Here is a 53901-nt window from a genome sequence, read left to right as displayed (position 1 = left end):
CATGGACGGGCTGGCGTGGCTGTTCACGCTGTTGATCACCGGCATCGGTGCGCTGGTGGTGCTGTACGCCGCCTACTACCTCGCCGCGGAAGATCCCCCGGCCCGATTCTTTCTGTTCCTGATGTTGTTCATGGGCTCCATGCTGGGCGTGGTGCTGGCCGACAACCTGATCCTGCTGGTGGTGTTCTGGGAACTGACGAGCCTGTCGTCGTTCCTGCTGATCGGCTACTGGCAGCATCGCACCGACGCCCGCGAAGGTGCACGCATGGCGCTGACCGTGACCGGTGCGGGCGGGCTGTGCCTGCTGGCCGGCGTGCTGCTGATCGGGCACATCGTCGGCTCGACCGATCTCGACGTGGTACTGAAGTCCGGCGACCTGCTGCGCGCGCACCCGATGTACCTGCCGGCGCTGGTGCTGGTGCTGCTTGGCTGCTTCACGAAGAGCGCGCAGTTCCCGTTCCATTTCTGGCTGCCGCACGCCATGGCCGCGCCGACGCCGGTGTCGGCCTACCTGCATTCGGCCACGATGGTGAAGGCCGGCGTGTTCCTGCTGGCGCGCCTGTACCCGGCACTGGGTGGCAGCGAGCCGTGGTTCTGGATCGTCTCGCTGACGGGCCTGGCCACGCTGCTGCTGGGCGCCTACTTGGCACTGTTCCAGCACGACCTGAAGGGGCTGCTGGCCTATTCCACGATAAGCCACCTCGGCCTGATCACGTTGCTGTTCGGACTGGACGAGCCGCTGGCCGTTGTGGCGGGTGTGTTCCACATCCTCAACCACGCCACCTTCAAGGCCTCGCTGTTCATGGCCGCTGGCATCATCGACCACGAGACCGGCACCCGCGACATGCGCCGGCTCAACGGCCTGTGGAAGAGCATGCCGTGGACCGGCGCGCTGGCCATGGTCGCTGCGGGGGCGATGGCGGGCGTGCCGCTGCTCAACGGCTTCCTGAGCAAGGAGATGTTCTTCGCCGAAGCGGCGGCCAAACAGAGCACAGCCCTCATGCAATGGCTGCTGCCGGCCGGCGCGACGCTGGCGGCGATGTTCAGCGTGGCCTACAGCCTGCGTTTCATCCATGACGTGTTCTTCAACGGCGAACCGGTCGGATTGAGCAAGACACCCCACGAGCCGCCGCGTTTCATGCGCGTGCCGGTCGAGGTCCTGGTCGTGCTGTGCCTGGTGGTCGGCCTGATGCCCGCGCTGTCCATCGGCCCGCTGCTGGCCGTCGGCGCCAATGCCGCCCTGTTCGGTGGGTTCGAGGGCACGCTGCCGGCCTACACGCTGGCGATTTGGCACGGCCTGAATCTCGCGCTGGGCATGAGCGCGCTGGCGCTGGTGGGCGGTGTGGCGCTGTACTTCGTGCTGCAGCGGCGCGTCAACCTGCACACGCTGGAGCGAGCGCCCGCGACGCCGAAGGCCGGCGGGCGCGATCTGTTCGCGCTGGCGCTGGATCGCGGCCGGGCGCTGGCACGGCGCGTCACCGGCGAGCTGCAGAACGACTCGTTGCAGCGCTACCTGCTGGTGCTGGTGGTGGTTTCGCTCATCGCGGGGGCGCTTCCCTTCGCGCTGGGCGGCACGCAGACGGCCGTGGACATGCCCGACGGCCCACCGGTGAGCTTCGGCTTCATCGTCGCCTGGGTCATCGGCCTGGCGACAACGTTGGCCACGGTGCGGTTCCACCGCCAACGGCTGCTGGCGCTGTTGCTGCTGGGCGCGGTAGGGCTGGTGGTGAGCCTGGCCTTCGTGTATTTCTCGGCGCCCGATCTGGCGCTGACGCAGTTGCTGGTGGAGGTGGCGACCATCATTCTAATGATGCTGGCGCTGCACTGGCTGCCGGCCGAGTCGCCTGCGGCGCCGCGCGGCCAAGGGCTGCGGCGCGCTCGCGATGCGCTGGTCGCGCTGGCGGCAGGCGGCGGCGTCGCGGCGCTGGTGTGGGCGGTGCTGGCGCGGCCGTTCGAGCCGATCTCGCCGTACTTCCTGGCGACCACCCAGTCGCTGGGCGGCGGCGCCAACACGGTGAACGTGATCCTGGTCGACTACCGCGGCTACGACACGCTGGGCGAGATCACCGTGCTGGGCGTGGCGGGGCTGATCATCCAGGCGCTGCTGTCCGGTTGGCGCCCGACCCACCTCGCCGCCGTGCCGCCGCGGGCCCTGCGCGCGGAAGACCGCCACCCGCTGATGCTGGCGCTGATCGTGCGCCTGTTGCTGCCGCTGGCGGCCATGGTCTCCGCGTACCTGTTCCTGCGTGGGCACAACCTGCCGGGCGGCGGTTTCATCGCTGGTCTGGTGCTGGCGATCGCCCTGGTGATGCAGTTCGTCGCCAATGGCCAGGGTTTCGTGTCCGGGCGCATGAACACCGACTACCAGCCCTGGATCGGCGCCGGGCTGCTGGTGGCCGGGGCCACCGGCCTGGGCAGTTGGTTCTTCGGCGCGCCGTTCCTGACCAGCAGCTACGACTACCCGCTGTGGCCGCTGGTCGGTGCGGTGCCGCTGGCCAGCGCGGCCTTGTTCGACCTGGGGGTCTTTCTCACCGTGGTCGGCGCGACGATGACGGCGCTGGTGTCGCTGGGGCAGCTGAGCGCGGCCGGTGCTGCGGGGGTGAAGCCATGATGGCCGCGATGCTGGCCATCATGGTGGGCACGCTCACCGCCGGCGGCGTCTACCTGATGCTGCGCGCGCGCACCTTCGACCTGATCCTCGGCCTGACCTTGCTCGGCTATGCGGTCAACCTGTTCATCTTCCTGATGGGGCGCATCAGGATCAATGCCGCGCCCATCGTCGATGGCCAGCGCGCCGCCACGCTGGCCAACTATGCCGACCCCTTGCCGCAGGCCCTGGTGCTGACCGCCATCGTGATCGGCTTTGCGTTGACGGCCGTGATGCTGGTGATCGCGCTGCGCACCCGGGCCCAGACCGATTCCGACCACGTCGATGGTGCCGAGCCGCAAACGGACGAGCCGGCGGCACACGAAGGGCGGCCATGAACCACTGGATCATCGCGCCGGTCGTCTTGCCGCTGATGTGCGGCGCCACTTTGGTGCTGATCGGCGGCCGTGCCCCGGCGCTGGCTGCACGCATCAGCGGCGTCGCCACCGCCGCCCTGCTGGCCGTGGCGATCGCCCTGCTGGTGCAAGCCGATCGCGGCGGCGTCCAGGCCTACCTGGTGGGCAACTGGGCGGCGCCCTTCGGCATCTCGCTGGTGCTGGACCGGTTGTCGGCGCTGATGCTGACGCTGACCGCCGGCGTCGCACTGGCGGCCCTGCTCTACGCCCGCGGCGGTGATGACCGGCGCGGCCCGCACTTCCACGCCCTGTTCCAGTTTCAGCTGATGGGCCTGAACGGCGCTTTCCTGACCGCCGACCTGTTCAACCTGTTCGTGTTCTTCGAAGTCCTGCTGATCTCGTCCTATGGCCTGTTGCTGCACGGGGCGGGCTTGGCGCGGCTGAGGGCGTCGCTGCACTATGTCGGCTTCAACCTCGCCGGCGCGGCGCTGTTCCTGATCGCCGTGAGCCTGCTGTACGGACTGACCGGCACGCTGAACATGGCCGACATGGCACAGCGCATGGCCCATCTGCCGGCGGATCGGGGGCTGCTGCTGCAGAGCGCGGCCTTGCTGCTGCTGGTGGTGTTCTTCGTCAAGGCCGCGCTGCTGCCGCTGTATTTCTGGCTGCCGGCGACCTACGGCGCGGCGTGTGCCCCGGCAGCGGCGCTGTTCGCAGTGATGACCAAGGTGGGCGTGTACAGCGTGTTGCGCGTCAGCACGCTGATCTTCGGCGAGGACGGTGGCCCGACGGCCGGGGTGGCCGGGCCGTGGCTGCCTGCGCTGGCGCTGGCGACCATCGCGCTGGCAGCGATCGGCGCGCTGGCGGCGCAGCAACTGCGCACGCAGATCGGCTACCTGGTCATCGGCTCGGCCGGCACGCTGCTGCTGGCGGTCGGCCTGGCGCAGCCCGCCACCGTGGCGGCTGGCCTGTTCTACATGGTCAACAGCACGCTGGTGGCGGCGACCCTGTTTCTGCTGGTCGACCGCATCGCCTACGCGCGCGGACAGTCAGCCGACACCTTGCGCGCCGGGCCGTTCGACGGCTCCCGCCATCGCCTGGGCGTGACGTTCCTCGTCTGCGCCGTGGCTGCTGCCGGCATGCCGCCTCTGGCCGGTTTCATGGGCAAGGCGCTGCTGCTGCAGGCCGCTGGCCCGACCGTCTGGGGGGCCTGGACCATCGCCGCCGTGCTGGCCGGCAGCTTGTTGGTGATGGTGGCCCTGGCGCGCAGCGGCTCGGTGCTGTTCTGGAGCCCGGCGCCGGCCACGCCGGCGCAGGCATCATCCCCCATCGAAACCGGCGCGCTGCCGCCGCACGCCGGCCACGGCCTGGCCCTGGTGCTGCTGCTCGCGGCCATGCTCGCCTGCAGCCTGGCCGCAGGGCCCTTGTCGCGCTACACGCAAGCCACGGCGGCACAGTTGTTCGAACGCCAGGCCTATCTGCGCGCCGTGCTCGGGGCGCAGCCGGTGCCCGCTGCGAACGACGTGCGGCGCGAGATGCGCGAGCGCGGGGGCAAGCCATGAAGCGACTGCTCCCCGCCCCGCTGCTCAGCGTCATGCTGTTCCTCGTCTGGCCGCTGCTGAACCAGTCGTGGTCGCTCGGCCAGCTGGCGCTCGGCGCCCTGCTGGCCCTGGTGATTCCCTGGTTCACCGAGGCCTTGCGTCCCAACAAGGGCTCATTGCGGCACCCGTTGAAGATCGTCCGGCTGGGCGGGGTCGTGCTGTGGGACATCGTCACCTCCAACATCGAAGTCGCCCGACGCATCCTGGGCCGCGAGGCGGCGATCCAGCCGGCCTTCGTCTGGCTGCCCTTGTCGATCACCGACCCGCACGGCATCGTGGCGCTGGCCGGCATCATCACGATGACCCCGGGCACGTTGTCGTCGGAGCTGACAGAAGACCAGCGTCACCTGTTGATCCATGTGCTCAACGTCGACGACGAAGCGGCGCTGATCGCCGGTATCAAGGCGCGTTACGAAGCGCCGCTGCAAGACATCTTCGAAGGGAGTGCCCGATGAACCTGCTCGCCACCGTCCTGCCCTGGGCCATGGCGGCCTTCGTCTTCGCAATGGCATTGAACGCCTGGCGGCTGCTGAAAGGGCCGTCGCTGGTCGACCGCATCCTGGCGCTCGACACGCTGTACATCAACACGATCGCGCTGCTTGTGCTGCTCGGCATTCAACGCGACACGCCGCTGTACTTTGAAGCCGCGCTGCTCATAGCGATGCTGGGCTTCGCCAGCACCGTCGTGCTGTCCAAGTACTTGTTGCGTGGCGATATCGTGGAGTGAAGCCGTGACCAACCTGCCTCTGTGGCTCGATGGACTCCTGGCCGCCCTGGTGGTGATCGGCGCAGCATTTGCGCTGATCGGCTCCTGGGGGCTGGCCAAGTTGTCCGACTTTCTGAAGCGCCTGCACGGCCCCACCAAGGCGACGACGCTGGGCGTGGGCTGCGTGCTGATCGCCTCGTCGCTGTGGTTCAGCGTGGCGCAGGGCACGGCCAGCCTGCATGAGTTGCTGATCGCCCTTTTCCTCTTCATGACCGCCCCGGTGTCAGCCCACCTGTTGATCAAGGCGGCGCTGAAGCTGGACCCCTCACTGCGGCCACCGGCGCCGCCCTCGGGGCCAGTTGATCCAAGGGTATGAGGCCCGGAACATGATCCGCTGACTGCGCTTCATCGCCGCTCCCGGGGTTGTTCCATGAAGGATCAACAACCATTCTGACGCGGGGGGCCGGCCGCCCCACCGGGAAGCGGGCCCCTGCGCTGACGGACCCGGTTCGCTCCGGGGTGTCCACACGTCGTCACGACTGTTACTTTGCACGCGAGCCCGCGGCCGAACCGGGTGCTTGCGAGAAATGCGGGCTCGCTGGTTTCGCCGCCGCCCACCTGCCGATTACTGCAGAGGCCCACCACGGGGTTGCCACCCAAGCCACCGGCCTGTCCCAACCCGCTTGTGCGGTGCAAAACGGGCCCGTCCGGTGCTTCAACCATCCGACTTTTACGAATAAACATTCTAGATCTATCTGCTTTTTCTTTCTCCTAAAGGCCCCTACATTTTCCATGTCGCCCCATCGGGTGACCGGAAAAGGAAACGCATGAACGTCGATATCCACAGCCAGGGATTCCCACTGACCAGCGCACTGGCCGATCACGCCAAGCGTCGGTTGCGCTTCGTGCTGACCCGGCACAGCGACCGCATCCAGCGCGTCGTGGTACGTATCGGCGACGAGAACGGCCCACGAGGCGGCGTCGACAAGTTCTGTCGCATCCAGGTGCATCTGCTGGACGCACCGGTGGCGGTCATCGACGAACTCGGAGCCGACCTCTACACCGTCATTGATCGCGCGGCGGACCGCTTGGGTCGCGTGGTGGTCAAGCATCTCGACCGCTCACGCATCGATCGGCGGCCCGGTCGTGCCGACGCCCACCTCATCGCGCCAGAGGAACTTGCCCCGACACCCCACCCCGCACATCCGGAAGGAGAACGAGCATGACAACCGAGCGGACCTTGCCGGTGGTGGTTGCCCAGACCGGCGCACCAGGCACGCTGAGCACCAACCGCGTCCTGCGCAACACCTATGGCCTGTTGTCGGCGACGCTGTTCTTCAGTGCCGCCATCGCGGCCACCAGTGCCGCGCTGAAGTTGCCGCATCCCGGCATCGTGCTCACCCTGCTCGGCTTCTTCGGCCTGTTGTACGCGACCACGAAGCTGCGCAACAGCGCCTGGGGACTGGCGGCCGTCTTCGGGCTCACCGGCTTCATGGGATACACGCTGGGCCCCATCGTCAGCCATTACCTGGCCATGCCCAACGGACACCAGGTGGTGATGATGGCCATGGGCGGCACGGCTATCATCTTCGTCGGCCTTTCCGCCTACGCCCTGAACACGCGCAAGGACTTCAGCTTCATGAGCGGGTTCCTGCTGGCCGGCATCCTCGTCGCCTTCTTGGCCGGGCTGGGCGCCATCTACTTCCAGGTGCCTGCTCTGTCGCTCACCGTCTCGGCGGCGTTCGTTTTGCTCATGGGTGGCCTGATCCTGTTCGAAACCAGCCGTATCGTCAACGGCGGCGAGACGAACTACATCATGGCCACGGTCAGCCTGTACGTGTCGATCTACAACCTGTTCAGCAGCCTGCTGGCGTTGATCGGCTTCGGCAACAACAACGATTGAGGTGCACACCATGAAATGCCCGAACTGCCCCGACTCCACCCTCGTGATGACAGACCGCCAAGGCGTCGAGATCGACTACTGCCCGCAGTGCCGGGGCGTGTGGCTCGATCGCGGCGAGCTCGACAAGCTGATCGAACGCGCCGCGACGGCGGCGCCGGTGGCCGATCGGATCGGCGCCGGGCGATCGCGGCCCGACTTTGCCGATTCCGACCAACACCGTGGTCGAGACCCACGCAGCAACCGCAAGAAATCGTGGTTGAGCGAGATCTTCGACTGACCGCAGCAACGCCAATCCAAGGAACATTGGGCCATGCAACCCTACCCGACCAACAGCCCGCAGGCGGCTGCCAGCATCGTCGCGCTGGCCATGCTGGCCGACGGTGGCATTTGCATGGCCGAAGTCGGCGTGCTCGATCGACTCGACGCGCACGCGCAACTCGGGCTTGAAACCGAGCAGTTCCATGTCGTCGTGCATGACTGCTGGAAGGAATTGCTTTCAGCGGCGCAGCTGACCTGGGCGGACGCGTGTCAGGTCGACCCTCGTTCGCTGGCCGAGCGGATGGCCGAGATCGCCGATCCCGGGCTGCGCCGCACGGTGCTGTGCCTTTGCGTCGCAGTGATCGAGGCAGACGGCCGCGTTGCAGAGGGCGAGTCGGTGGTGCTCGGGGCGGCGCTCGCGCTGTGGGGCATGCAACCCGCGTCGCTGAGTTCAAGGCGCGGCGGCCCCGGGGGTCTCAGCTGCCCGAGGACGAGCATCTGGGATGATGAACATCAACCACCGGACTTGCTGATCGGCGCCTCACCGAGACAGATGGTCCGGCATTGTCCGAAGGGATGAACACCATGCCGGGAGTCCTTGTCCCATCCGACGGATCGCCCACTTCGCAATACAGCGTGCGTCACGTCGCCAGCGAGTTCAGCGACTCCGCCCCCCCGACTCCGGAGGCACAACGCGACACGAACTCAGGCGACTTGCCCGCGAGGTCGGGCCGGGGCCCACGCAGCCCCCCCAGGATTCCTCGCCACCGGATATCTATCCTCGACAGCATCTTCAGTTTCTTCTCTGCAACTCCAAGGAAATTTCAATGAAAACCCAAACCTCGGTCCGCTCGCTCCGAAAGCCCGTCCTGTACACCGCCGGCTGGCTGCTCCTGGCCATCACCATCTGGCTGTTCGGCTCGATCGCGAGCGCCCAGGCACAGACCCAAGCACGGGCCCAACAGGCGATGCCTGCGCTGTTCCTGGAAGACACCAGTCCCAAACCCCTGTTGCCCACGACCGAGACGTTCCGCGAGGCGGCCAAGGCCGCGGGCATCCAGGCCACGCTGAAAAAACTCGGCTCGTGACTGACTCCGTGCCAGGCACGCCCGGCCCGGCCCGGCCATAGGGCAAGGAGCCAACTCTGATCAACCAGAAGGGTCAACCATGAACAAGCATTCTTCCTCGACGCGCCGTTATCCCCGCAACAGCCCACAGGCCGCGGCCAATTTCGTTGCCTTGGCACTCATCTCGAACGGCGAGGTCAAGCCTTCCGAGGTGGCCGTGCTCGAAGCGATGCGGGTCCACGAACAACTGGGCCTGACGCGCCTGGAATGGCACGACGTCGTCCACGAGTTGTGCATCGACCTGCTGTGGTCGGCCGCCCATGGCACAGACTGCCGGATCGACGGCCGGATGATCGAACAGATGCTCGCCGCTATCGACGACGTGGCACTGCAACGCCTGGTGCTGCGCCTGTGTACAGCGGTCGTCAATGCGGACGGCAAGATCGACGACGGTGAGTCCATCGTCGTGCTGGCCGCCATCGACCATTGGGGTCTGCACCCCGATGAGCATGAACTGCTGGAACCCCTGCTGTACGGGCTCGACTTCCAGGTGACGGCCCGCAGCACCCGCCGGGTCTGACGGCCCATACAAGGGCAGTTCGCAAGGGCCGTTCGATTGAAACTTCGGGAGATGGATGATGAACCCCTGTCAACAAGCGCGCGAGGAGCACCTGACGAGCGACGTTTTCGCCTTACCTGGGTGCGCAGGCACGGGCGTGCGAAGCACCGTGGCAGACCTGCTGAGGCTGCTGGGTGATGAACCCAGCGACTCGAGGGCCGCGGAGTCAACTCCGGTCCTGATGCGTCAGCTGCACACCGGCCACACGCTGTTTCACGAGGGCGCACGCGCGGAGTCGATCTATGTCGTGGGCACCGGCCACTTCAAGAGCCATCGCATCGCCGAAGACGGCGCCGAGCATGTGCTCGGGTTCGCTGGCCGTGCCGAACTGCTCGGCTTCGATGCCCTTTGCGTGGGTGCACATCCGACCTCTGCGATCGCGCTCGAGGATGTGACCGTCTACGCGGTACCGGTCCGGGATCTGTCCGCGCTCGGCCAACGCATCAGAGGGTTCGATCGCGCCTTGCACTTCGCGCTCAGCCGCCAGTTGTCACGGCGCGACGAACAGATCGCGCTGATGGCTCCCATGGCTGCCGAGGTGCGCATGGCCCGCTTTCTCATGCAGCAGTCGCTGCACATGGCCGCCCGGGGGCAATCACCGCGCCTCTTCCACCTGCCCATGGGTCGGCGTGACATCGCCCGCTACCTGGGCATCGCGCATGAGACGGTCAGTCGTTCCTTCGGTTCAAGCTCGCTGCGGGAGTGCGTGCGTGTCGAAAACCGCGCCATCGCAATCCTCGACATGGACCGCCTCGCGGCCCTGGCGTGCAGCACCTGCCAGTTGGAAGGCGCACCCCATCGAACTCAGCGCCCGAGGCCCCAGGCGGTGGCACCCGACCTCACGGTCCGGGCCTCTGCTGCGGAAGGTCGACGGCTGCGATGCGTCGCGTGATAACGCCGGAATGCCGCGGCAGTTCGATCGGCGACGACCCAGAGGACCAGTCGATGGGCAGGCCGTTCGTCAGGGCCGCTTCGGGAATCCGATCGCGCGCGGCTGCAGTGCACTTGCGCTGCGCCTGCTGACAGAGCGCGGCTGCAGTCATCACGGACGCCGGGCTTAGGTCAGTACCAAGATGGAGCGGCTCCACCGCAGGAGTGCGCCAGCATCTCCCGCAAAGGCAGGCCTGCGGGCAACCGCAGCCCATTGGTCCACAACCACCTGCCCAGTTGGAACAGGCCGATGTGCGCGCCGAACGTGTGGGCGATCAGCATGAATTGCCGGCTATCAAGGTGCGCATGGGCGGGTACAGTCCAATGTAGCGATGACGCTGCCGATGAATTCCGGATTGCCCACATGACCCCGCCTGCCCCGAAACCCGACGCTGCTTGGCATGCCCTGGACGCCATGCAGGTGCTGGAGCGCCTGCAAACCGATGCGACGGCCGGGCTGGCGGCAGCCGCCGTGGCGCGCCGCCGGGCCGAGCACGGGCCCAACCGCCTGGCCGAGGTGAAACCGACCCACCCCATGTGGCGCCTGGCACTGCAGTTCCACAACCTGCTGATCTACCTGCTGCTGGGCGCAGCCAGCATTACCGCCTTGCTGGGGCATTGGGTCGACACCGGGGTCATAGTCGCAGTGGTGGTGCTCAACGCCGTGATCGGCTTCGTGCAGGAAGGCAAGGCCGAACGCGCGCTGCAAGCCATCCGCCGCATGCTCTCGCCGCGCGCACTGGTGCTGCGCGACGGCGCGCAGCACGACATCGACGCCACCGACCTGGTGCCCGGGGACATCGTTCTGCTCGCCTCGGGCGACCGCGTGCCGGCCGACCTGCGGCTGCTGCAGGCGCGCAACCTGCGCATCGACGAGGCCGCGCTGACGGGCGAGTCGGTGCCCGTGGACAAGGACACCGCTGAGGTGGACGAGGCGGCGCCCATCGGCGACCGCTTGGGCATGGCCTACGCCGCGACCATGGTCACCCAGGGCCAGGCCCGCGCCGTGGTGGTGGCCACCGGTGCGCGCACCGAGATCGGCCGTATCGGGCGCCTGCTGGAGGAGGTGCAGGCCGTCACCACCCCGCTGCTGCGCAAGATGAGCGATTTCGGCCGCGTGCTGAGCTTGGTGATCATGGCGACGGCGGCGCTGCTGTTCGGCTTTGGCACGCTGGTGCGCGACTACGCCGCCATCGACATGTTCATGGCTGCGGTGGGTCTGGCGGTGGCCGCCATACCCGAGGGACTGCCCGCAATCATGACCATCACGCTGGCCATCGGAGTGCAGCGCATGGCCAGGCGCCATGCGGTGATCCGCCGCCTGCCGGCCGTCGAGACGCTGGGCTCGGTGACCGTGATCTGCTCGGACAAGACCGGCACCCTCACCCGCAATGAGATGACCGTGCAGCAGGTGGTGCTGGCCGAACGCAACTACCGCGTGCAGGGCGCGGGCTATGCCCCGCACGGCGGACTGGAGACGGCCGACGGCCCGTGCGCCGACTGGCCGCCTGCGGTGCGCGACCTGGCGCAGGCCGGCGCGCTGTGCAACGACGCCAGCTTGCGCGAGCAGGCCGGCGCCGCTGGCGGTGCCGGGCAGTGGAGCGTGACCGGCGACCCCACCGAAGGCGCGCTGCTGACGCTGGCGCGCAAGGCCGGCTTCGACCTCGCCGCGCTGGCGGCGCAGCAGCCGCGGCTGGACGTGATCCCGTTCGAGTCGGAGCACCGCTACATGGCCACGCTGCATGCCCCAGGTACAACCCCGGGTGCAGGCAACGTGGTGTTCGTCAAGGGGGCCCCCGAACGGGTGTTCACCATGTGCGCGGCGCAGTTCGATGACCAGGGCCGCGAACAAGCCTTCGACGCCGCCGCCTGGCACACCCGGGTCGAAGAGCAAGCCGCTGCGGGCCGGCGCGTGCTGGCGCTGGCGCGGCGCGTTCTGCCGTCGGGCCACGCACGCTTGGTGCTTGGCGACGTGCAACAGGGGCTGACCCTGCTCGGCCTGGTGGGCATCATCGACCCGCCGCGCGACGAGGCGATCCGCGCCGTGGCGCAGTGCCGCGCCGCCGGCATCGAGGTGAAGATGATCACCGGCGACCACGCCGTGACGGCCAGCGCGATCGCGCGCCAGATCGGCCTGGGCGGCGGCGACGTGAAAGCCGCCACCGGCGCCGAGGTCGAGGCCTGCGACGACCTGGCGCTGCGCCGCATGGCGATCGAGACGACCGTCTTCGCCCGTGCCAGCCCCGAGCACAAGCTGCGCCTGGTGCGTGCCCTGCAGGCCGAGGGCCAGGTGGTGGCCATGACCGGCGACGGCGTCAACGACGCTCCGGCGCTGAAGCAAGCCGATGTCGGCGTGGCGATGGGCATGAAGGGCACCGAGGCCGCCAAGCAGGCAGGCTCCATCGTGCTGGCCGACGACAACTTCGCCTCCATCGCGCATGCGGTCGAAGAAGGCCGCACCGTCTACACCAACCTGCGCAAGACGGTGACCTTCCTGCTGCCCGTCAACGGCGGCGAGTCGCTGACACTGCTGCTGGCCGTGCTGCTGGGCATCGCCCTGCCAATCCTGCCAGCGCAGATCCTGTGGGTGAACATGGTCAGCTCGATCGGCCTGGCCATGGTGCTGGCCTTCGAACCGACCGAGGCCGACGTGATGACGCGGCCGCCGCGCCGGCCCGACGAGCCCATGCTGTCGGGCTTCGTGATCTGGCGCATCGTGTTCGTCTCGACGCTGTTCATGCTGGGCATCTTCGGCATGTTCGAGCTGTCACTGGCGCGCGGCGCGGCCATCGAGGAAGCCCGCACCGTGGCCGTCAACACCCTGGTGGCGATGGAGGTGTTTTACCTGTTCAGCGTGCGCTACCTGAAGTCGCCGTCGTTCACCTGGACCGGCGTGCAGGGCACGCCACGAGTGCTGGCCGCCGTATCCGGCGTCTTCCTGCTGCAACTCGTGTTCACCTACGCACCGTTCATGCAGACCCTGTTCAACACCAGCGCGCTGTCGCTCCAGGTGGGCGCGCAGATCATCGCCGTCGGTGCCCTGGTGCTCCTGGTGCTCGAGGTGGAGAAACTGATCGTGCGCCGCCTCGGCCTGGACCAGTGAAGTTGTGTCACCGACAAGCGCATGTGCCTGGCCATGGCCATGTACACCTACCGCGCACGCAAGTACCTCGGGGCCTACCTCGCAGTTGTCGGGCATCGGGCCCCTCGTCGACAGCCTGCTTCAGGCGGCGCCCGCGCTGGCCAACGGTTTGACGGCGGGACCTGGGTGGTCTGGGGCATCGGGCGCGTCTTGCTCGTGGCGCTGGGTGCCGGCGCCCACCTTCTCATCGCGGTGTGGCACCGTCGCGGCGGCGGCTCGGGCTCGCAGCCTGACCAGGTGCAATCGGCCGGCTCAGTGGCGCTTCCCACATTGCGCAGCGCCCATACCGATCGCGGGCCTCGTCCATGGACACAAGCACCCTCCTCTTCGCCATGACCGCGACTCTCGCCGGGGTGGCTTTGCACGCCCGGCGCCTGAGCATCGAGAAGCGCGAAGGCGTGCTTCTCAGAGTCTTCACCGGTCTGTGCGGCGCACGCGCTGCGGTCACGGCGATTCTCAAACGTAGCACGCTGATCCACTTGCTCGTTGCCGACTGACGTCCCCAGGACTCGTGCAGCCCGAAGCTGGCACAATATTCGCGCGACGCTGATCGTGAAGTCCGCTTGACTTGCGGCAGACTCGCCCAGTGCATGGTTCGGGGCTGAAGCACATGGATCGACAGGGCGCCGATTACGCCCCCTGGCCTGCCTCCTCGATAACTGCCGACGCTACACGATGTCCAGCCCGACCCTCGAAAAACTGTTCGCTGCCATTCCCGGTCAATGGGAAAAGGTCATTGCCACCGCCATCCTGATCGGCCTCGGGCTGGCGCTGTCTCACCTCTGGGCCCGCTATCTGGCCCGCGGCGAAATCTCCGCCGAGAAGCGGCGCATGCACCTGGTGTGGGCACGCAACGTCATCTGGTTCCTGGTGCTGCTGCTCATCATCTCGGTCTGGGCGTCGACGATCGCCGGCTTCGCTTTGTCGGTGGCGGCCGTCGCCGGTGCGCTGCTGATCGTCAGCAAGGACCTGGTGATGTGCGTGCTGGGCTACTTGTACGTCACCCTGGTTCAACCCTTCAAGGTGGGCGATCTCATCGAGTTCAACCAGCTGCACGGACGGGTCGTCGACATCGACATGTTTGCCACCACCCTGGTCGAGCTGGACCACGCCGGGCAGGTTACGGGCAAGACGGCCGAGTTTCCAAACGGGCTGCTGCTGACCATTCCCCTGAAGAACAACTCACCCACCGGCGAGTACGCCCTGCACCTCATCCGCATGCCCATTCCCAGAGGCAGTGGGTCCGACCTGGACCGAATCGAAGAGGCTGCCCTGGCGGCGGCCGATCAGGCCACCAGCGCCTGGCGCGACGAAGCCTTGGCCCACTTCCGCAAGATCTCTGCCGAGAGCTTCATCGCCTACCCTTCGGGCCGGAACAGGGTATCCTGGGACTTCTCCGATCCTAGGCAGTTGGTTCTCGTCGTGCGCGTCACATGCCCGGGCGCGGAACGTGCCAAGGTCGAACAAGCGGTCTTCAAGGACATCTGGCGCGTGCTCAGGCCAGCGCCGGGCCGCTCCCAAGCGTCGGCCTGAGCCTCCCCACGGGGGAGTGCCCGCGCAGCGGGGAGGGGTGGTCGATTTCACGCCGGCCAGCCCAGGGTAACGAAGTGCACCGGCCATTCTGGCGTAGGGTCGATGCCGACCAGCGCGGCCGCCTCGTCGTCGTAGAAGGTGCCCACTGCACACACGCCCAGCCCGAGCGCGCCGGCCTTCAGGTACAGGCGCTCGCCGGTCATCCCGACCTCCAGGAACGTGTGGCGGTAGCCGCGCGCGGCACCGGCGGGGTCTCGGGTGAAGCCAGCGCGTGCGATGGTCAGCACGAACACCGCCGCTACATCGCCTGAGACGTCCCGATTGAGCGCGGCAGCGCGCGTACAAGCCCGTCGCACCGGCACCGCACCCGTGCTCGCCCGCAGCACGTGGCGCAGGCCGTTGTAGCGCTAGGTGTGCCGACCGCGCAGCGCGCTGCGGCGGACGCGGGCGTCACGCGGCAGGGGGTCATTCAACCACCTTGGCGATGCAGCGCCCGAGTGATCTCCATTGCGGCCGACAAGGGTTCCATGCTGGAGGCATTCTGCGGCTAGGCTCGCTTGGCCCCAGTCGGTCGCTCCCGACCCTGGCGGCGCAGAGTCGACATGGTGCCGTGCTATTCTTAGTTGGACTTCCGGAACCGAGGGTACGTCGCCGTTGATGTCAACGTGTCGGCCCGTGGTCCCTGTGGAGCGGGCGGACTGATCCCGCCCGGGCGCGAACCCGACCCCGGCCACGGGACGCAAGAACAACACATGCACGCATCCTCTAACCTCAGCGCCGATCCGGCGACGGCCGCATCGGCGCGGCCTAGTCAATGGATCGGGCGCCTCGCTGCTCTGGCGCTGCTCTGGTGGGTCGTGGCGGGCGGCACGGCGTCGTCCTGGATCGTCGGTGTTCCGACGATCGTGGCAGCGGCACTGCTCACGCCCCTGGCCCCGCGAGGGCCATGGGGCCTGAGCCTGTCGGGTGCGCTGCGCTTCGCGGCCTTCTTCCTGCGCGAGTCACTGCGCGGTGGTGTGGACGTGGCTCGGCGCGTCAGCGCGTCGCACCCGCGCGTCGCACCGGGCCTGGTGCAGTACCTCTGGCGGCTGCCCGAGGACGGACCGGCACGCTCGCTATTCGCGCTCTGCGTGAGCCTGCTGCCGGGCACGCTGGTGGCAAACGTCGGTGGGCGGGATCTGCTGATTCACGCCCTCGACACCGGCGCGCCGGTGGCCGCCGAACTGGCAGCGCTCGAAGATGCCGTCGCCGGCCTGTTCTCGCTCGCACTGCCCGCTGTGGCGCCCGGAGCGCCCGGTCAGGGCTGAGCGGATGGCCGCCGCACTGTGGATCATGGCCGCGCTGGTGCTGGCGACGATCGCGCTCGGCCTCCTGCGCGTGGAACGTGGCCCGTCCAACGGCGACCGCATGCTGGCCGCGCAGTTGCTGGGCACCGGCGTCGTGGCCGTGCTGCTGCTGCTGGCGCGCGCGACGGACGCCCCCGCCCTGCTCGACGTGGCCCTGGTGTTGGCGCTGCTGGCCAGCGTGGCCAGTGCGGTGTTCGTGCGGCGCATTGGCGTGACGCCACCCGAGGCGATACCGGCGTCGCCACCAGACACCGGCCCGACCCCGGTCAACGGGCCGGTACAGGGGCCGCAAGCATGACCGGCATCCCCTGGCGTGAAGGACTGTCGCTGACGCTGATCGGCGCCGGCGCACTGTTTTTCCTGGCCGGCAGCGTCGGCGTGCTGCGGCTGCCCGACCTGTTGTCGCGGCTGCATGCGCTGACCAAGGCCGACAACCTCGGCCTGGGCTTCCTCGTGGCCGGCCTGATGTTGCAGGCGGCCAATGCGCAGGAGGTACTTAAGCTGCTGCTGGTCTGGCTGCTGGTGCTGTTCGCCAGCTCGGTGGCCTGCTACCTGGTAGCACGCTCGGCCACGGCTTCGGCGGCGCGCGCGGACGGCGGCGCGCCGGCCGCCGGAGGCGACGATGGCCGCTGAGGTGCAGGTCTTCGACGCCGTGCTCGTGGTCCTGCTGCTCTGGCTGGGCTGGCGCGCACTGGCCAGCGCCGACCTGTTCAAGGCCGTCGTGCAGTTCATCGTCTTCGGGCTGCTGCTGTCGCTGGCCTGGGTGCGGCTGGGCGCGCCCGATGTCGCGCTGGCCGAAGCCGCGATCGGCGCTGGCCTGGCGGGCGCGCTGCTGCTCGATACGCTGGCGCGGCTGGGCCGCTCGGGCGCCGCCGACGAAGCGCGGCCGCTCGGCCTGACGCCGGCGCGCGCCGGCATCGCGCTGGCGGCACTCGGCCTGGCCGCGCTGCTGGTGGCCTCGGCGCTGGCCCTGCCGGAGCGCTGGCCGGGCCTGGCCGAGCCGGCGCTGCAGCAGCTGCCGGCCAGCGGCGTCAGCAACCCGGTGACGGCCACCCTGCTCAACTACCGCGGCTACGATACCCTGCTCGAGGTCGGCGTGCTGATGCTGGCCGTGCTGGGCGTGTGGATCCTCGAAGCCGAGCCGGCGCTGCCGCGCCCTGCCGCTGACCCTATGCTCGGGCTGCTGCTGCGCGTGCTGCTGCCGCTGACAGTGATCGTGGCCGGCTACCTGCTGTGGGTCGGCGCGCACGCACCTGGAGGCGCCTTCCAGGGCGCGGCGCTGCTGGCCGCCGGTGGCGTGCTGTGGCACCTGGCGCGGCCGCTCTCGCTCGGCCCGAGCCGGGCGGTGCGGGCGATCGTCGTGCTCGGCTTTGCGGTTTTTCTGGCGGCCGGCGTGGCGACGGCCCTGCTCGGCGGTGGCTTTTTGACCTTTCCACCCGAATACGCCGGCGCCATCATCCTGGTGATCGAGGCCGCCGCCATGCTGTCGATTGCGCTCATCATGGTGGCGCTGTTCGTCGGCCGCGAGCGAGCGCTGAACGACGCCAACGCCCCGAACACTGCCGCTGACCCGAGTGCTGTGCCCGGCGCCCCCGACCCGGGGGCGGCACCGTGAGCCTGGCGCTGCTGTACGGCCTGGCCGGCATCGCGCTGGTGGCGATGGGGCTGTATGCGGCGCTGGCGGCGCGCCATGTGCTGCGCCGCCTGCTCGGCCTGAACGTGCTGGGCTCGGGCGTGTTCATGATGCTGGTCGCCCTGGCCTCGCGTACCACCGATATCGCCACCCGCCCCGACCCGGTGCCGCACGCTATGGTGCTGACCGGCATCGTCGTCGCCGTCAGCGCCACCGCGCTGGCGCTGGCGCTGCTGCGGCGCATGCATGTGCACGAGGGCAGCCCGCGCCTGCCCGAAGACCGCGACGACGCTTCGCCATGACCGGCAGCGCATCGCTCGTGACAGTGCTCGTCGTGCCGTTGGCCGGTGCGGTGGCGGCGCTGCTGGCCGGCCAGCGTGGCGCCGCGGCCGCCAGCCTGCTGACGAGCGCGCTCGGTGTCGCGGCAGCGTTCGCACTGGCGGCGGAGGTGATGACGGGTGGCATGCAGCACGTCGCGGTCGGCGGCTGGGCAGTGCCGCTGGGGATCGAGTTGCGCGCCGACGGTCTGGCCGCAGCGATGCTGCTGATAACCGCGGTGATCGGCGCGGGCATCTCGGTCTTCGCGTGGCGCTACTTCGGTGCCGCTGGCCACCACGCCCACCACGACCCAAACGCCCTCACCGCCGGCCCGCCCGGGCCGGCCGGCGAAGTCGCGCCGCCGGCGTCGGCCTCGACCCAGTGGCTGTTCTGGCCGGTGTGGCTGCTGGCCTGGGGCGCGCTCAACGCGCTGTACCTGTCGGGCGACCTGTTCAACCTCTACGTCACGCTGGAACTGCTCGGGCTGGCCGCGGTGGCACTGGTGGCGCTGGCCGGCGCGGGTGCGGCCGCCGCCGCACTGCGCTACCTGCTGTTCGCGCTGCTGGGCTCCATGCTCTACATTCTGGGCGTCGAGCTGTTGTACGCGGCGCACCAGACGATGGACCTGCTGCAGTTGCGCCAGAGCCTGCAGCCCGGCCTGTCGGTGTGGCTGGCCGCGGCGCTGATGACCGCCGGGTTACTCGTCAAGACCGCGATCTTCCCGCTTCACTTCTGGCTGCCGCCGGCGCACGGCTCGGCGCCGGCGCCGGTGTCGGCAGCGTTGTCGGCCCTGGTCGTCAAGGCCGGCTTCTACCTGCTCGCGCGGCTGTGGCTGGACCTGTTCGGTCCCCTGCCGGGCGCTGGCGTGGTGCCCGCGTTGCTGGGTGCGCTGGGCGCGCTCGCCGTGCTTTGGGGCGGCGTGCAGGCGCTGCGCCAGGCGCGCCTCAAGGCCATGATCGCCTACTCCACCGTGGCTCAACTGGGCTACTTGATGATCGCGCTGCCGTTGGCGGTGGCGGGGGGCTCGGCAGGTGGGGCGATGCATGCCGCCGTGCTGCTCGCGGCCAGCCATGCGGCGGCCAAGGCCTCGATGTTCATGTGCGCCGGCTCGCTGCTGGCCGCCTACGGGCATGACCGCATCGACGCGATGGCAGGCTTCGGCTCGCGGCTGCCGATCACCGCCACCGCCTTCGCGCTGGCCGCGCTCAGCTTGGTCGGTCTGCCGCCCACGGGCGGCTTCGTCGGCAAGTTCGCGCTGGTCGAAGCCGCGGTGCGCGCCGGTGCCTGGTGGGCCGTGGCGGTGGTGCTGGCCGGCAGCCTGCTGTCGGCCGCGTTCCTGTTCCACGCCCTGTCTCGGGCCTTCGCCGATGCCCCCGCCGACAAGGCCTCGGCAGAGGTGCCGGCGGCCCCGCAACTGGCGGCCCTGGCCCTGGCTCTGGTGGCCGTGGCCCTGGTTGCCGCAGGCGAACCACTGCGCCGCCTGCTCGCGGTCGGGGCCCTGCCGTGAGCGCGCAGGCCTGGGTGCCGCTGGCGGTGGTGGCGAGTTCGCTGCTGCCAGGGCTGGTCATCTTCCTGCTGCCCGAAGACCGGCGCGGGCTGCGCGCCACGCTGAACCTGGCGGGCGCCTTCGCCAAGCTGGGCCTGGTCGGCATGATGCTCTGGAACATCGGCCGCTTCCACGAGTACGAAGCGCGCATGACGGTGTTGCCCGGGCTGGACCTGGTGCTGCGCGCCGACGAACTGAGCCTGCTTTTCATGACCCTATCGGCCCTGCTGTGGCTGCTGACCACGGTCTATGCGATCGGCTACCTCGAAGATTCGCCGCACCGCAGCCGCTTCTTCGGCTTCTTCAGCCTGTGCGTCTCGGCCACCGCGGGCATCGCGTTAGCAGGCAACCTGTTCACGCTGTTCGTGTTCTACGAGATCCTCACGCTGGTGACCTATCCGCTGGTCATCCACCGCGGCACCCCGGCTGCGCTGGCGGCCGGGCGCACCTACCTCTTCTACACCGTGCCGGCCGGCGCGCTGCTGCTGCTGGCGGTGGCCGCCAGCCAGGTGCTTACCGGGCCGCAGGACTTCGTCGGCGGCGGCTACCTGAAACCTTTCGGCGCCGACCATGCCACGGCCCTGGTGCTGCTCTTTGCCGCCCTGGTGACCGGCTTCGGCGTCAAGGCCGCGCTGGTGCCGCTGCACGGCTGGTTGCCGCAGGCAATGGTCGCGCCGGCGCCGGTGTCGGCCCTGCTGCACGCGGTGGCGGTGGTCAAGGCGGGGGCCTTCGCCATCGTGCGCGTGGTCTACGAGATGTTCGGCATCGAATTCGCCGCGACACTCGGCGTGCTGACGCCGCTGGCCATGGTGGCCGCAGTGACGATCATCTACGGATCGCTGCGCGCGCTGATGCAGGACGAGTTGAAGAAGCGCCTGGCCTACTCCACCGTGAGCCAAGTCTCCTACATCGTGCTCGGCACGGCGCTGCTCGGGCCGGTGGCGACGACAGGCGCGCTGGTGCACCTGGTGCACCAGGGGCTGATGAAGATCACCCTGTTCTTCAGCGCAGGCAACTATGCCGAGACGCTCGGCGTGCACCACGTCAGCGAGATGGACGGCATCGGCCGGCGCATGCCGCTGACCACCGCCGCCTTCACAGTCGGCGCGCTCGGCATGATCGGTGTGCCGCCGGTGGCCGGCTTCGTCAGCAAGCTCTACCTTGGCGCCGGCGCGGCGCAGGCGGGCCAATGGTGGGCCATCGGCGTGCTCGCCGTCTCGAGCCTGCTCAATGCGATGTACTTCCTGCCGGTGTTGCACCGCGCCTGGTTCCGCCCCCAGAACGGCCCCTGGCCGCACGAGGACGGTCGCGGCCGCGACGCCAAGCCGATGCTGCTGGTGCCGGTGCTGCTGACGGCGCTGTTCTCGGTGGGCGTGGGCGTGCTGGCGGCGACGCCGTGGAGCCCGCTCGACTGGGCGTATCTGATCATTCGCCGGGAGTACGGCGGTGGCTGACGCGATGGCGTCTGACGCCTTCATCGCTGCGACCGGCGGTGCGCTGACCTGGCTGGCCCCGGCGCTCGTGCCGCTGGCCGCCATGCTGCTCCTGCTGCCGGCGCTGCGCCGGCTGAACCGCCTGCGCCTGCTGCTGCCGCTGGCGGCGCTGCCCGCCCTGGGCGTGGCGCTGTTCGCAGCGCCGGGTGCCGTCGACCTGCCGTGGCTGTTCCTCGGTGCGCGCTTCGGGCTGGACGGCACCGGGCGCATCTTCCTGCTCTTCACCTCGGCGCTGTGGCTGGCCGGCGGCGTGCATGCGCTGGGCTATCTGCACGACGACCCGCGGCGCAACAGCTTCTGGCTGTTCTGGTGCGCGGCAATGGCGGGCAACTTCGGCCTCGTGCTGGCGCAGGACGCGGCGAGCTTCTATGTCTTCTTCGCCCTGATGAGCTTCGCTTCCTACGGGCTGGTGGTGCACTCGCGCACGCCCGAGGCCCTGCATGCGGGCCGCGTCTACCTGGCGCTGGTGGTGCTGGGCGAACTGGCGCTGTTCGCCGCCATCGCGCTGGCCTGGCAAGCTGCGGGCAGCCTGAACTTCGCAGACATCGGCCCGGCGCTAGCGGTGTCGCCGTGGCGCGATGCGGTGATCGGCCTCACGCTTGTGGGCTTCGGGATCAAGGTCGGTGCGCTGCCGCTGCACGTGTGGCTGCCGCTGGCGCACCCGGTGGCGCCGACGCCGGCCAGCGCCGTGCTGTCGGGCGCGATGATCAAGGCCGGCCTGTTGGGCTGGCTGCGCCTGCTGCCGCTGGGCGTGCCGGGCAGCGCCTCGCTGGCGGCGCCGGCCTGGGGCGAGGCGCTGGTCGTGCTCGGACTGGTGGCCGCGTTCGCCGCAGCGCTGGTGGGCGCGATGCAGCAACATGCCAAGGCGGCGCTGGCCTATTCGAGCATCAGCCAGATGGGCTTCGTCACGGTGGCCGTCGGTTTGTCGCTGGCCGTGCCTGCTGCGGCCCCGGCGGCAGTGGCCGCGGCCACGCTGTATGCGTTCCACCACGCTTTTGCGAAGGCGGCGCTGTTCCTGGGCGTCAGCCTGGTTGGCGCAGCGACGGCGCGCGCACGTGCGCTGTGGATGCTGGGCTTGGCGCTGCCGGCGCTGGCCCTGGCCGGCGCGCCGCTGACCAGCGGCTACGCGGCCAAGGCGGCGCTCAAGGCTGCGCTGCCCGAGACCTGGGCCTGGCTCGGCATGGCCTTGAGCCTGGCCGCTGCCGGCACGACCCTGGTGATGCTGCGCACGATCTGGCTGCTGAAGCGCGACGCGGGAAACCACGCCGCGCACCCGCCGAACCTTGCCATGTGGGCCGGTTGGGCGCTGCTGGTGGCCGCCAGCGCGGCCGGATGGTTGGTGATCGGAGAAACGCGCGAACTGCTGCCCTCCACGGCCGGCGGCTGGGCGGCCGCGAGCTGGCCAATCGTACTGGGCGTCAGCCTGGCGCTGCTGCTCTCGGCATGGCGCCGCAGAAGCCCAAGCGCCGATTCGCTCGCGGTGCCGCCGGGGGACCTGGTGGTGCCGCTGCTGGCGCTGGCCAGAGCCCTCGCCGGGTCGAAGCAGGACGGGCATGGGGCGGCGGCGGGGCACGCCGAGCACGGCGCCGAGCCCGTGGCGCACGCCACCGTGCCGTCATGGCCCTGGTTGGGCCGCGCCGAATCTGCGCTGGCTGGCGGCAGCGGCCTCGCGCTGGCCCTTCTCGGCGCCGCCATGGTCGTGCTGTTGATCGCGTCGGCGTAGGGCACCGGCGCGGCGCAGCGGCACGAAGCCGGCCTTCCGACGCGCTCGCCGCTTCGGTCAGCGCGTGCCCGCCAGCGCCGGCTGCACGCGCCGGCGCCAGATGCCGACGGCCACGCTGAGCGCAACGCCGGCCAACACCAACAGTACCGCGCCGACCCCCCAAAAGACGAGCACCAGCGTCGGCAGCCAGGCCATCAGCGCAGGTGCGCTGGCAACCGCCCACTCGATCATTGGCGCGGACGCCGCGAGCATCGCCTTGACCGCTTCCAGCGACTGCGCGGGCAGCCAGGGTGCCAGCCAGGCCGGCAGTTCGAGGGCGCCGATCCAAACCTGCCAGCCAGCGGTACCTGCGCCACCCCCCGTGGCCCAGGCCGACCACCCGGACCAGTCGGCCAGGGCATGGGCCGCCCAGGCCAGCAGCGACCACAGCAGGAGCAGCAGCAACATGGACAGCCAGACGAAGACGTGCGGCCAGGGGCTGCGACGGGGGGCTACGGCGCGATCGGGGGATTCGGTGGGCATGATGGCTTGCTTTCGAGTTGTGGAGTCGATGGGAACGCTCAGTTGAGTATGCGCGCACCGACGGCGTCGCCGGCGCGCTGCAGCGGACCCAGCGGATTGACCTGCCGCTCGGTGCGGTCGATGCGCGCCTCGCCACCGAAGTTGCGGAAGACGACCAGTTCGCCGCGCACCACGACCAGTCCGTCGAAACGCCAGCCGGCCACGGCCGTGGTGCGCTTGAAGTTGAAGAAGTCGAGCCAGAACGAGCCCTCGCGGCGTTGCGTCTGCCCGCCCAGATGGAAGACGTAGGCCCGGCATTGCGCCTGCGCGGCCACGCAGGCGCGCACACCCTCGTCCAGCGTCTCCAGCGGCACGCCGGGATGCGGCGCGAGCCGCGTCACGACCTCAGGGTACGGCACCCGCGTGACGTTGCGCCCACCCTCCGGGTCGAAGCCCAGCCCCGCGAGTTCGGCGACGGTGGTGCGGAACGGCAGCACCTGCTCGAGCGCACGCTGCGCCGACTCGAAACTGTCGAAGCCCGAGGGCTGTTCACTCGAGCCCCGAGGCAGCAGCGACGCGCAGCCGGCCAGCGACGCGCTCAGCAGCGCGGCCAGGGCCATCGACAAGAGGCGCGCAGGGGCACGCGGCGGCCGCACCGCCTCGCAGGGGCGTCTCCTCATGGCGTGATGGCCACCTTGAGCACGCCGTCGCGCTGGTGCCCGAACAGGTCGTAGGCGCGCTCGATGTCGTCGAGCTTGAAGCGGTGCGTCACCATCGGCCCGAGATCGACCCGGCCGGCCTGGATCACCGCCATCAGCCGGCGCATGCGTTCCTTGCCGCCGGGGCACAGCGTCGTCACGATCTGGTGGTCGCCCAGCCCGGCGGCGAACGCGCCGAGCGGAATCGTCAGGTCGCCCGAATAGACGCCCAGGCTGGACAGCGTGCCGCCCGGGCGCAACACGCGCAGGCAAGCCTCGAAGGTGGCCTGGATGCCCAGCGCCTCGATCGCGACATCGACGCCGCGCCCGCCGGTCAGGCGCAGGATCTCTTCGACCGGGTCGACGCGGCTGCTGTCGATGACGTGGTCGGCGCCCATGCGGCGCGCGATTTCCAGCCGCGAGGCCAGGCGGTCGACGCCGATCACCGTCGTCGCGCCGCTGAGCTTGGCGCCGGCGGTGGCGCACAGCCCGATCGGCCCCTGGGCGAAGACCGCCACCGTGTCGCCGATGCGGATGCCGCCGCGCTCGGCGCCGCCGAAACCGGTGGACATGATGTCGGGGCACATCAGCACCTGCTCGTCGCTGAGTTCGTCGGGAACGGGCGCGAGGTTGACCATCGCATCGGGCACCAGCACGTATTCGGCCTGGCAGCCGTCGATGGTGTTGCCCAGGCGCCAGCCGCCCAGCGGCTTCCAGCCATGCGCGGTGCCGGCGCCGTCCTGCGCGCCGCAGCCGCACAGGCAGGCGTTGCTCCAGCCGCTGGGGGTGATGGCACCGGCGATCACGCGCTGGCCCTCGCAGTAGCCTTTGACCGCCGAGCCGAGCTTCTCGATCACGCCCACCGGCTCATGACCCACGGTCAGGCCGCGCGCCACCGGGTACTCGCCCTTGAGGATGTGCACGTCGGTACCGCAGATCGTGGTCGTGGTCACGCGCAGCAGCGCGTCCAACGGACCCACGTCGGGGACCGGCTTATCGTCGAGCACGATGCGACCAGGTTCGACGAACATCGCCGCCTTCATTTTCTGGGTCATGGTCACCTCCTGCCCATGCAAGGGCTTTGGTGGTTGGGGAACCTCCATTGTCAACGTCTGCCACCAATAAGACATTGACTCGCGTCAACCCGGACAAGTTCTAAAACCGTGTCGTGGTCGGTCCGCCCCACAATGGGTGCCCTGTCACCCTCCTTGCTCCCGCCCACCGCCCCGCAACCTGCCATGCGCACGCGCCAATCCCTGGCGCGTGGCCACTGGGCATTGCCCTAGCTAGGGCCGGTTCAGCCCGGGCGGATGTTGTTGCGCTGGATCACCTCGGACATGGCCGCTGAAGCGGCGACCGATACCGTTGCGATCCGCATGGCGTCGCATGGCCGGCACAGCGACCTGATGATACCGGCCGCCGTGATTGACGCCGACGCCCGGCCTGCCCGGCGGAAGTTTCACGAGGAGGATCATTTCGAGGTCGCCTCGGGTGATCGCACCTACTACCAGGCGGTCGATCCATGTCAGTGGGTTGGCCTATACGCGTTGTTGTGGCCCAGTCCCGGCGTGCTGCACATTGTTGCCCTGCAGAGCGCGCCCAAGCGGCAGTTCGCCGGCGCGCGGAGGCCACCCTAGACATCTCGCGCGATGGCGCGCAGCACCTGGTGGCCGCGATCGCTGCCAGCGCGAGCGCGACGACCAGGGTCGGCCGATCACCTTCGCCCCGTCACCGTACGGTCAGGGACGCTTCTAAGCCTCAATCGACCGATTTCACCTGTCCAAGACCTACCATGTCTGCGTGGAGCCACGAGTACGCGGTCCAGGGGTAGCGGTGCGCGCGGCGCAGACCATCACAACCGGCATACTCGCCAAGAAACTACCTCTGGGCACAGTGCGACATCCCGGTCCGCCAGCTGCGCTGCGGCCTGCTCCGATGCCGCCGACCGCGAATTGACACACGCCAGGGGCAACGGGTTGAATCTGTGCTGCACGGCGCCCATGGTCCCTGAACCCTTGTCACCCAAAGACCCAATGCATGCCGTCAGCGTGGATACCCACTCTACGCAGGACGACACGGTGCAAAGCATGTTGCACGCGGTGGTTACGGTGCCCGCCGAACTGCGGCAGGCGTCGCCGCGTGCAGCCGCACTGGGCCTAGACAGCTCGCTCGAGCGCGACTGGAGGCTTGGGCAGCCTGGCGCAGAGGAGCTCATCACCCGCGTCGGCCAGGAGTTCGGTGTGCGGCTCGACGAGAACGCCCTCACCGTGGCCAAGACACCGCGCGACCTGCTACGGCTGGTCCGCCAGGTATCGCCCGCTTCGACGACGGACGCTGTGCTGGCGGCGCTGAACGCGCTGGTGTCCGCGCGAATTGACCAGATTCGCGTCAACCTCGAACGGCTGCGCAGGGTGGGGCGTGCCCTCGTCAGCGGCCAACTGCTGGTCGACATAGCCGGTTTCGAGACTGGGCTGTGGCTCGACGGCCGCAAGGCCTGGCGTTCGCGCGAGGTCGTCGGCCATCTATACCGGCGCTCGCCCGAATTCCGCTCGACGATGGAATACCTCGTACTCAATCCGGAGTGGGCCGTGCCGCTGGCCATCCTGCGCAAAGACGTTCTGCCGCGCGTGCTAAGAGACCGCGGCTACCTCGCGCGCCAGTGCATGCGGCTGATCGACCGCGTTGGCCGGCGTCGACTGGGACGCCGTGCGCAAGCGCCCCGGCGTCTCCCCTACCGCGTTGTGCAGGCCAGCGGCCCGGCCAACGCGCTCGGCCGCATCCGCTTCATGGCCCCAATGGACACCTGGTGTTCCTGCACGACACGTCGGCGCGCGAGCTGTTCAAGCGCCCAGCACGCGCCTACAGCGAGGGCTGCATCCGCGTCGAGCGCGCACATGAGCTGGCCGTACTGCCGCTTGACGATGCCGAACGCTGGAGGGCGCAGCGGCTCGCCGAGATCATCGATGACGGGGGCCCGCAGACGCTGCCGCTGCGCCGGCATGTACCGCTGCTGCTGTACAAAACTGGGGTCGTTCAGTGTGCAATGGCCGGGCTCGGTTCCTAGGTGGCAGGCGCAGCAGCACCCCTGTTCTGGGGCTCGATCGGCGTGTGGCTGCTGGCAGGCGGCGGCACGGCCGCAGGCGTTGGCCTGCGACTGTGATGCGCGCTGGCGGTGAGCTGGATCGACAACCTCGTGCGCCCTTGGGTCATCAGCGGGGTGTCGAAGATCCCATTCCTGCTGGTGCCGTTCGTTGTGCGGGTGATCCTCGCCATCCTGCTTGCGCAGTGGTGCAGTGGGGCGGCCGACGGCGAGGCCCTGCCGACGCGTCGGCAGGACTGACGCACGCGGTCAGCTACACTGCTTGGAGCGTACGACGACGCCGCAAATGGACATCCTTGGCATGGCATGGCATGAACCAAACACAGCGAACGTGCGGTGAACAACGATAGGAGTGGATATGCAGTTCTTGATGTTCGTGGGCGGCCTGCTCGCGTTGGTCGTAGGTGCCGGCCTGCTGGTGCGCGGCGCGTCGAAGCTGGCGTTGTCCTTTGGCATCTCGCCACTCGTCGTCGGACTGACCGTCGTCGCCTTCGGCACCAGCGCCCCGGAAGTGGCCGTGTCGGTGGGCGCCGTGCTGGATGGGCGGGTCGACATCGCGATCGGCAACGTCGTAGGCAGCAACGTCTTCAACGTCCTGTTCATTCTCGGTGTCAGCGCGCTGATCGTGCCGCTGGTCGTGAACATTCAGCTCATCCGCCAGGAGGTTCCGATCATGATCGGTGCCTCGCTGCTGCTGCTGCTGCTGTCGCTCGACGGGCGGATCGGCCTGCTGGATGCGGCGCTGCTGCTGGCGCTGCTCATCGGCTACACCGTCTTCCTGGTGGTGCAGTCGCGGCGCCAGACCCGCGCCGCGCAGGATGAATACACCGAAGCGCTCGCGCCCGCGGTGACAACCACCTGGGACCGTCCGCCGCTCGTGCAGATCGGCCTCGTGCTGGCAGGCCTCGCCGCTCTGGTGCTGGGCGCGCAATGGCTGGTCGAGGCCGCGGTGACCTTCGCCAAGGCAATGGGCGTCAGCGACCTGGTGATCGGCCTGACCATCGTCGCCGCCGGCACCTCGCTGCCCGAAGTGGCCACTTCAATTGCCGCCGCGATCAAGGGCGAGCGCGACATCGCGGTCGGCAACGTCATCGGCAGCAACACCTTCAACATCCTGGGCTGCGTGGGCCTCGCGGGGCTGGCCGCGGGCGACGCCGGACTGATCGTTCCGCCTTCGGTGCAGGCCTTCGACATCTGGGTCATGCTGGCCGTGGCGTTGGCCTGCGTGCCGGTGTTCCTGACCGGCCGCGAGATCGCGCGCTGGGAGGGCGCGGTCTTCGTGCTGTACTACGTCGGCTACGTGGCCTACCTGATCCTCGCCGCGCAGCAGCACGACGCACTGCGCACCTACACGCTGGCGATGACCGGCTTCGTGCTGCCGCTGACGGTGATCACGCTGGTGGCGGTTCTGCTGCGCCGCAGGACACCGGCGCACTGAAGCCGGAGCGGACCGCGGCGCCCCGGCCTGGAGAACCCCATGAGGAACAAGTTTCTCGGCACCGGCGAGCCCGGCTGGCACCCGCTGCGCAAGCTCGCGGTGGTCCTCGCCGGCCTGCGCTATGCGGTGTTGAACGACTTCAGCGTGCTCTACAAGGCCGTGTTGTCGCTGTTGGTGCTGGGCCTGGCGCTGTGGCTGCGCGCCTGGGTGGACGCCGCGGTCATCCTGCTGGCCACCGGCGTCGTGCTGGCGGCGGAGATCTTCAACACCGCGATCGAGGCGCTGTGCGACTTCGTCGAAACGCGCCACAACGACAAGATCGGCATCATCAAGGACGTCGCGGCCGCCGCCACCGGCATCGCGATCCTGGCCTGGGCCATCGTGCTCGTGGTGGAACTGATGGAACTGTGGCCTCGCCTGGCCGCCTTGCGGACTGGCTGAAGCGACGCCGCCGGGCAGCAACGCCGAAGTCGCGACATCAGCGCCGACGCCTGGCCCACGCCCGAGCCGCCAGCGCGATGGCGACGGCGGCGAGAAGTGGCCACAGGGTCTGGGTGCTGAACAGATCGGCCACTCGACCGGCCGCCAGTGCCGCGTGAATGGCCTGGCTGTACAGCCAGGCCTTGAGGGCAAAACCGATCACCGTCGAGACCAGGAATGGCACCAGCGGCAGCCGCAGCGTGCCCGCGCCGTAGTTGAGCACCGAGTGCGGAAACCCGGGCGCAAAGCGCAAAGCGCATTGAAGCAGGAAGCCTCCCTCGTGCTGCATCAGCCGGTAGCCTCGGCTGGCCTGCAGCCGTGCCATCGCCGCCCCGGTGAGGCGGCGCGCGAACGCATACGCACCGAGCACGCCGATACAGCCTCCAGCCGTCAGGATCAGCGCAGCCGCGGTGGGCGAATACAGCGGCGCGACCAGCCAGCGCACGGCCGAGCCCGGCAGCGCAAACGTGAAAAGCACGACCTGCAGCAGAACCAGCGCCACGGCAAACCACCAGTGCGCCGCCAGCCCGCGCGCCCAGTCCAGCAACGCACGGGCGTCGACGAGCTCGAACGCCTGCACGGCAATGCCGGTCAAGGCCAGCGCCACGAGCAGGGCCACCGGCCACAGCGGGGCGACGGGACGATCCGGCATCCCAGGCGGACTTATGACAGGGTCGGCCCGGATGACCGGCGCAAGGCTGCAGCAGAATCAGCCGGGGCCGGTGCCGCGCAGATCACCACGAGCGACGCGGGGCCTCAGCACATCAGCCGATCAGCGCGCTGCCGGCAAATACTGCCGCGAGCACCGCCGGCACGGCCCAACGCAGCATCCCGCGCCAGGCCCTCCCGACGGCCAGCGCCCGGCACAGACCGCTGGCCGGCAGCAGCAGGTTCGAAGCGAAGCGGTCGACCGCCTCCAGCACGCCGAAGCCGAACGGGCGCCAGGCCTGGAGCGCACCGCCCGACAATGCCGAGGGAACGCCGGCGACAAAGGCCATGGTGCTCACGACGAGCGCGGCGTGCCGGCGCGACCAGCCGCGTGCCTTCATCAGCGCGGAAACGGCCACCTCGATGAGCGCGATTGTCAGCGACAGCGCGGCGAAGGCCAGCAGGGCAAAGAAGGCCAGTCCGACCGAGGCGCCGCCCGGCATCACCGCGAACACCTGCGGCAGCTTGACGAAGGCCAGCGCCGGCCCCTGGGCCAGATCGAGCCCGAAGGCGAACACGGCCGGAAATATAGCCAGGCCCGCCGTCAACGCAAAGCCCGTGTCGAGCGCCGCCACCAGCAGCGCCGAACGCGCCAGCCGGGCCTCGCCCGGCACGTAGCTGCCGCAGGTCGTCAGCGTGCCGACGCCCACGCCGAGCGAGAAGAACGCCTGCCCTAACGCCGCCAACCATACTTTCGGACGCGCTAGCGCCGTCAAGTCCGGGGCGAAGAGGAAGGCCATGGCCTCTTGCGTGCCGCCGAGCGTCAGGTCGTAGGCCGCCAGCGCGCTCACGGTGGCCGCACCAGCGGCATCACGATCCGCGCCACGCGCTCGATGCCGTTGCGCACACCAGCGACGAAGACCGCGATGGCCAGCCCGAGCACCAGCAGTTGCCAGAGCATCGTCTGAGGCGAGGCCAGGAAGCGCACGAATTGATCGGCGACCGCCTGGCGCCCGCAGCCTACTGCGGCACCGCCGAGGTGGCTGCCGAGATAGGTACCGAAGTAGCGCCAGACCCAGCCGGCGATCACCGCGCAAAAGCTCAGGATCGCAAGGGTGGTCGTCACGGCCAGCCAGCCCAGGCCCAGCGCGGCGAGCGCATCCCGAGCCCATACGCCGACACGACGTCCGCGCGTGCGCGGCGGCCGAGTGCGAACTCGGCCAGCATCAGAGGCAGCCCGAGAATGGCCACCGCCGCCAGGTGGGCCAGCAGAAATGCGCCGGCGCCGTAGGCAAAGCGCCAGATGTTGCCGAGACCGACCGCGCTGGCGACCGTGGCCAGCGCGAACGCCGTGTGGCCCGACCACTGCTCGCGTGGCGTCGCTTCCATCGGCCTCAAGGTCACGGCTTGACCCAGCGGAAGACACGCATCGGCGGCAGGTTGCGCCACTCCCAGTCGACCCGTGGCGCGCCCAGGTGCAGCTCGGCACAGGCTGCCACGTGGGCGTGCAACTGGTAGGCGACGAAGCGACCGCCCGTTGCAAGGCAGGCATCGATCGACGCGGCCACACGTTGTGCCGCGTCGACCGGCAGCGTCAAGAACGGAATGCCGGAGACCACCACATCAGGAGCCGGCATCTGCCAGTGTTCGAGGTGTGCCAGCAAATCGACGGTACTGCCCTCCTGCACGACGAGCCGCGGGTCGGCGACGCGCTGCCGCAGCCGTGCGCAGAAGCGCGGGTTCGACTCGATTGCCAGCGGCGGCATGGCCCGCAGCAGGGCGCGAGTCGCACCGCCCGTGCCGGGGCCGAGTTCGACGACGACGCGCGCATCGGTCAGCGCGGCAGCCCGCACCACGCGCTGCTCGAGGTAAACCGAACTCGGCGCGACGGAAGCGACGGTACCTGGGCGCAACAGGAATTCACGCAGGAACGCCACGCCATCGGCGGGGTGCGAGATGCCGGGGGCAAAGATGCGGACGCCGCCGCGGGGCGTGGCAGCGGTGGAAGCGGTGGCAGATCGAGACACGGCAATGACCTGATTCTTCAGTTCGGTGGGCACTCGGTACTCCCAGGTATCGCGCGCGCCGGCCGCGCGGAGCGGCCAAGAATGGCGAAGGCGCGACCAGGGTATGCGCATCCGTCAACGAAGGCCGTTTGCGTTGCGTTCCGCCGCGCGGCGCTCGCCTGTTGATCTCTGGCCCCTCCTAGTTTCTTCGCGGCCGCAAGCCCGATCGTGCGGCGACCCATGCCGGCAAGCAATGGTGCGCAGACATTGTTTGGACGCGCTCGCGGCGGGTTCGTTCCCATCCTCGGCGACCCAGCCGAGCGCCGGTTGATGCTCGTCAACGTTCTCGCTGCGAGCCTGTGCGGCTCGCAGCGCAGCGGCTCGCACTGGCCGCGCCCGGTGCCCCAATGCGCGCACGATCACCCGAAAGCCGCACTCGCGACGGCGGCAATGACGGCGATGCACACCAGGTTCAGCACCAGCCCGCAGCGCATCATCGTTGCCTGCGATACCTGATCGGTGCCGAAGACGATGGCGTTCGGTGGCGTCGCCACCGGCAGCATGAAAGCGCAGGAAGCGGCCACCGCGATGGCCGACGCCAGCAGCGCGCCAGGCAGCCTGAGCGCCTCGCCGACCACGAGGAAGACCGGCACGAGCAGGGCCGCCACCGCAGTGTTGCTCACCAGCTCGGTCAAGAAGACGACGAAGGCCACCACGCCCAGCAACACCAGCAACGGCGGCGCGCCGTGCAACGCCTGTACCAGCGCATCGGCGAGAAATCGGCTGGCGCCACTGGAATCTATCACGCGGCCGAGCGCCAGCCCGCCGCCGAACAGCAGCAGCACGCCCCAGTGCACGCGGCGTTCGAGTTGCGGCCAGTCGATCGCACCGCCGGCCACCAGTGCCACCATGGCGGCCAGCGCGACGATGCTGTCGATGTCGGTGGTGATGCCCAACGCGCGCGCCAGTGGCCCGGCGAAGATCCATCCGGCGCCGGCGAACGCGAACACGCCGACGGTCAGGCGCCGACCGCGCGTCCAGACCAGCGGCTCGTCATGCAGCACCGTCCGGCCTGCCAGGCGCGGGCGCAGCACCAGGTACAGCACACCGACCGTCAGCGGCAGCAGCAGTGCCACCGCCGGCAGGCCGATGCGCAGCCACTGCGCGAACGAGATGCCGGCGTGCGCCGCAGCAATGGCATTGGGCGGGCTGCCGACGAGCGTGCCGATGCCGCCGATGCTGGCGCTGTAGGCCACGCCCAACAGCACGAAGGCGCGCTCGCGGGAGCCGACCTCTGAACCCTGCCCCTCACCGGGCTCTTCGCCCTGCCCCTCCCCCTGTGCATCACCTGCGCCGCGCAACAGACCCAGCGCCAGCGGCACCATCATCGCCGCTGCCGCCGTGTTGCTGATCCACAGCGACAGCGCGGCCGTCAGCGCGAACAACAACAGCACTGCCACCTCGCGCCGACCGCGCGCGTGCCGCAGCACGGCGCCCGCGAGCGCCCGGTCCAATCCCTGGTGCTGCAACGCCGCTGCCAGCGCAAACCCGCCCAGGAACAGGAAGATCACCGGATGCGCGAAAGACGCCAGCGCGGCCGGCACGGTCAGCAATCCGGCCAGCACCGCCAGCAGCGGCACGAGCAGCGCGGTGACGCTCAGGTGCAGCGCCTGCGTCATCCACAGCGAGCCGATCAGCGCGAACAGCGCCAGCCCGGCACTCAGGGCGTCGGGGTGCGGCGCGACGGCGTGCACCGCACCTGCCAAGACCACACAGCCCAGCGTGCGCGCGGCCGGGCCGGGCGCAGCGATCACGCGTCGCGCGCGGTGGACACCAGCACGTCGCCGGCGGACTCCGCGAGCACATGCTTGGTCACGCTGCCGAGCAGGAAGTCCACGACAACGCCCTGCCCCTGCTTACCGATGACGATCAGGTCGCAGTCGGTCTCCTGCTCCTGCTCGACGATCGCCAGCGATGCATCCTGCATGACCAGGCAGGGCTGCCACTGGCCGGGCCGCAGGCCAGCCGCAGCCGCCGCTTCGTGCAGGCGCTGGTGAGCGGACTGCCGCGCCTGCGTCCGGTATTGCTCGATGCGCTGCGTGTCGACGCCGGCCAAGCGCATGCGGCTCTCGAACGGCACCTCCCAGGCGTGCAGCAGCACGAGATGCGCGCCCGGCGCGACGCGTCGCGCCAACACGATCGCGGCCGCAGACGAAGCGGAAAAGTCCACCGGCACGAGCACGCGCCGATACCGTTCGTGGGCCTTCTGCTTGACGACGAGCAGCGGCCGCCGCGTCGTGCGCAGCAGCCGCTCGGCGGTCGTGCCCAGCGCGATGCGGCGCACGAAGCCTGCGCCGCGCGCGCCGAGCACGACCAGGTCGGCGACGATCGCATCGCCCTGCGCGCCCACCTCGGTCAGCACCGAACCGTTGCGCAGGCTGGTCTCGATCTCGGGGCCGCGCTCGTCGTGCAGGTCCGCCGCCAGCGCCTCGATCTGCCGGTTGGCATCGAGGATCAGCTCGGCCTCGACGCCGACGTCCGTGCCCAGCAGGCCGCGCAGGCGGTCGAGCGCACCGGCGTGCAAGACGTGGATCAGGTGCAACCGCGCCCCATGGTCGCGCGCCAGTCGCGCCGCACGCTCGGCGGCGTGGCGCGACGGCGCGGAGAAGTCGGTCGGGGCCAGAATCGTGGTCAGGGTGTGCATGTCGCGTGTTCCCATGGTGCTCTCGTTGTGGACAGCATAACGGCGTCGCCGGTTGCGGCCTTGTTGCTGGTCAGTCGCGACGCCTCAAGGCCTCGGTCCTCAGCGATCGGGTTCGGTCTCGGCCACCGGCCGGTAGCCCCTGTTCCTCACGCCCTGGACGATCTGTTCGATGTCCCCCGGCGCGACGTGCAGCATGTGCAGTGCCGTCGCCCCGAGTCGCAGACTGGCCTCGATCGCCTCGGGATGGGCATGGGCTGCGCCGGCCGCCACCAGCTGGCCACTCTCGTCCAGACTGCGCGCGCGTGCGATTACTGGCACCTGCGGGCAGGCCTTGCGTAGCAGGCTCATGGCCTTGAGCGCCGTGGCCGCCTCGTCGACGGTGAGGATCACCAGCGCCGCGCGCTCGACGTGGATGGCCGCCAGCAGGTCCGGGTCGGCGATGTCGCCGTAGCCCACCGCATGCCCGTCGGCGCGGCCCTGCGCGACACGCTTGGGGTCGGTGTCGAAGGCGACGAACGGCACGCCGCTGGCCTGCAGCAGCACTGCCACGGTGTGCCCGACACGGCCGTAGCCGCCGATCACCACGGGCGCGGACGCGTCGGCGGCTCCGGGCAAAGGCAACTCGGCCTGCGGCGCGCCGGGCGCTGCTTGCGCCGGCCCTGCCGACCTCGCAAGAAGGCCCGCGATCGCGCTGTTGAAGCGGATCACCACGGCGCCGGCCACCATCGCCAGCAAGATAGCGCTGATCGCGATCTGGCCCAGCCGCGCGTCAATGGCTCGCGCGTCCAGTGCGATGGCCAGCAGCGCCAGCCCGAACTCGCCGCCCACCGCCAGCAGCAGGCTGGTGCGCCAGGCCAGCCGCGGCGCCAGCCCGATGCGGCGCATCATCGCCGCGACGATGAGCGTCTTGGCCAGCAGGATCACCAGCGCGCCCAGCAGCGCCCAGTGCAGCACGGGCCAGACCGCCACGGGGTCGAAGCGCATGCCGATGCCGACGAAGAACAGGCCCAGCAGCACGTCGCGGAAAGGCCGGATCGCCGCCTCGACCTGGTGCCGGAACTCGGTCTCGCCGAGGATCATGCCGGCCAGGAAACCGCCGAACGCCAGCGACAGGCCCAGGCCGTCGGTCGCCCAGGCCGCGAGCAGCGCGATCAGCAGCACGGTCAGCGTGAACATCTCGGCCGAGCGCCGCTCGGCCACGTGGTGCATCAGCGGCCGCAGCAGCCAGCGGCCGGCGAGGAAGACCAGCGCAAAGGCCAGCGCACCCTTGGCCAGCGCCCAGGCCAGCTCGAGCGCCAGCACGTCGGCGGCCACCGCCACGCCCAGCGCCGGAATGATCACCAGGAACGGCACCGCGGTGACGTCCTGGAACACCGACATCGCCAGCCCGAGGCGGCCGTGCGGCGCGTTGTCTTCGCCGCGCTCCTTGAGCAGGCTGGCGATGATGGTCGTCGAGGACTGCGCGAAGGCCGCGCCGATGACGAAGGCCGCCGCACCGGGCACGCCGGCCAGCCAGGCCGCGATGCCCACCGCGGCCGTGGTGAGCGCGACCTGCCCGGTGCCCAGGCCCAGCACCTGGTGGCGCAGCGCGTTCAGCTGCGGCAGCGAGAAATTCAGGCCGATCGTGAACAACAGGAACACCACGCCGAACTCGGCCAGCGCCTCGAACTCCGGCACATGAATGGTCGGACCCACGGTGTGCGGCCCGAGGATCACGCCGACGAGCAGGTAGCCCAGGCTGGTGGGAACCTGCAGCCGCTGGCAGGCGAGCACGACCGCCACCGCCACCGCCAGCAACAGCAGGATCTGCGTCAGGTGCGCCATGAAGGGCCTATCACGATCGACGCTGCCGCGTGCACGGGTCAGGCCGTCTTCAGGTCCGTGGTCAGCTTGCGGATCGCCGGCTCGTCCAGCGTCTCCTGCTCCAGCAGCGCGCGGGCGCTGCGTTCGAGCACCTCGCGGTTGAGGTCGAGGATCGCGGTGGCGCGAGCGAAGCCCTCCATCACGAGGGTGCGGATCGCCTCGTCGATGCGCCGGCGCGTGTCTTCCGACACGGCCGGGCCGCTCTGAGCGAACGCGGCCGGCACGTCGAGCATGGTCGAGCGCTGCGCCTCGAGCGCGACATAACCCAGGCCCTCGTCCATGCCGTAGCGGCTGACCATGTCGCGCGCGATGTTGCTGGCCTTGGCCAGGTCGTCGGCGGCGCCGGTGGACAACTCGCCGAAGACCAGCTTCTCGGCCGCGCGGCCGCCCAGCAGCACGGCGATCTTGCGCTCGAGCTCGCGCCGCGTCATCAGGTAGCGGTCTTCGGTGGGGCGCTGGATGGTGTAGCCGAGCGCGCCGATGCCGCGCGGGATGATCGACACCTTGTGCACGGCGTCGCTGCCCGGCAGCGCCAGCGCCACCAGCGCATGGCCCATCTCGTGGTAGGCCACGGTCTTGCGCTCCTCGGGGTTGAGCACGCGGTTGCGCCGCTCCAGGCCGGCGACGATGCGCTCGACCGCGAGCGTGAAGTCGGCCAGCGTCACCAGATCGGCCTTGCGCCGCGTGGCCGCCAGCGTGGCCTCGTTGACGAGGTTGGCGAGGTCGGCGCCGGTGAAGCCCGGCGTCAGCGCAGCCACTTCGTCGAGATGCAGCCCCGGGTCCAGCTTCACCTTGCGCACGTGCACGCGCAGGATGTCCAGCCGCCCGATCTTGTCCGGCCGGTCAACGAGCACCTGGCGGTCGAAGCGCCCGGCGCGCAGCAGCGCCGGGTCGAGGATCTCGGGCCGGTTGGTCGCCGCCAGGATGATCAGGCCGACCGACGCGTCGAAGCCGTCCATCTCGACCAGCAGCTGGTTCAGCGTCTGCTCCTTCTCGTCGTGGCCGCCCATGCCAGGGAAGGCGCCGCGCGCGCGGCCCAGCGCGTCCAGCTCGTCGATGAAGATGATCGCCGGCGCCTTGGCGCGGGCCTGCTCGAACAGGTCGCGCACGCGCGCCGCGCCGACGCCGACGAACATCTCGACGAACTCGCTGCCCGAGATCGAGAAGAACGGCACCTTCGCCTCGCCGGCCACCGCCTTGGCCAGCAGCGTCTTGCCGGTGCCCGGCGGGCCGACCAGCAGCACGCCCTTGGGGATGTGCGCGCCCAGCCGCCCGTACTCCTGCGGGTGGCGCAGGAAGTCGACCACCTCCTCGAGTTCCTGGCGCGCCTCGTCGACGCCGGCCACGTCGGCGAAGGTCACGCCGGTGTCGGTCTGGATGTAGACCTTGGCCTTGCTCTTGCCGATCGACATGAAGCCGCCCATGCCCTGCTTGTCGGCGAAACGGCGCATCAGGAAGATCCACAGGCCGAAGAACACCAGCGCCGGGATCACCCACGACATCAGGTCGCGCAGCAGCGTGCTCTGCACGACGCGCGTGTACGGCACTTCCCAGCGCTCCAGCCGCTCGGCCAGCGCGGGCTCCACGCGGTTGGCCACCAGTGTGGTCTTGCGGCCCTCGGGCTGCTTCAACTGCCCGGTGATGCGGTTGTCGGAGATGGTGACCTTGGCGATGCGGCCCTCCTCGAGGGCCTTCTCGAACTCGCTGTAGGGCACGGCCTCGACCTGCGTCGCGGACTGCCACAGGTCCTGCAGCGTGACGAGCAGCATCAGGGCGATGACCCAGTAGACGATGGTCCAAGTCTGCTTCTTTTCCATGGCGGGTCCAAGTCGGATGGCAACGCTCGCCAGTGTGCCAGCCGGCAAGGCGTTGACGGCGCTGCGTGGGGCCGACCGTTTGCCTCAATGCAACGATTTTTCCGGATGATCACTCAGGAATAATCGACTTTACTTGTACGCGCACGCCTGGAGAATCCCGCCGGTACGTACTGCCAAGAGGTCACCTTGCTTCGCTTTGACATCCCCCAAGTCTGGTCCAACGTCATTCGCCTCGAGGCCTTGGTCAGCACGCTCGTCTGCGTCCTGGCCCTGCTCGTGTCGCCGTGGCTGCTGGGACTCCTGATCCTGCAAGGCGCCGTGCGCGGGTTCATCGGACACCACCGCTGCCCGTCACACCTGCTGTGGAAGGCCGCGCTCGCCCGTGTCGGGTGGTCCGGGCGGAAGGAAAATGCAGGCGCCAAGATGTTCGCCAACAAGATGCTGTTCTTCGCCAGCTCGATCTCGTTGGGCCTCTATGCCGCGGGCAGCGGCCTCTGGGTCGTGCCTGCCCTCGCGTTGATCGTGTTCGCGACCGCAGAGTGGGCACTTTCCTTCTGCGCCGTCTGCTGGGTCTACGGCGCCTGGTATCGCAGGTTCCCGCCGACTGGAGCGTGAGCTCGGGTCGGCAGCGCCATCGCTTCCCGCACGCCCCGGCCACGGCGCCCCGCCAGCGTCCCAGAAAGGAGCAAACGATGTCAAACGAGCCCTGTTGCGCGTTCTTGCTGGTCCGGCGGCTTGCGGACCTGGAACGCGCCGGCAGGGAAGCCGCGGCCTACCTGTCCACGCTTCGCCGACGCTCACCTGCCGCAGCGCTGGAAGTCATCCAGGGCATCTGGATCGACGAAACCGCAACGGCGAACCTGCCTCTCGCCTTGGTTCTGCCAGATGCCGCCGGCGCATCGCGCAGCGTTCGCATCACGGAAGCAACGGGGATCGAAGGCATTTGGATGCTGTACTGGCTGGAGGCCTCGGCACGCACCGTCTCGCGCGTCGACTTGGTGGCCGCATTGCGCGACTGTGTTGGCGATGGTGCGAGAGGCGTCGCAGGGTCTGCATCGCGCTTCGTCCCCGTGTTCAATGGCGATGCAAGCGAGGGTCGCGAACGCGCCGAACTGCGGCTTCTCGAGGCGCGTTATCCCGGTCTGGTGCGCCCTGCGGTTTGCTTCGCCGTCGACGGCGACCGTGTCCTGCCACCGCGCGCCATCGACCACGCGTGAACGTGCGATGACGGATGGCCCGCCACCCGACACGCCCTATGCGGGCCGACACGTCGCACTGCTCACGCAGCACGGCAAGGAACGGGTGATCGCGCCGGTGATCGAGCCGGCCCTCGGCTGTCTCGTGGAACGGGTCCGTGGCTACGATACCGATCGGCTGGGTACGTTCACGCGCAGCATCCCCCGCGCCGGAACCCAGCTCGATGCCGCTCGCAAGAAGGCCCGCATCGGGATAGAGCTGGCCGGAGTGCCGCTCGGGCTCGCCAGTGAGGGCTCCTTCGGCCCCGACCCGATGCTCGGCGTGATCCCATGGAACGTCGAGCTTCTCGTCTTCCTGGATGACGAGTCAGGGATCGAGATCGTCGGCTTCTCCCAAGGCCGGGCGAACCATGCACACCTCCTGGCCGGCGAGTGGGCTGCGGCCGAGGCCTTCGCCCGCCAAGTCGGGTTTCCCGCCCACCACCTTGTTGTGCGTCCCGAGGGGGAGAACGACCCGCGCCACCGCAAAGGGATCGCCGGCTGGGCGGACCTGGAAGCGGCCTTCCCCTAGGCACAATCCGAGGCGGCCGGCGGCCGGGTCTTCCTGGAGACCGACCTGCGGGCGCACGCCAATCCCACACGCATGGACATGATCCAACTCGCCGCGCGCGACTTGGCCACCAGAGTTCTGTCCCGTTGCCCGTCCTGCGGAGCCCCCGGGTTCTGGCTCGTCGAACGTATCGCCGGACTGCCGTGCCGCGACTGCGGCGCTCCAACCCGTCAGACCCGGGCCGACGTGCACGGTTGCGTGAGCTGCGCCCATCGCGCGACCCGCGAGCGCACCGATGCCCTGTTCGCCGATCCCCAGCGTTGCGACGAGTGCAATCCGTGAGCGGTGCCCGAGACCGCGCGCTGCTCGGTCGGCCGGGGCCGCGTGCAGCGCCCTGGGCCGATCAGTCGGCGGATGCCTCCAGGCGATAGCCGAGCCCACGTTGCGTGTGGATCAGGGGCCTGCAGCCGCCGAGGTCGATCTTGGCGCGCAGGCGTCGCACGTAGACGTCCACGACGTTCGTCAGCGGATCCTCGTTCACGCCCCAGGCGCCGGCCAGAATGCGCTCACGGCTGAACAGGCGTCCGGGCGCCGACATCAGCAGCTCCAGCAACGCGAGTTCGCGCGCCGTCAGCCCGATGGCGTTGCCGCCGCGGCTGACCTTCTTCGAGTCGCGGTCGAACACGAGGTCGTCGACGACGAGCTGCGAGGGCCGCTCGCCGGGCGGCGTACGCGCGCGCCGCGCCAGTGCGTCGATGCGCGCTAGCAACTCGTCGAAGTCAAAAGGCTTGGGCAGGTAGTCGTCGGCGCCCGCCCGCAGGCCGGCCACGCGCTCGTCGACCTCGCCCAGCGCCGTCAGCATCAGGATCGGCAAGGGGTTGTTCTCCGCCCGCAAGGTGCGGCACACCTCCACGCCATCCAGGCCCGGCAGCATCACGTCCAGCAGCACGACGCAGGAGGGGCCACCCTGACGCAGCTCGCGCGCGGCGTCGCGGGCCAGGGCCAGACCGCCCGGACCGTCGCGCGCCACCTGCACGGCGTGCCCCTCCGCGCGCAGGCCGCGCTGCAGGAAGCTGACGATGCGTGCGTCGTCTTCGATCACCAGGATGTTCATGCTGTCATCGGGCTCGCCGAAGGGTCCCCCAACCACTGCGGCAGCCGAACGCGGGCCGTGGTACCACCGCCGGGCGTGCTCTCGAGCGTGATCTCGCCACCGTGCGCGCGGGCCAGGGAGGTGGCGATGGACAGGCCCAGGCCGCAGCCGCCCGCGAAGTGGCGCCGCGCCTGCGCGCCCCGGAAGTGGCGTTCGAACACCTGCGGCAGCTCGTCGGCAGCGATGCCGATGCCTCGGTCCTCAACCCGCAGGTCCCACTGCGGCGGCTGATCCTGCGGCTGCAGCGGCTCGACCTGCAGCCGCACCATGCCGCCGGGCCGCGAGTAGCGCACCGCGTTGTCCAGCAGCACGGCAAGCAGTTGCTGCAAGCGCGGCGCGTCGCCCAGCACGGGCATGGCATGCACCGGCGGAGGCGCCGATTCCACGCGCACCTGCTGCGAACCCGCCAGCCCACGCGCCTGCTCCAGCGCGGCAGCGATGGGATCGCGCAGGTCGATGGGCTCGCGCCGGACGGCGAGCGCGTCGATGTCCTCCCGCGCGACGACCAACAGGTCGTCGATCACCTGGCCGAGCTGTGCGGCGGTGTCGGCGACGCGGCGCAACGAGTCCTTGTACTCCTCGATCGGCTTGTCGCGGCCGCGCAAGGCCACCTGGGCCTCGCCGCGGATCGCCGTGGCCGGCGTGCGCAGTTCGTGGCTGACGTCGGCGAACAGCTGCCGCCGGCGCTGGTCGACCTGCTGCAGCGCCGCCAGCGCCGCGCTCAGCTCGGTGGTGCGGGCCTGCACCAACTGCTCCAGGCGCTGCCGGGCCTGCGTCTCGCGCTCGCGGTGCTGCGCCAGCTCGGAGGCCATCGCGTTCATGCTGCGTGCCACGTCGCCGAATTCGTCCCGGCTGTCGATGGCGATGCGGTGCGACAGGTCGCCCCGATGCAGCGCGTTCACGCCGTCGCGCAATGCCGCGAGCGGGGCGCGCAGCGCACGCCCGAAGTAGCCGGCCAGCAACAGCGCGGCCAGGCAGAGCGCTGCGGAGGCGCCTGCCCACAGCCCGCGCGCCTGCGCGAGCGAAGCGTCGGCCGCCTTGCGTTCACGCGCCACCGCGGCGGCTTCGCGCTGCATGCTGTCGTTCAGGAGCGTGCGAAGGTCATCCCCATCCGGGCGGTCGAAACGATCGGACAGCGCCTGCCAGGCGGGGCGCGCATCGGCGTCCGCTTCCAAGGGCCGGATGTCGCGGCTCGCGATCTCAAGCGCGTCCACGGCCTTCTGCAGGCGCGCCAGCACGTCGGCGCGCTGCGACACTTGCGCCGCAGCACTGCCGGCTGCCGGCGATCCCGACGTCTGCCGCGTCAGGCCATCGAGCCTGCCGAGCGTCTGGCGCATGTCGGCCAGCAGCAGCTCGCGCTGGGCCGGGTCGGCACCCGCATTGGCCTCCCGCTGCGCGGCCCAGGACCGCAGCCGCTGCTTGGCCACCGACAATTCGACGAAGGCCACGTGGATATCGCTGGCCACACGCCCGCGCTGCACCTGGTGGTCGGCCTCACCGAGCCGCCAGAGGGCCACCGCGCCTTGCAGGGCCGAGGCCAACCCGAGCCCGGCCAGGGCCAACGTGAGCTTGGTTCTGAACATGTGTCATTGTCGCCGAGGAAACAGACCTCCAGCGTTGCGCTGCGCTAGCGTTCATGCGGCGTTCATGTTCCGTTCAGCCCTCCGTCATCCGCAGTTCAGGTCGGGTTCATCACGCCGCGGTGCAATACCTTCTCCAACCACAACGCACCGGAGTGCACATCATGAAGTTCCGTTCCGCCGCCCTCACCTCTACCCTCATGCTTGTACTAGGCACCGCCGCCGCGCAAGCCCCAGTAGTCAACAAGTCGATCACCGAAACCGAAGTCCTGGCCGCGCAACGCGCCTGGGGTGACGCCCTGGTGGCGATCAGCACCACGCACGAGCGCCAGGGAGCTGCCGCCGGGCGCCGGCTGGCCGAGCAGGTGATCGACGGAGCCTACGGCTACCAGTTCGGCCCGGTGCTGTTCAAGCCGACGCTGACCGAGGCGCCGCAGACTTTCCGCACCACGCGTTCTGGCGCACTGGCCTACTTCGTCGGCGGCGATGCCAGCTTCCCCAAGGATACCGGCTTCGCCCTCAAGGGCTGGCGCAAGGTGGACGTGACCAACGCGGCGATCTTCATCGCCGGCGACGTCGCCACCTCGATGGGCAACGTGTCGATCACCGACAAGGACGGCAAGGTCACCACCGTGGACAAGACCTGGAAGTTCCTTAAGGACGACAGCGGCAAGCTGCGCATCGTCGTGCACCACTCGTCGCTGCCGTACCGCGCCAACTGAGTGCGCTCCGGGCCGGGCTTTGCACCCGGCCCTGTCGCGCTACTTCTCGCGCACCAGCAGCAGCGCCGTGCGGCAGCGCGAGGCGACTCGCGCGGCCACGGAGCCCATGGCCGTGTGCCGGCTGGCGCCGAACCCCAGCGAGCCCATGACCAGCAGGTCCAGCCGGCTCTTCGTGGCGTGCGCCGCGATCTCGTCGCCGGGCACACGGCCGATGAGCCGGACTTCCTTCGATGCCAGTCCGGCGCCGTCCAGTACTTCGCGCACCGGCGCGAACACGCTTTCGAAGGCGGCCTTGTGCATCGCCTCGATCTGTTCCGGCTTGATGCCGGTCTCGACCGCGCGCTCCAACCAGCCCGGCACAACGATCTTCGTCAGTTCAGGGGCCATGTGGATCAGCGAGATCGCGGGAGCCGGGCCGAACAGCTTGCGGTGTCTGGCCACGAAACGCGCTGCCGCCAGCCCATACGGGCTGCCATCGAGCGCGATGCCGAGCTTGAGCGAATCCTTGCGCGGTACGGCACCCTCCCGCACTATAAGCAGCGGCTTGGTACTTGAGACGGCCACAGTGCTGGCAACAGAGCCGAGCAGCAGCAGCTTCAGGCCGGTGGCGCCGTGAGAGCCCATCACGATCAGGTCAGCCGGATCGTTGGCGACGATCGCCGCCAGTTTATGGACCACGTTGCCGACGACGTACCGTGCCGTCGTTGTCGCCCCTGCACGCTTGAGCGCGGCTGTAGCGGATTTTAAAGCCCGGGCCGCCTCCGTCTCATAGTAGTTCCGCACCACCTCCTTGCTCAAGGCACGGGAAACGCGCAATGGGACGTGGTACTGGATGTTGACCAGTTCCACGTCGGTCGGCTCCTCGAGGAGAGTGGAGCGCGAGGTGACGAAAGCGACGGCGGCCTTGCTGAAGCTGCTGGCGTCGACGGGCATGAGGATGCGCATGGGGATTCTCCGTTGTAGGTGGTTTGGGTGGTTTGGGATCGTTCAGTCGGCAGCATCATCCGCCCGTCCGCCACGTCGGTGGGTATCGAAGAAGCCGCACAACGAAACCGACGACAGGAAACGCACCGCCGACTGCTCGAATTCATACCAGAAGACGCCATGCGCACGCCGCCGGGCCGCGTGTGCTGCGAACCAACCCGCCTCGCCGCAGCCGCGACAACAGGAGTTCGAGGCAGGACACGGACACACGCAAGCGTGCACTGAACATGGGCAATGGTTGAAGGCCCGGCTCCTGCGCCAGCTCGAGCAGCGCGGCGACGGCCAGTCGGGCCTTCCCGGCGATGGGCATAGTGGGCTTTCGGGACATTTTTGGGTCAGAATTTCTCCGGCCGCAGCACCTCGACATCAGCCACGAACAGGACCATCGAGTAGTTGTCGTAGTAACGCTCGCGCAACGCCTTGCAGATGGCGCTGGCGGTCTGCGCGTTGCACAGCACCTCAATCCGGATGTTGGCGTGCGGGCCCCAGGTGGCGTCACGCCGGCCCCGACTGCCCTTGCCGCGCGCGTCGGTCACCGTGTAGCCTCGCGCATCCAGCGACTCGAGGTCGCGCAGAAGCGTGGTCTCAAGCGCGGCCTCGCACACGACGGTCAGCAGTTTGATCATGCCTGTTTCCGGTAATTGCATTACATACTCACTGTACGACTTGCTGCGCGAGCCGGTGATACAGCGGGATGCCGACCAGCAGGTTGAACGGAAAAGTGATGCCCAGCGCCGCGCCGATCGACAGGGCCGGATTGGCTTGTGGAACTGCCAGCCGCATGGCCGCAGGCGCTGCGATGTAGGACGCACTGGCGTACAGCGTGGCCAAGAGCGTCACGCCACCGACGGACAGACCCAGCAACGCGCCGGTGGCCAGGCCCAGGCCGGCGGAGAAGAGCGGCATGACGGTAGCGAAGACGAGCAGGAATGGCCCGGCGCGGCGCAGTTCGCCGAAGCGGCTCGCCGCCACCAGGCCCATTTCGAGAAGGAAAAACGCGAGCACGCCCTTGAACAGGTCGAAGAACAGGCGATCCAGTGGCTCGATGCCGCCGGGGCCTGCGAACCAGCCGATGGCCAGTCCTCCCAACAGCAGCACGATGCTCTTGCCAGCGAGCACCTCATGAAGCACCTTTCCCCAAGGTGTGCCGGGCTCGCCGCGCCGTGCCAGCAGGACGCCGATCACCAGCGCCGGGAACTCAAGCAGCACGAGCATCACCGTCATGTAACCTTCGCCCTCATGGCCGAGGCGAGCCAGGTAGGTTGTTCCAACCGCGAAAGTGACCACGCTCACCGATCCGTAGTGGCCGGCGATCGACCCCGCATCGGCTCGCGGCAAACGGCCGAAGCGGCGCAGCACCGGGTAAGCCACCAGCGGGATCAGCGCCCCTACGGCGACCACCACCAGCGCGGGAAGCGCGACGGTGGCAAGCGGGTAGCGCGCCAGTTCCACCCCGCCCTTCAGGCCGATGGCCAGCAGCAAGAAGATGCTCAACGACTCGTAGAGGACACCGGGAATGCGCAGGTCCGAACGCAAAAAACCGGCCAGCGCGCCCAGCAGGAAGAACAGGATAACGGGCTCGAAGTGCGGCATCGTGCGGCGATCAGTCCGGGTCGGTTCAGCGCACGATCAGTACCGGCACCATGGCGAGGTGCACGACCTTGTAGGCCACCGAGCCGAGCAAGAGCGACTCGGTGGCAGTCAAGCCGTGCGAGCCGATGGCAATACCCTGGCTGCCGAGTTCCCGCGCCAACGCGTCGATCTCCTCGGCCGCATCTCCCATGCGTGCGTGCAGCCGCCACGCAATGCCCATCTCATCCATGAGAGCGCGCGCGGCGGCGGAGGCGTGCCAGCAGCGCCGCGCGAACTCCGCCTCGGCAGCTTCCTTGACCAGCCAGGGATGGACGTGCACCAGGTCGACCTCGGCGCGCGCTTCAGCGGCAATCAGCCGCGCCGCCATCGATGCGGCGCGCAAGGACCCTTCCGAGCCGTCAACGGCGACGAGCCAGCGGTCGGCATGAGCCTGCTGGGCTGTGCCCCAACTGGCGTACACCAGGCGGCCGTGTTCGTCACGGGCCATTCGGTCCGGGGCGGGGATCGCAGTGGGCGTGGTGTTTGTCATGTCGCCGGGCGGTCGGGTTTACGGGCAGAGAATTTGAGGCTGAGCAGAATGGAGACCAGAATCACCGAGCCGACGATGGCCAGCGACCACTGCACCGGCATGTGGAACCAGGGCGCCGCGAGCATCTTGCCACCGATGAATACCAGGACCAGCGCCAGGCCGTACTTGAGCAGGTGGAAGCGCTCGGCCATGTCGGCGAGCAAGAAGTACAGCGCCCGCAACCCCATGATGGCGAAGATGTTGGACGTGAAGACGATGAACGGGTCGGTGGTGACCGCGAAGATGGCCGGGATGCTGTCGACGGCAAACACCAGATCGCTGACCTCGATCATCACCAGCACCAGGAACATCGGTGTGGCCCAGCGAACACCGTTGATGCGCACGAAGAACTTTTCGCCGTGGAACACCGGCGTGATGCGCATGTGAGCGCGCAGCCAGCGCAGCAGTGGGTTCTTTTCCAGGTCGGGCTGCTTATCGGCGAAAACCAGCATTTTGATACCGGTCACGATCAAGAACACACCGAACACGTAAAGGATCCAAGCGAACTCGCTCACCAGCCAGACGCCGGCCAGGATCATGCCGGCGCGCATGACGATCGCACCCAGCACCCCGTACAGCAGAACGCGCCGCTGTAACTCCGGCGGCACGGCGAAGTAGCTGAAGATCATCACGAAGACGAACATGTTGTCGACTGACAGCGTCTGTTCGATCAGGTAGCCGGTGATGAACTCGAGCGTCTTGCGGTCGGCCATCTCGCGGCCAACGTTGGCGTCCAGGTACCACCACATCAGCGCCGCAAACGTGAAGGCCAGCGTGACCCAGGCCGCTACCCAACTGCCGGCCTCCTTGACGGAGACCCGGTGCGCCTTGTTGCCGCCGAGGACGAACAGGTCCAGCGCCAGCATCGCGAGCACGAAGACAATGAAACCGGCCCACATCGGGCCAGTGGCGAAGGAGTCTATGTTCATGGCAAGGCGGGAACGCGGTGCAGCCTTGCAGCATCGGCGCTCCGTTTCGCTGGGGGTTGGGATGTTACGGGGGAACGCCACGCGCCCTGCAGCGCGGCGACGCCGATGATGTCCATGGGGCAACCGGTCACTGCCGGGCCTCCGCGCGCTGCCAACGCCGCGATGGGCCGTCTCACCGTCTCGCGCTCTACGCTTACCAGCGGTGCAATAGCGCGTCGGCGCATCGCGAGCTTTATCTGGACGCTCGAATGACCGTTGATCGACGTACAGTGCGACCATCGCCACAGGGAGCGAGTGCGCCTGAACTCGACTGCTACGCTCGCCGGCTCATGTGTTGCCGCCCCCGACGCGTACCTGCCCAGGCGGAGAGGACCATAGCCGAGCACGCGTTCACCGCCGTCGGCGTAGGTTCGGTAGGATTTCAAAATGGCAGTGGGCATGACGTGGAGCGGCGCCAGCCCTGGCATGCCTTCATCAAAGAACATCGCCCCCGCCGGCGGGCGGCGAAACTGCAAGCTAACCGCGCTTGCGAGTGCCTTTTCACTGTCGGGCGAGCCCAATAGAACCGGTGCGCTGCTATGTCGGCGGTCTACCGGCGCAGATGGGATCCGCACGCGATACGGCGGCGCTTGGGGACAGGATGTCACGATGGGTTCTCGTCCGATCTTCATTCTCGAGGAGCAGTGGTCTCAGGGTGAGCGCGCGAATGCACCTGGAAGTCCGAGCCGTACAACATGGGTTCGAGCAGATCGTGGTCGTCGGGATGCAGACTCCAACGATCGATCGCGGCCATCAGCACGAACCGCTCGCCATCGTCGATCTGGCAGTCGGCTTGAGCGACGGCTGTACACAGGCGCAGCACGAGGCGCCGCATTCCGTCGTCGACGACTTCGTCCAGCATGCGGTCCAGCAGTTCGCTTGGGATGCGTACTTTGTTGCCGCAGCGGGTCGGACCCAGCAAGTCCGCGCACAGGTCGTGGATCACGCCATGCCACTGCTGCCGGGTCAGGCCGAGCCGTTCACGGGCCTTGAGCGCGTCAAGCGCCGCAGTCTCGACCGTCTCTATGCGGCCGTTGGCGATCAGCGCGAGCGCAACGATCCGTGCCGCGGCCTCGGCACTGTTGAGGGGATACGCGCGGAGCAGCGGGTTGGGGGCGTTCATGTTGGCGCTCCGTTCGGAGGGGCAGCCAGGGTGCCGCCAGAGGCAGCTATCCCAGCACCAGAAGCTGGACGTCGAAATCCGGACGTGTGCGGGCACGGGTTCTCATGGGAGGGTTCGCGCAGAGAGATTGCGGAAGAATCAATAAAAAAAGACCCGTGGCGCGGAATGTAGGGCGTCGCTGGCAACGTCGGCGTGTAGCACTGTCGCCCACCCCCGGCGCCGGCGGTCACTGTGGGTAGTGGAACAGTGCCAAGCAAGCGGCGCGGCAACAGGGCCGAAGCGACCGGGGCCGCTGGGATACGGCGCTGCGCGCTCATGGCCCGCTCACCCATAACAAAGCCATGCCAACCCCCAAGCTGGCCGGGATGCCGACCCGCGCGAGCACGCCGGCCGGGGCGCCGACGATCACCTCGATCGGCACTGAGCAGTGGTCGAGCAGCCGGTTGGTGAGTGAATTCTCGACGGCGCGCACGAGCACGCTTTTGCGCGCCGTGCCGATCACAATACGGTCGCAGCGCAGTAAGCGTGCCGCGTCAGCGATACAGCGCGCCTTGTCGCCAACCTCCACATGCACGCGGTAGGCAATACCAGTTGCGTCGAGCAGTTGCCGCGCCTCGGTGAGCGCTTTGGCGGCGTCTTCGCGGTGAAAATCGGCGCGCAGTTCCCGGCTGACGTAACGCGCCACATAAGCTGAAAAGGGCGGCTGCACATTCAGCAGGTGAACCAGTTGCACGTCGCCGCGGTGAAACCTGTCGATGGCGTGCCGCACCGCCAGCAGAGCGTTGGTCGAACCGTCGCAGGGCAGTAGGAGTGTGATCATGTTGATGACTCCAGAAACGGTTGAAAAGTGCCCGGACTTGACCGATGGCGGCAGTCCAGGCGGGCGGGATACTCACTGTGGAAAAATCGGCTTCGCCAGCGGCATTCGGTCTCGGGACGGCCCGGCTCGCTCATGCGGTGTCTTCGCGGGAAGGGGTGGGTGCGATCGAGGTGCTTGACGGCCAGCCGGCCGACGCGGTCTGCGGCACGGTCGATGGCGACGTACATATCGGCGCCGACGCTCTCGACCACGGCGTCGGACGCTTCGAGCAGGTGGAACTGGATGCGGCAGTGCATGTCCACCCCGCCGCACGACCCCTTCTCGTCACCGATACGGACCGAGACCGGCCGGATGCGGTCGCCGTAGTGGCTGAGGACGAAGCCCAGCTGACTTCGGACGTGCCCGCCCAGCGCCTGCGTCACTGTGAACCCTTGACCGTGAATGTCGACAACCACTGTGCACCTTTTGTTTCGCCGTCAGTGGCGATACACAGAATCTAGGGCCGGACGTCGTCCGCGAAAAGCAGATTGTTCTACTTCAATCGTACCGAAAAACCATACAATTTGGCCGACCTCTCCCGCAGTTTTCGACTGCGGCACTCATGAACTACAAACACCTCCACTACTTCCATCAGGTGGCCAAGCTTGGAGGTGTGCTGCGCGCCAGCGAACAGTTGCACCTGTCGCCACAGACCATCAGCGGGCAAATCCAGTTGCTCGAGGAGGCGCTGGGCACGCCTCTGTTTGCCAAGAGCGGGCGCGGCTTGGTGCTGACCGAAGCCGGGCGCATGGTGCTGGGCTACGCCGAGAACATCTTCTCGATCGGCGCCGAGCTCAAGGAGGCCGTGCGCGACTACCCCCGCAAGGGCAGGCTGCTGGAGTTCCGCGTCGGCGTGGCCGATGCCGTGCCGAAGACGATCGCATGCCGACTGATCGAGCCGGCCACGCAGTTACCGGAGCCGATTCGCATCGTCTGCCGCGAGTGGAAGCTGGACACGCTGCTGGGCGAGCTGGCCCTGCACCGACTGGACCTCGTAATCTCCGATGCGCCGATCCCTTCCGCCGTGAGCGTGCGCGCCTTCAACCACAAGCTGGGTAACTGCGGCGTCAGCTTCTTCGCGGCACCGTCGCTGCTCGAATCTTGCAAGGGTCAGTTTCCGACCTGCCTCGACGGCGCGCCTCTTCTCATGCCTGCCGAGGAATCGGCAGTCGGACAGCGATTGCGGTCTTGGCTGCAGGCGCGCTCACTGCACCCCCGGGTCGTCGGCGAGTTCGACGACAGCGCCCTTGCAAAGGAGTTCGGGCGCCGAGGCCTGGGCATATTCGTCGCTCCCACCGTGCTCGAGCGGGACATCGAGAAGCAATACGGCGTGCGCGCGCTCGGCGCGACGCCCGAGGTTGTGGAGGAATTTTTCGCGATTTCTGTCGAGCGTCGAATCACGCACCCATGCGTGACGGCGATCACCGAGGCGGCACGCAACGAGCTTTTTACACCTCTCGCGCGGAGGCAACTCGCAAAGTAGGCTGTCGCATGGGCGCTTCGCACGTCAGCACGTCGGGTCGTGCAGGATGGCTTGCGGCAATGGACAGGAAAAGTAGTCAGCGACAGAGCACAGGGCCTTGTACTGGCTGTCAACGGAAGGTGTTGACCAAGAAGCGCGCTGGCGGCTGATGCACACGCCTTGCTCGATGAACTCGGCGCACACCTGCGACATGCGGTAGGTCTCGTAGGAGTCCTTGTGAATCTGGCGGATGCGCGCGGTCATCAAATGCTGCGCTGGGACGAAGCGCGTTCACGCCAAGTGCAGAACCTGCTGGCGTAGACATCGAGCACGCGGCACATGGAGCGCACGGGAAAGTCGGCCTGGTTCGCCATCACGAGTCGGTCACCGCTCGCACTCGACTTCTTTTGAATATCTGCCGCGCTCGACTTCGATCTCCACTCTGCAGTCTGCGTCTCGATACTCCCTTTTCCCCTTACTGCGACGGCGGTCGTCATCATCATCATCGTCATCGTCGCGATAACGCACGTGCTTGTCGTACCAATCGTGGCGCACGAAGTACACGGGCACACCGCAAGCATCGTACTCGCGGCAGTACTTCCGCCAGTTTTTCCGGTGCCCTGAAGGCACCCACATGTAAATCGGTTGCGGCTGGACGAACACTGCCCGCGACTCGATGATCAGCGGCTGCCGAATGATCACCGTTGGTCGCGCAACGCGGCCGATGTCAATGCGACCGAACACACCTGGCTGACTGAATTCCACGGTCACACCGACATCCCTGGCGTGGGCGGCGGGCATCATCGCAGCAGCGGCTAGCGCAAGCACGAAAACTCGCTTGATCATGGTAGGTTTTTTGATGTGACTGAACGGGGGACAAGGGAGGTAAGGCAACGGTCGGTCCGCGGGCACCTTGCGGTTGCAAGCCACACATTCAGACTACATGGCGGTAAGCGTTCGACAATACCCCTGCAACTGCGCCGCGAGGCAATTCATGACTTCTGGTCAAGCTTGTCCCGCGGGGTGAAATTCGTGTCGGATGCGATTCGACGCTCCGTGTTTCAAGCTCGTTCCGAGCCTCCTTCGAAAGCCTGACATCCTGGGCCTGCCGGCGTTAGGGTGCCCATCTCCAACGACGAAACGAGACTGCGCCGCCATGGCTGGACAGGCAGTGCAATGCGGCTCGCCTACGTGAGGCATCAGAGATGCGGTTGGCAAGCACCCAGGCGGAGTCCACACCAACCTGCTCACAACAATGCGCAGCAGCGCGCAAGAAATAGCAGGCCCCATCAAGTTTGATGTTCATCGGCCGATATTTCTGACAATACAAGCTTTCAAGAAATTTCGTGGACGCGTCACAACCGTATGGTCGGCGTCTACTTGGCGATCAAACAAGTTCAGGTTGCCTTGCAGGTGCCGTTTGCAGTCCCGAAGAATGTGATCGACTTCCGGGGTGTGGGCATCATCGCATGGCTCAATTGCCTGACCCGCACCCTTTCTCTGGCCAGCATTGGAAGTCTCGGAACAAACGTCAGCGCATTGGCTGGAAATTCGGATATCCCTTGGGGAGGGCAGCGTTGGGTTGCGGCTCCTTAAATCATCTCGGGCCCCTCGCCTGGTGCACTTGGAGTCTCCATGTTCGAATCCTCTCAAGGCATGTATGCCGTCGTCTTTTTCGTGCTGGTTCTAACGGCTGCCGGCTTTGCTGCGGCCTACTACACATTGCAGAGCGAGGCCACCGAGATGCGCGGGCAGCATGGGGCACTGCTCGGCATGGCAAGACTCCTGAGCGGCCTGATCGATGAAGTCTGCGCTTCTTGGGTCGGGATGCCCGAAAGGGAGGAGGACGGTGAAGAACTGCTCGCGCTGGCTCGTACGGTCGCTCAATGTATGCCCAAGCTCCTCAGCAACGCTGGGGCGCGTGTGCGCCATATCGGTCTTCAGCGGTACAAGTTCACCCAGGATGATTTCGTCGCCGCGGGCTTGGCAAAAGAGTATTCGCAGGTCCCACATCGGCTGGCCACGCTCGATGAGCCCGCGCTCTCACAGCTCTGGGAGAGTCGGCGCATGCTGGACCTGATGTCGATGCTGCGGTTCATTCAGCCGCGCCTGTGCTCGTCCGGATCAAGGACCCCAAACCCCACAGAGGCATCGAGCCAGGGCAACCCGCTTCTCTCCATGCTGCGTGAGGAAGCCGACGCGGCGGTCATCTGTGCCGCGATGGGGGAACAGATTCAACTGCTGAATGCGGGAGCAGAGCCGACCGACCCGAACCCCCAAGGTGAGCAGGCGCTGCAAGCCATCGTCGAGGCGCTAAGTTTCAGGCGCAATGGCCTGGGCAAGCCATTCACTTTCGCGGTCCTCGTACTGGCGCTCTCAGGACGAGGGCTGGAGGAGCTGTACCGGGAATGCCGTCACGACGCAGAAACGGTCAATGGCAGTTGGCGTCCACAGTTCAACGGGTTGAGGTCCTACATCGAATCCCTACCCGGCTGGGACGGACGGCTTCCATTCGCGGACATGATGGTGGCCACTCACAACTCGTATGTCAGTCGCGCACTGAGTGTCCTGATGCGTGTGTCCTGACATCCAGGCAATCTTTAGCAACTGCATCCCGACTTATGCCATTCTTGGAAGTTGACGGTGCCCAAGCCACCGAGTGGTAAGGATTCAAAATCCCACAGCTCAACAGAAGCGAAGCCGCATCACTTCGCCGTTACAACAAGTGATGCATAGACCCGATCTGGGTCAACTCTGAGGCTCAGCTACACGGACTCGATCCAGGCAGCACTTCACGCGCATAGGCCGATCGCAACGCAACTACAAACCTGGTGAGCAGGCTCCATAGCCATTTATTCTGGCGCCGTTTGGGCCTTTCCATCGCTGGGAATGCTCGAAGTCACGCCCTCTGCACCTTTAACAGGTAACACAAGTATGAAGCAGGCCCCCTTGCCTGACCCTGTACCCGATTCAGTACCGCGCGGAAGTAGGGATTTCCGGCTCCTGACCCTGTACCCGATTCAGTACCGCGCGGAAGTAGGGATTTCCGGCTCCTCTGAGATCGTCA

Annotated in this window: 60 protein-coding genes and 1 pseudogene (1 of these 61 only partly in view); 36 read left to right on the top strand and 25 right to left on the bottom strand. The window is 68.2% G+C overall.

Going from position 1 to position 53901, the window contains the following annotated elements; all coding sequences use genetic code 11:
- The 16 genes from FFS09_RS08855 to FFS09_RS08780 form a co-directional block, all read left to right on the top strand.
- Positions 1-2611 carry the 3' portion of a monovalent cation/H+ antiporter subunit A gene (locus tag FFS09_RS08855; RefSeq protein ID WP_137918496.1) on the top strand. Its footprint begins 230 nt before the window's first position, so only the last 2611 of its 2841 coding nucleotides appear in the window; its start codon lies beyond the left edge, outside the window; its stop codon occupies positions 2609-2611.
- A complete protein-coding gene (locus tag FFS09_RS08850; protein ID WP_137918562.1) occupies positions 2611-2985 on the top strand; it encodes a Na+/H+ antiporter subunit C in 375 nt (124 codons plus the stop codon). The genes FFS09_RS08855 and FFS09_RS08850 overlap by 1 nt, the downstream gene beginning before the upstream one ends.
- Positions 2982-4565, top strand: a complete 1584-nt coding sequence (locus FFS09_RS08845; RefSeq protein ID WP_137918495.1) for a monovalent cation/H+ antiporter subunit D — start codon at positions 2982-2984, stop codon at positions 4563-4565. Before FFS09_RS08850 ends, FFS09_RS08845 begins: the two co-directional genes overlap by 4 nt.
- Positions 4562-5059: a Na+/H+ antiporter subunit E gene (locus FFS09_RS08840; protein ID WP_137918494.1), complete on the top strand. Its 498-nt coding sequence runs from the start codon at positions 4562-4564 to the stop codon at positions 5057-5059. The genes FFS09_RS08845 and FFS09_RS08840 overlap by 4 nt, the downstream gene beginning before the upstream one ends.
- 2 nt (positions 5060-5061) lie before the next feature.
- The gene (locus FFS09_RS08835; protein ID WP_289509296.1) at positions 5062-5331 is read left to right on the top strand and encodes a K+/H+ antiporter subunit F; all 270 of its coding nucleotides are present in this window, start codon (positions 5062-5064) and stop codon (positions 5329-5331) included.
- Positions 5332-5335: 4 nt separating this feature from the next.
- Positions 5336-5686 carry a Na+/H+ antiporter subunit G gene (locus tag FFS09_RS08830; RefSeq protein WP_212745080.1) on the top strand — a complete coding sequence of 117 codons (351 nt, stop codon included), beginning with the start codon at positions 5336-5338 and terminating at the stop codon, positions 5684-5686.
- Positions 5687-6137: 451 nt separating this feature from the next.
- A complete protein-coding gene (locus tag FFS09_RS08825; RefSeq protein ID WP_137918492.1) occupies positions 6138-6536 on the top strand; it encodes an HPF/RaiA family ribosome-associated protein in 399 nt (132 codons plus the stop codon).
- Positions 6533-7213 (top strand): Bax inhibitor-1/YccA family protein, encoded by a 681-nt coding sequence (locus FFS09_RS08820; RefSeq protein ID WP_137918491.1) that lies wholly within the window; start codon positions 6533-6535, stop codon positions 7211-7213. The genes FFS09_RS08825 and FFS09_RS08820 overlap by 4 nt, the downstream gene beginning before the upstream one ends.
- A 10-nt stretch (positions 7214-7223) precedes the next feature.
- The gene (locus FFS09_RS08815; RefSeq protein WP_137918490.1) at positions 7224-7490 is read left to right on the top strand and encodes a TFIIB-type zinc ribbon-containing protein; all 267 of its coding nucleotides are present in this window, start codon (positions 7224-7226) and stop codon (positions 7488-7490) included.
- A gap of 33 nt (positions 7491-7523) precedes the next feature.
- Positions 7524-8051: a tellurite resistance TerB family protein gene (locus tag FFS09_RS08810; RefSeq protein ID WP_137918489.1), complete on the top strand. Its 528-nt coding sequence runs from the start codon at positions 7524-7526 to the stop codon at positions 8049-8051.
- A gap of 247 nt (positions 8052-8298) precedes the next feature.
- Entirely contained in the window at positions 8299-8559 is a 261-nt protein-coding gene (locus FFS09_RS08805; RefSeq protein ID WP_137918488.1) for a hypothetical protein, read from the top strand.
- Between the two features lie 79 nt (positions 8560-8638).
- Positions 8639-9118, top strand: a complete 480-nt coding sequence (locus FFS09_RS08800) for a TerB family tellurite resistance protein (RefSeq protein ID WP_137918487.1) — start codon at positions 8639-8641, stop codon at positions 9116-9118.
- A 220-nt stretch (positions 9119-9338) separates the two neighbouring features.
- Positions 9339-10049, top strand: coding sequence for a Crp/Fnr family transcriptional regulator (locus FFS09_RS08795; protein WP_171019935.1), 711 nt, complete (start codon positions 9339-9341; stop codon positions 10047-10049).
- Positions 10050-10451: 402 nt separating this feature from the next.
- Complete coding sequence (locus FFS09_RS08790; protein ID WP_137918485.1) at positions 10452-13190, top strand: cation-transporting P-type ATPase; 2739 nt, start codon at positions 10452-10454, stop codon at positions 13188-13190.
- Between the two features lie 371 nt (positions 13191-13561).
- Positions 13562-13726 (top strand): hypothetical protein, encoded by a 165-nt coding sequence (locus FFS09_RS30575; RefSeq protein WP_212745079.1) that lies wholly within the window; start codon positions 13562-13564, stop codon positions 13724-13726.
- 178 nt (positions 13727-13904) lie between these two features.
- Positions 13905-14762: a mechanosensitive ion channel family protein gene (locus FFS09_RS08780; protein WP_137918484.1), complete on the top strand. Its 858-nt coding sequence runs from the start codon at positions 13905-13907 to the stop codon at positions 14760-14762.
- Positions 14763-14809: 47 nt separating this feature from the next.
- On the opposite strand, the gene FFS09_RS08775 is transcribed toward FFS09_RS08780, so the two are convergent.
- Complete coding sequence (locus tag FFS09_RS08775) at positions 14810-15118, bottom strand: nitroreductase family protein (RefSeq protein ID WP_171019933.1); 309 nt, start codon at positions 15116-15118, stop codon at positions 14810-14812.
- Positions 15119-15514: 396 nt separating this feature from the next.
- Here FFS09_RS08775 and FFS09_RS08770 point away from each other — a divergent pair, with 396 nt between their 5' ends.
- From FFS09_RS08770 to FFS09_RS08735, 8 genes are read left to right on the top strand one after another with little or no spacing between them, the layout of a single operon-like run.
- The gene (locus FFS09_RS08770) at positions 15515-16069 is read left to right on the top strand and encodes a Na+/H+ antiporter subunit E (RefSeq protein ID WP_137918482.1); all 555 of its coding nucleotides are present in this window, start codon (positions 15515-15517) and stop codon (positions 16067-16069) included.
- 4 nt (positions 16070-16073) lie between these two features.
- Entirely contained in the window at positions 16074-16406 is a 333-nt protein-coding gene (locus FFS09_RS08765) for an MrpF/PhaF family protein (protein WP_137918481.1), read from the top strand.
- Positions 16403-16741: a cation:proton antiporter gene (locus FFS09_RS08760; protein ID WP_137918480.1), complete on the top strand. Its 339-nt coding sequence runs from the start codon at positions 16403-16405 to the stop codon at positions 16739-16741. The genes FFS09_RS08765 and FFS09_RS08760 overlap by 4 nt, the downstream gene beginning before the upstream one ends.
- Positions 16731-17723 carry a hydrogenase subunit MbhD domain-containing protein gene (locus tag FFS09_RS08755; protein ID WP_137918479.1) on the top strand — a complete coding sequence of 331 codons (993 nt, stop codon included), beginning with the start codon at positions 16731-16733 and terminating at the stop codon, positions 17721-17723. The genes FFS09_RS08760 and FFS09_RS08755 overlap by 11 nt, the downstream gene beginning before the upstream one ends.
- Complete coding sequence (locus FFS09_RS08750) at positions 17720-18043, top strand: NADH-quinone oxidoreductase subunit K (RefSeq protein WP_171019932.1); 324 nt, start codon at positions 17720-17722, stop codon at positions 18041-18043. The genes FFS09_RS08755 and FFS09_RS08750 overlap by 4 nt, the downstream gene beginning before the upstream one ends.
- The gene (locus FFS09_RS08745; protein WP_137918478.1) at positions 18040-19566 is read left to right on the top strand and encodes a complex I subunit 5 family protein; all 1527 of its coding nucleotides are present in this window, start codon (positions 18040-18042) and stop codon (positions 19564-19566) included. Before FFS09_RS08750 ends, FFS09_RS08745 begins: the two co-directional genes overlap by 4 nt.
- Positions 19563-21059, top strand: a complete 1497-nt coding sequence (locus FFS09_RS08740) for a proton-conducting transporter transmembrane domain-containing protein (RefSeq protein ID WP_137918477.1) — start codon at positions 19563-19565, stop codon at positions 21057-21059. Before FFS09_RS08745 ends, FFS09_RS08740 begins: the two co-directional genes overlap by 4 nt.
- Positions 21060-21063: 4 nt before the next feature.
- Positions 21064-22821, top strand: coding sequence for a complex I subunit 5 family protein (locus FFS09_RS08735; protein WP_137918476.1), 1758 nt, complete (start codon positions 21064-21066; stop codon positions 22819-22821).
- Between the two features lie 57 nt (positions 22822-22878).
- On the opposite strand, the gene FFS09_RS08730 is transcribed toward FFS09_RS08735, so the two are convergent.
- Genes FFS09_RS08730 through FFS09_RS08720 form a run of 3 tightly spaced genes read right to left on the bottom strand, consistent with a single transcriptional unit; the run spans position 22879 to position 25075 of the window.
- The gene (locus tag FFS09_RS08730) at positions 22879-23343 is read right to left on the bottom strand and encodes a hypothetical protein (RefSeq protein ID WP_137918475.1); all 465 of its coding nucleotides are present in this window, start codon (positions 23341-23343) and stop codon (positions 22879-22881) included.
- 38 nt (positions 23344-23381) lie between these two features.
- Positions 23382-24002 carry a hypothetical protein gene (locus FFS09_RS08725; RefSeq protein WP_137918474.1) on the bottom strand — a complete coding sequence of 207 codons (621 nt, stop codon included), beginning with the start codon at positions 24000-24002 and terminating at the stop codon, positions 23382-23384.
- Positions 23999-25075, bottom strand: a complete 1077-nt coding sequence (locus FFS09_RS08720) for an NAD(P)-dependent alcohol dehydrogenase (protein ID WP_137918473.1) — start codon at positions 25073-25075, stop codon at positions 23999-24001. Before FFS09_RS08720 ends, FFS09_RS08725 begins: the two co-directional genes overlap by 4 nt.
- Positions 25076-25357: 282 nt before the next feature.
- On the opposite strand from FFS09_RS08720, the gene FFS09_RS08715 reads away from it, so the two are divergent.
- The 5 genes from FFS09_RS08715 to FFS09_RS08695 all read left to right on the top strand — a co-directional run bounded on the left by FFS09_RS08715 (position 25358) and on the right by FFS09_RS08695 (position 28999).
- Complete coding sequence (locus FFS09_RS08715; RefSeq protein ID WP_171019931.1) at positions 25358-25657, top strand: DUF2459 domain-containing protein; 300 nt, start codon at positions 25358-25360, stop codon at positions 25655-25657.
- A gap of 836 nt (positions 25658-26493) precedes the next feature.
- The gene (locus tag FFS09_RS31535; RefSeq protein ID WP_137918471.1) at positions 26494-27084 is read left to right on the top strand and encodes a L,D-transpeptidase family protein; all 591 of its coding nucleotides are present in this window, start codon (positions 26494-26496) and stop codon (positions 27082-27084) included.
- Between the two features lie 108 nt (positions 27085-27192).
- Positions 27193-27360 carry a hypothetical protein gene (locus tag FFS09_RS08705; RefSeq protein ID WP_231698755.1) on the top strand — a complete coding sequence of 56 codons (168 nt, stop codon included), beginning with the start codon at positions 27193-27195 and terminating at the stop codon, positions 27358-27360.
- 118 nt (positions 27361-27478) lie between these two features.
- Complete coding sequence (locus FFS09_RS08700) at positions 27479-28558, top strand: calcium/sodium antiporter (RefSeq protein WP_137918470.1); 1080 nt, start codon at positions 27479-27481, stop codon at positions 28556-28558.
- A gap of 39 nt (positions 28559-28597) precedes the next feature.
- The gene (locus tag FFS09_RS08695) at positions 28598-28999 is read left to right on the top strand and encodes a diacylglycerol kinase (protein WP_137918469.1); all 402 of its coding nucleotides are present in this window, start codon (positions 28598-28600) and stop codon (positions 28997-28999) included.
- A 37-nt stretch (positions 29000-29036) separates the two neighbouring features.
- Here the strand turns inward: FFS09_RS08695 and FFS09_RS08690 are convergent, their stop codons facing one another.
- From FFS09_RS08690 to ftsH, 9 genes are all read right to left on the bottom strand, one after another.
- Positions 29037-29690 (bottom strand): VTT domain-containing protein, encoded by a 654-nt coding sequence (locus tag FFS09_RS08690; protein ID WP_137918468.1) that lies wholly within the window; start codon positions 29688-29690, stop codon positions 29037-29039.
- A 112-nt stretch (positions 29691-29802) separates the two neighbouring features.
- On the bottom strand, positions 29803-30537 hold the full coding sequence (locus tag FFS09_RS08685; RefSeq protein WP_171019928.1) for a sodium-dependent transporter: 735 nt from the start codon (positions 30535-30537) through the stop codon (positions 29803-29805).
- On the bottom strand, positions 30534-30812 hold the full coding sequence (locus tag FFS09_RS30565) for a DUF3623 family protein (RefSeq protein WP_171019927.1): 279 nt from the start codon (positions 30810-30812) through the stop codon (positions 30534-30536). Before FFS09_RS30565 ends, FFS09_RS08685 begins: the two co-directional genes overlap by 4 nt.
- Complete coding sequence (locus tag FFS09_RS08680) at positions 30809-31075, bottom strand: hypothetical protein (protein ID WP_137918466.1); 267 nt, start codon at positions 31073-31075, stop codon at positions 30809-30811. Before FFS09_RS08680 ends, FFS09_RS30565 begins: the two co-directional genes overlap by 4 nt.
- An 11-nt stretch (positions 31076-31086) precedes the next feature.
- Positions 31087-31746 (bottom strand): class I SAM-dependent methyltransferase, encoded by a 660-nt coding sequence (locus FFS09_RS08675; protein WP_212745078.1) that lies wholly within the window; start codon positions 31744-31746, stop codon positions 31087-31089.
- Positions 31747-32111: 365 nt separating this feature from the next.
- Complete coding sequence (locus tag FFS09_RS08670) at positions 32112-33506, bottom strand: SLC13 family permease (protein WP_137918465.1); 1395 nt, start codon at positions 33504-33506, stop codon at positions 32112-32114.
- On the bottom strand, positions 33503-34396 hold the full coding sequence (locus tag FFS09_RS08665; RefSeq protein ID WP_137918464.1) for a universal stress protein: 894 nt from the start codon (positions 34394-34396) through the stop codon (positions 33503-33505). Before FFS09_RS08665 ends, FFS09_RS08670 begins: the two co-directional genes overlap by 4 nt.
- A gap of 99 nt (positions 34397-34495) precedes the next feature.
- Positions 34496-36220 (bottom strand): cation:proton antiporter domain-containing protein, encoded by a 1725-nt coding sequence (locus FFS09_RS08660; RefSeq protein ID WP_137918463.1) that lies wholly within the window; start codon positions 36218-36220, stop codon positions 34496-34498.
- 38 nt (positions 36221-36258) lie between these two features.
- Positions 36259-38076: an ATP-dependent zinc metalloprotease FtsH gene (gene ftsH / locus FFS09_RS08655; RefSeq protein WP_137918462.1), complete on the bottom strand. Its 1818-nt coding sequence runs from the start codon at positions 38074-38076 to the stop codon at positions 36259-36261.
- 186 nt (positions 38077-38262) lie between these two features.
- On the opposite strand from ftsH, the gene FFS09_RS08650 reads away from it, so the two are divergent.
- The 3 genes and pseudogenes from FFS09_RS08650 (at position 38263) to FFS09_RS31530 (ending at position 40164) form a co-directional block, all read left to right on the top strand.
- Positions 38263-38691 carry a DUF4395 family protein gene (locus FFS09_RS08650; RefSeq protein ID WP_171019926.1) on the top strand — a complete coding sequence of 143 codons (429 nt, stop codon included), beginning with the start codon at positions 38263-38265 and terminating at the stop codon, positions 38689-38691.
- 77 nt (positions 38692-38768) lie between these two features.
- Complete coding sequence (locus FFS09_RS08645; RefSeq protein WP_137918460.1) at positions 38769-39293, top strand: hypothetical protein; 525 nt, start codon at positions 38769-38771, stop codon at positions 39291-39293.
- 7 nt (positions 39294-39300) lie between these two features.
- A pseudogene (locus FFS09_RS31530) lies at positions 39301-40164 on the top strand (DUF6671 family protein).
- Positions 40165-40225: 61 nt separating this feature from the next.
- On the opposite strand, the gene FFS09_RS08635 reads toward FFS09_RS31530, so the two are convergent.
- Together FFS09_RS08635 and FFS09_RS08630 are read right to left on the bottom strand one after the other, a co-directional pair.
- Positions 40226-40936 carry a response regulator transcription factor gene (locus tag FFS09_RS08635; RefSeq protein WP_137918558.1) on the bottom strand — a complete coding sequence of 237 codons (711 nt, stop codon included), beginning with the start codon at positions 40934-40936 and terminating at the stop codon, positions 40226-40228.
- On the bottom strand, positions 40933-42558 hold the full coding sequence (locus FFS09_RS08630; protein ID WP_137918459.1) for a sensor histidine kinase: 1626 nt from the start codon (positions 42556-42558) through the stop codon (positions 40933-40935). Before FFS09_RS08630 ends, FFS09_RS08635 begins: the two co-directional genes overlap by 4 nt.
- A 161-nt stretch (positions 42559-42719) precedes the next feature.
- Between FFS09_RS08630 and FFS09_RS08625 the strand changes: the two genes are divergently transcribed.
- On the top strand, positions 42720-43277 hold the full coding sequence (locus FFS09_RS08625) for a metal-independent carbonic anhydrase family protein (RefSeq protein WP_137918458.1): 558 nt from the start codon (positions 42720-42722) through the stop codon (positions 43275-43277).
- A 39-nt stretch (positions 43278-43316) separates the two neighbouring features.
- Here FFS09_RS08625 and FFS09_RS08620 read toward each other — a convergent pair whose 3' ends face one another.
- The 8 genes from FFS09_RS08620 to FFS09_RS08580 all read right to left on the bottom strand — a co-directional run bounded on the left by FFS09_RS08620 (position 43317) and on the right by FFS09_RS08580 (position 49788).
- Positions 43317-44222, bottom strand: coding sequence for a universal stress protein (locus FFS09_RS08620; RefSeq protein ID WP_137918457.1), 906 nt, complete (start codon positions 44220-44222; stop codon positions 43317-43319).
- Between the two features lie 374 nt (positions 44223-44596).
- Positions 44597-44887, bottom strand: coding sequence for a P-II family nitrogen regulator (locus FFS09_RS08610; RefSeq protein ID WP_137918455.1), 291 nt, complete (start codon positions 44885-44887; stop codon positions 44597-44599).
- 28 nt (positions 44888-44915) lie between these two features.
- Entirely contained in the window at positions 44916-45854 is a 939-nt protein-coding gene (locus FFS09_RS08605; protein ID WP_137918454.1) for a sodium-dependent bicarbonate transport family permease, read from the bottom strand.
- Between the two features lie 25 nt (positions 45855-45879).
- Complete coding sequence (locus FFS09_RS08600) at positions 45880-46341, bottom strand: universal stress protein (protein ID WP_252374291.1); 462 nt, start codon at positions 46339-46341, stop codon at positions 45880-45882.
- 38 nt (positions 46342-46379) lie between these two features.
- A complete protein-coding gene (locus FFS09_RS08595) occupies positions 46380-47351 on the bottom strand; it encodes a TerC family protein (RefSeq protein WP_137918557.1) in 972 nt (323 codons plus the stop codon).
- 667 nt (positions 47352-48018) lie between these two features.
- Positions 48019-48513 carry a TerB family tellurite resistance protein gene (locus FFS09_RS08590; protein ID WP_137918452.1) on the bottom strand — a complete coding sequence of 165 codons (495 nt, stop codon included), beginning with the start codon at positions 48511-48513 and terminating at the stop codon, positions 48019-48021.
- A gap of 313 nt (positions 48514-48826) precedes the next feature.
- Complete coding sequence (locus FFS09_RS08585; protein WP_137918451.1) at positions 48827-49333, bottom strand: universal stress protein; 507 nt, start codon at positions 49331-49333, stop codon at positions 48827-48829.
- A complete protein-coding gene (locus FFS09_RS08580) occupies positions 49330-49788 on the bottom strand; it encodes an HPF/RaiA family ribosome-associated protein (RefSeq protein WP_137918450.1) in 459 nt (152 codons plus the stop codon). Before FFS09_RS08580 ends, FFS09_RS08585 begins: the two co-directional genes overlap by 4 nt.
- Before the next feature lie 146 nt (positions 49789-49934).
- Between FFS09_RS08580 and nhaR the strand changes: the two genes are divergently transcribed.
- On the top strand, positions 49935-50855 hold the full coding sequence (nhaR, locus tag FFS09_RS08575) for a transcriptional activator NhaR (RefSeq protein WP_137918449.1): 921 nt from the start codon (positions 49935-49937) through the stop codon (positions 50853-50855).
- Between the two features lie 24 nt (positions 50856-50879).
- Here nhaR and FFS09_RS08570 read toward each other — a convergent pair whose 3' ends face one another.
- Both FFS09_RS08570 and FFS09_RS08565 read right to left on the bottom strand, forming a co-directional pair.
- Positions 50880-51098, bottom strand: a complete 219-nt coding sequence (locus tag FFS09_RS08570) for a hypothetical protein (protein ID WP_137918448.1) — start codon at positions 51096-51098, stop codon at positions 50880-50882.
- Positions 51099-51218: 120 nt separating this feature from the next.
- Positions 51219-51680 carry a hypothetical protein gene (locus tag FFS09_RS08565; RefSeq protein ID WP_212745076.1) on the bottom strand — a complete coding sequence of 154 codons (462 nt, stop codon included), beginning with the start codon at positions 51678-51680 and terminating at the stop codon, positions 51219-51221.
- Between the two features lie 519 nt (positions 51681-52199).
- Between FFS09_RS08565 and FFS09_RS08560 the strand changes: the two genes are divergently transcribed.
- Both FFS09_RS08560 and FFS09_RS08555 read left to right on the top strand, forming a co-directional pair.
- Complete coding sequence (locus FFS09_RS08560; protein WP_171019924.1) at positions 52200-52430, top strand: hypothetical protein; 231 nt, start codon at positions 52200-52202, stop codon at positions 52428-52430.
- A 39-nt stretch (positions 52431-52469) separates the two neighbouring features.
- Positions 52470-53420, top strand: a complete 951-nt coding sequence (locus tag FFS09_RS08555; protein WP_137918446.1) for a hypothetical protein — start codon at positions 52470-52472, stop codon at positions 53418-53420.
- Positions 53421-53901 lie beyond the last annotated feature (481 nt).

This window comes from Hydrogenophaga sp. 2FB, assembly GCF_005503365.1.
Taxonomy (GTDB): Bacteria; Pseudomonadota; Gammaproteobacteria; order Burkholderiales; family Burkholderiaceae_C; genus Hydrogenophaga.
The sequence above is the reverse complement of the archived record's forward strand: the minus strand, read 5'-3'. Positions and strand labels throughout refer to the sequence as shown.

Excerpts from the sequence above, each read along its gene's own strand:
- FFS09_RS08850 (WP_137918562.1), top strand. The coding sequence starts at position 2,611 with ATGGCCGCGATGCTGGCCATCATGGTGGGCACGCTCACCGCCGGCGGC.
- FFS09_RS08845 (WP_137918495.1), top strand. The coding sequence starts at position 2,982 with ATGAACCACTGGATCATCGCGCCGGTCGTCTTGCCGCTGATGTGCGGC.
- FFS09_RS08840 (WP_137918494.1), top strand. The coding sequence starts at position 4,562 with ATGAAGCGACTGCTCCCCGCCCCGCTGCTCAGCGTCATGCTGTTCCTC.
- FFS09_RS08825 (WP_137918492.1), top strand. The coding sequence starts at position 6,138 with ATGAACGTCGATATCCACAGCCAGGGATTCCCACTGACCAGCGCACTG.
- FFS09_RS08820 (WP_137918491.1), top strand. The coding sequence starts at position 6,533 with ATGACAACCGAGCGGACCTTGCCGGTGGTGGTTGCCCAGACCGGCGCA.
- FFS09_RS08815 (WP_137918490.1), top strand. The coding sequence starts at position 7,224 with ATGAAATGCCCGAACTGCCCCGACTCCACCCTCGTGATGACAGACCGC.
- FFS09_RS08810 (WP_137918489.1), top strand. The coding sequence starts at position 7,524 with ATGCAACCCTACCCGACCAACAGCCCGCAGGCGGCTGCCAGCATCGTC.
- FFS09_RS08805 (WP_137918488.1), top strand. The coding sequence starts at position 8,299 with ATGAAAACCCAAACCTCGGTCCGCTCGCTCCGAAAGCCCGTCCTGTAC.
- FFS09_RS08800 (WP_137918487.1), top strand. The coding sequence starts at position 8,639 with ATGAACAAGCATTCTTCCTCGACGCGCCGTTATCCCCGCAACAGCCCA.
- FFS09_RS08795 (WP_171019935.1), top strand. The coding sequence starts at position 9,339 with ATGCGTCAGCTGCACACCGGCCACACGCTGTTTCACGAGGGCGCACGC.
- FFS09_RS08790 (WP_137918485.1), top strand. The coding sequence starts at position 10,452 with ATGACCCCGCCTGCCCCGAAACCCGACGCTGCTTGGCATGCCCTGGAC.
- FFS09_RS30575 (WP_212745079.1), top strand. The coding sequence starts at position 13,562 with ATGACCGCGACTCTCGCCGGGGTGGCTTTGCACGCCCGGCGCCTGAGC.
- FFS09_RS08780 (WP_137918484.1), top strand. The coding sequence starts at position 13,905 with ATGTCCAGCCCGACCCTCGAAAAACTGTTCGCTGCCATTCCCGGTCAA.
- FFS09_RS08770 (WP_137918482.1), top strand. The coding sequence starts at position 15,515 with ATGCACGCATCCTCTAACCTCAGCGCCGATCCGGCGACGGCCGCATCG.
- FFS09_RS08765 (WP_137918481.1), top strand. The coding sequence starts at position 16,074 with ATGGCCGCCGCACTGTGGATCATGGCCGCGCTGGTGCTGGCGACGATC.
- FFS09_RS08760 (WP_137918480.1), top strand. The coding sequence starts at position 16,403 with ATGACCGGCATCCCCTGGCGTGAAGGACTGTCGCTGACGCTGATCGGC.
- FFS09_RS08755 (WP_137918479.1), top strand. The coding sequence starts at position 16,731 with ATGGCCGCTGAGGTGCAGGTCTTCGACGCCGTGCTCGTGGTCCTGCTG.
- FFS09_RS08745 (WP_137918478.1), top strand. The coding sequence starts at position 18,040 with ATGACCGGCAGCGCATCGCTCGTGACAGTGCTCGTCGTGCCGTTGGCC.
- FFS09_RS08735 (WP_137918476.1), top strand. The coding sequence starts at position 21,064 with ATGGCGTCTGACGCCTTCATCGCTGCGACCGGCGGTGCGCTGACCTGG.
- FFS09_RS08730 (WP_137918475.1), bottom strand. The coding sequence starts at position 23,343 with ATGCCCACCGAATCCCCCGATCGCGCCGTAGCCCCCCGTCGCAGCCCC.
- FFS09_RS08725 (WP_137918474.1), bottom strand. The coding sequence starts at position 24,002 with ATGAGGAGACGCCCCTGCGAGGCGGTGCGGCCGCCGCGTGCCCCTGCG.
- FFS09_RS08720 (WP_137918473.1), bottom strand. The coding sequence starts at position 25,075 with ATGACCCAGAAAATGAAGGCGGCGATGTTCGTCGAACCTGGTCGCATC.
- FFS09_RS08715 (WP_171019931.1), top strand. The coding sequence starts at position 25,358 with ATGGCCGCTGAAGCGGCGACCGATACCGTTGCGATCCGCATGGCGTCG.
- FFS09_RS08700 (WP_137918470.1), top strand. The coding sequence starts at position 27,479 with ATGCAGTTCTTGATGTTCGTGGGCGGCCTGCTCGCGTTGGTCGTAGGT.
- FFS09_RS08695 (WP_137918469.1), top strand. The coding sequence starts at position 28,598 with ATGAGGAACAAGTTTCTCGGCACCGGCGAGCCCGGCTGGCACCCGCTG.
- FFS09_RS08690 (WP_137918468.1), bottom strand. The coding sequence starts at position 29,690 with ATGCCGGATCGTCCCGTCGCCCCGCTGTGGCCGGTGGCCCTGCTCGTG.
- FFS09_RS08680 (WP_137918466.1), bottom strand. The coding sequence starts at position 31,075 with ATGGAAGCGACGCCACGCGAGCAGTGGTCGGGCCACACGGCGTTCGCG.
- FFS09_RS08665 (WP_137918464.1), bottom strand. The coding sequence starts at position 34,396 with ATGCACACCCTGACCACGATTCTGGCCCCGACCGACTTCTCCGCGCCG.
- FFS09_RS08660 (WP_137918463.1), bottom strand. The coding sequence starts at position 36,220 with ATGGCGCACCTGACGCAGATCCTGCTGTTGCTGGCGGTGGCGGTGGCG.
- ftsH (WP_137918462.1), bottom strand. The coding sequence starts at position 38,076 with ATGGAAAAGAAGCAGACTTGGACCATCGTCTACTGGGTCATCGCCCTG.
- FFS09_RS08645 (WP_137918460.1), top strand. The coding sequence starts at position 38,769 with ATGTCAAACGAGCCCTGTTGCGCGTTCTTGCTGGTCCGGCGGCTTGCG.
- FFS09_RS08635 (WP_137918558.1), bottom strand. The coding sequence starts at position 40,936 with ATGAACATCCTGGTGATCGAAGACGACGCACGCATCGTCAGCTTCCTG.
- FFS09_RS08630 (WP_137918459.1), bottom strand. The coding sequence starts at position 42,558 with ATGTTCAGAACCAAGCTCACGTTGGCCCTGGCCGGGCTCGGGTTGGCC.
- FFS09_RS08625 (WP_137918458.1), top strand. The coding sequence starts at position 42,720 with ATGAAGTTCCGTTCCGCCGCCCTCACCTCTACCCTCATGCTTGTACTA.
- FFS09_RS08620 (WP_137918457.1), bottom strand. The coding sequence starts at position 44,222 with ATGCGCATCCTCATGCCCGTCGACGCCAGCAGCTTCAGCAAGGCCGCC.
- FFS09_RS08610 (WP_137918455.1), bottom strand. The coding sequence starts at position 44,887 with ATGATCAAACTGCTGACCGTCGTGTGCGAGGCCGCGCTTGAGACCACG.
- FFS09_RS08605 (WP_137918454.1), bottom strand. The coding sequence starts at position 45,854 with ATGCCGCACTTCGAGCCCGTTATCCTGTTCTTCCTGCTGGGCGCGCTG.
- FFS09_RS08600 (WP_252374291.1), bottom strand. The coding sequence starts at position 46,341 with ATGGCCCGTGACGAACACGGCCGCCTGGTGTACGCCAGTTGGGGCACA.
- FFS09_RS08595 (WP_137918557.1), bottom strand. The coding sequence starts at position 47,351 with ATGAACATAGACTCCTTCGCCACTGGCCCGATGTGGGCCGGTTTCATT.
- FFS09_RS08590 (WP_137918452.1), bottom strand. The coding sequence starts at position 48,513 with ATGAACGCCCCCAACCCGCTGCTCCGCGCGTATCCCCTCAACAGTGCC.
- FFS09_RS08585 (WP_137918451.1), bottom strand. The coding sequence starts at position 49,333 with ATGATCACACTCCTACTGCCCTGCGACGGTTCGACCAACGCTCTGCTG.
- nhaR (WP_137918449.1), top strand. The coding sequence starts at position 49,935 with ATGAACTACAAACACCTCCACTACTTCCATCAGGTGGCCAAGCTTGGA.
- FFS09_RS08570 (WP_137918448.1), bottom strand. The coding sequence starts at position 51,098 with ATGACCGCGCGCATCCGCCAGATTCACAAGGACTCCTACGAGACCTAC.
- FFS09_RS08565 (WP_212745076.1), bottom strand. The coding sequence starts at position 51,680 with ATGATCAAGCGAGTTTTCGTGCTTGCGCTAGCCGCTGCTGCGATGATG.
- FFS09_RS08560 (WP_171019924.1), top strand. The coding sequence starts at position 52,200 with ATGGTCGGCGTCTACTTGGCGATCAAACAAGTTCAGGTTGCCTTGCAG.
- FFS09_RS08555 (WP_137918446.1), top strand. The coding sequence starts at position 52,470 with ATGTTCGAATCCTCTCAAGGCATGTATGCCGTCGTCTTTTTCGTGCTG.